The sequence below is a fragment of the Bradyrhizobium sp. AUGA SZCCT0431 genome, assembly GCF_018131065.1.
Lineage (GTDB): Bacteria > Pseudomonadota > Alphaproteobacteria > Rhizobiales > Xanthobacteraceae > Bradyrhizobium.
In genome coordinates this window covers 1-57,671 of record NZ_JAFCLR010000039.1, presented here as the reverse complement: position 1 = coordinate 57,671, position 57,671 = coordinate 1, and the positions used below count along the sequence as shown (strand labels likewise).

Here is a 57,671-nt window from a genome sequence, read left to right as displayed (position 1 = left end):
GCCGCCGCCTCAAGCCCGATAAAACTTGCGCCGATCACAAGCGCCCGACGTGCGCCGTCAGCCGATGCAATGATCGCACGGCAATCGTCCAGCGAGCGCAGCACATGGACGTGAGGCTGGTCCGCACCTGAGATCGGCAGGCGCACCGGCTCCGCGCCGGTCGCCAACAGCAACCGGTCATAGGGAATGACTTCGCCGCCCAACACGACCACGTTCCGGGTCTTGGTATCGATCGACGTGACCTCGGCCTTGACTCGCAGATCGATCGCCGCGTCAGTGTAAAAACTGTCGGGCTTCAACGGCAGCCAATCCTCCGGCGCGCTGCCGGCGAGAAAATCCTTCGACAGGTTCGGCCGATCGACAGGCGGCGCTGCCTCGTTGCTCAGCATCACGATGCCGCCCCGATAGTCCTGCCGTCGCAACATCTCGGCCGCGGCAAACCCCGCCGCCCCACCGCCAACAATGACGATCTTGCCGGGCGCATCGACAGCACCCTTCACGCGCGGTTTGGGCTGCTCGGATTTTTGCCGGACGAAAATGCGGTCGCCTTCGCGCTCGACCTTCCAGATCGCGATCGGATTGAGCGCGGGGGCGCGCGCGGCCTCGCCGGTGCGGAGATCGAAACAGGCGTGATGCCAGGGACAGCGGATGCTCTCGCCCGTCACGAGCCCTTCCGCGAGCGGGCCATGGTAGTGACTGCAATACGGGTCGATCGCGAAGATCTCGGAGCCCGCCCGCACCAGCACGACTTCCTCATCGCCGACATGGCCGAGCAGCGTCGGGCCGGAGAATTCAGTGAGCGCGATGCCTTTTGACAGTTCAGGGCCGGCGGGAGGGGCTTTTTGGTCGGCCATGTTGTCCTCCGCTGCGTGACCCCTATCAATCCGCGGCCTGGCCGATCAGTTCCAACGCGCGCGGCCTCACCCCGCGAGCGCCGCCTTCACCAAACCGCTGGCTTTTCCAAAATCCATCTGGCCGGCGTATTTCGCCTTCAGCACCGCGATCACCTTGCCCATGTCCTTCATCCCGGCAGCGCCGGTTTCAGTGACCGCGGCCGATATCGCCGCCTTGACGTCCTCCTCCGACATCTGCTTCGGCAAGTAAGCGGAGATCACCGCGATCTCCTCGCGCTCCTGCGCGGCGAGTTCGGCGCGGCCGCCCTTGTCGTAGAGTTCGACGGATTCCTGGCGCTGCTTGATCATCTTCTGGAACACGCCGAGCAGGTCGGCATCGCTGAGCGGCGGCTTGCCCTCCCCGCGTGCGGCGATGTCGGCGTTCTTGATGGTCGAATTAACCATGCGCAGCGTGGACAGCTTGCGCTCGTCCTTGGCCCGCATCGCGTCCTTGACCGCATTGTTGATGTCGTCGCGCAGCATTTTCGTATCCTTTGGCTTCAACGCCCTGATCTAAGCGTTTCGCGCCGTTGAAACAACTCAGTTTTGACGCGTTTTCTTTACGCGAACCGGTATCCACTTCGCTTGAAAACGCTTTAGCTCCGAAGCCATTCCGTCAGCGCGTCGGCGGTCTCCTGCGGCGCTTCCACCTGTGGCAGGTGACCGCAATTGGCCAGCACCACCAGTTTGGCCCCGGGAATGCCGCTCGCCATCTCCATCGAGAGCGAGTTCGGGATGGTGTTGTCCTGGTCGCCGGTCAGCACCAGCGTCGGACATCTGATCCACGCCAGCGTGGGGCGCGAATCCGGCCGCCCGATCACGGCGGTCTGCTGGCGGACGAACGCCTCCGGCCCGATATCGTCGCCCATGTCATGGACAAGCTGGCGCAACGCGGCATCGCCCTGCCGCGACGGGTGCACGAAGCCGGGAAACAGCTCGTCGAGCACGGCGCGGTATTCGCCGCCTTTTGCACGGGCGATCATGCCCTGGCGGCGGGTCGTTGCCTCGCCGGTGTCGGGTCGCGCCTGGGTGCTGATCAACGCCAGCTTCGCCACCCGCTCGGGCGCCTGCCGCATGATCTCGAAGGCGATGTAGCCGCCCATGGAATGCCCGGCGAGCGCAAAGCGCGGCGGCGCCTCGGCCAGGATCCGCCGCGCGATCGCGCCCATATTGTCGTCGCGCTTGTGGTTGGCGACCGTCACGGGCCCCAACTGCCACAGGGCCGGCACCACGGGCCCAAACAGCCGCGGCGAGCACGCGAGACCCGGAACGAGCAGGATCGGCATCGTATTGTCCATGCGGACTCCTGATTGGGCGCTTTGGGGTGCAAAGCGGCCCTAGCTTCTTGTTTTGACGCGTTTTCTTGACGCGAACCGGCGTCCACTTCGCTCGAAAACGCTATGAAATGGGAACTCCAGATTAGGCTGGTGGCACAGCCTGTCAAATATGCAGTGAAACGCGTGTGAATCCGCGTTTTTGGGGTTCACGCGGCGGGGTACGCCGACTATGTAATGCGCTCATGACAATCCCTGAAAACTCGTCAGCCTGGCCGGACCTCAAACCGACCGCGCTCCTCGTGCTCGCCGATGGCACCGTACTGGAAGGCTTTGGCCTCGGCGCGGAAGGCCAGGCGGTCGGCGAAGTCTGCTTCAACACCGCGATGACCGGTTATGAGGAGATCCTCACCGATCCCTCCTATGCCGGACAGCTCATCACCTTCACTTTCCCGCATATCGGCAACGTCGGCACCAACGACGAGGATATCGAGACGGTGAACATGGCGGCGACGCCGGGTGCGCGCGGCGTGATCCTGCGCTCCGCCATCACAGATCCCTCGAACTACCGCTCGGCAAAACATCTCGACGGATGGCTGAGGGCGCGCGGCATCATCGGCCTTTCCGGCATCGACACCCGCGCGCTGACCGCGCTGATCCGCTCCAAGGGCATGCCCAACGCCGTGATCGCACACGCCAAGGACGGCAAGTTCGACCTGCACGGCCTCAAGGAAGAAGCGCGCGAATGGCCCGGCCTCGAAGGCATGGACCTGGTGCCGATGGTGACTTCCGCCCAGCGCTTCACCTGGGACGAGACGCCGTGGGCCTGGGAAAAGGGCTTTGGCCGCCAGACCGCGCCCGAATTCAACGTGGTCGCGATCGATTACGGCATCAAGCGCAACATCCTGCGGCTGCTCGCCGGCGAGGGCTGCAAGATCACCGTGGTGCCGGCGACGACATCAGCCGAAGACATTCTGGCGATGAAGCCGGACGGCGTGTTTCTCTCTAACGGCCCCGGCGATCCCGCCGCGACCGGCAAATACGCGGTGCCTGTGATCAAGCAGGTGATCGATTCGGGCACGCCGACCTTCGGCATCTGTCTCGGCCATCAGATGCTGGGCCTCGCCGTCGGCGCCAGGACCAAGAAGATGCATCAGGGCCATCACGGCGCCAATCATCCGGTCAAGGACGAGACCACCGGCAAGGTTGAAATCACGTCCATGAACCACGGCTTTGCGGTGGACCAGGACACGCTGCCCAAGGGCGCCACCCAAACCCACATCTCGCTGTTCGACGGCTCCAATTGCGGCATCCAGCTCGACGGCAAGCCGGTATTCTCGGTGCAGTACCACCCGGAAGCCTCACCCGGGCCGCGGGATTCTCACTACCTGTTCAAGCGGTTCGCGGATCTGATGCGGGCGAACAAGAATGGCTAAGGCCCTCTGTCGCCGCCACCGTCATTGCGAGGAGCGAAGCAACGAAGCAATCCATCCTTTTGCTCGGCTATGGATTGCTTCGCGGAGCCTGTCATCGGGCGCGCATCCGCGCGACCCGTTGGCTCGCAATGACGAGAAACACTGAGCCTTCGTTGCTCGACCAATCCCTTATAAAAATACCATCCATGACCGGATCGACGCCGGGGCATGACGAGATATCATGTGACGAGAACCCTGTTGCCGCGATATCGACATAGTATTATAACCAACATCTAAAGCACAGGAATTGCCCAATGGACACCGCCCCCGCCCCCAAGGTCGAATACGGCGTGACGCCGACCAGCGTGATGGCGTCGATGACGGGCCTTGAGTTCGTCCGCGCGATCTTCGAGGGCAAACTGCCGGCGCCGCCGATCATGGAGAATGTCGAGCCGTTCGATTCCACCGCCGAGAACGGCGTCGTGACCTTTCACAGCGTGCCGGGCTTCCGGCACTACAACCCGATCGGCTCGGTGCATGGCGGCTACGCCGCGATCCTGTTGGATTCCGCGATGGGGCTGGCGGTCCACACCACGCTGCCGGCCGGCACCGGGTACACCACGCTGGAATTCAAGATTTCCTTCATCAAGGGCATGACCAAGGATACCGGCCCTGTGAAGTCGGAAGGCCGCACGCTCAGCGTCGGCCGCCGCGCCGCCACCGCGGAAGCGCGCATCACCGATGCCAAGGGCCGCCTGCTCGCCCACGCCACCACGACCTGCCTGGTGTTTGAAATCCCGAAAGCATGATCGAGGGGAACGCGAGGCCCTGACATTTGTTTGATATCGTAGGGTGGGCAAAGCGAAAGCGTGCCCACCATCTTGCTTGTGGTAGCAATGGTGGGCACGGCGCGAAGGGCGCCTTTGCCCACCCTACGATTTCGGAGCACGATCATGTCCGTCGTCAGCGAAGACCTTCAGCCGCTCACCTTCGACTTCGTCGATGACGGCCTGGTGCCCAACAGCAAGATGCCGTTCCTGGTCTACAAGCGTGCGATCGACGTCGATAACGATCACCCCGAAAAAACCATCGAGGGCCTGTTCGGCGCTAATGGCTGGGGCGCGATGTGGCGCAACGGCGTTTATGATTATCTGCACTACCATGCCACCGTGCACGAGGTGCTCGGCGTCGCCCGCGGCAACGCCATCGTGCGGTTCGGCGGCGACAATGGCACGGACCTCGCGATCGCCGCCGGTGACGTCGCGATCCTGCCCGCCGGCACCGGCCATCAATGCCTGTCGTCGAGCGCTGATTTTTCCGTCGTCGGCGCCTATCCGCCCGGCCCGCCGGCCGAAATCACGCGCGCGACGCCGGAGAACCACGCCAAGGCGTTGAAGACGATTCCGAACGTGAAACTGCCGAAGGCCGATCCGGTGATGGGAGAAAGCGGCCCGCTCGTGAAACTATGGAAGCGCGGCTGATACTGCGGTTCGAGCACGATTGCGACGATTTGTGCTGTGTCGTCTAGAGCACGGCCATGTGGCACAAAGTGCATAGACGGTGCGCGCCGCCGGTCGCGAAGGCGCAGATCCGCTCAGCTAGAGATACGCCGTATAGGAACTGATCCACACCAGGATCGACGCAAGAAGGCCGATCACGCCCGCCTTCTCGGAAAATGCAGTTGCACTGCCGGACATTCCCAGACGCAGCGACTCCCGGCTCATCCCGTCAGGTATCGCGATCTCCGCCGGAAACACCGTCGCCCCGCCGAACGTATTGGTGCGCGCCAACGTTCCCGACACGGCAATCTGGCCCTGGCCGATGCCCCTTGGGATCGCTGTTATCTTCGCGTGATAGATGCGCCCCGGGACGTTGTCGAAAACGATATCGACAGCGGTGCCTTCCTTGATGGTCTGGAAGCCGTTCTGAGAAAACATTCCAACCAGCGTGATCTCCTTCTCGACGATGAACGACATCGCCGAGCGCGCCTGCAGCGCCCGATCGCCGACAGTCAATGCAACGACGGTGACATAGCCGTCGGCCGGCGCACGAATGGTCGTCTGCGACAATTCCCAATTGGCGTTATCGAGCTGCGCCTGTAGCTGCGCCACTGACGTGTTGACGCCGCCGATCTCGGAATCCATCGCGAGCTTGGCGCTCTGCTGCGCCGCCTTGGCGGCGCCGAGCTGCGCCGACACGGTTTCGTACTGGACCTGCTTGTCCTGCGCCTGAAACTGCGAGTTGGCATCATCAGCGGCAAGTGTCTGGATATCGTCGAGCCGCTTCTTGTTGTAGGCGACCTGCGTGGTGAGCCCTGCGACATTCGCCGTCGCTTGCTCGTAATTCGATTTCAGGATTTCAGTCTGCTGCTTTGCAGCGGCGAGCGAGGCCTGCAACTGCGTGACCTTGTACTGAAACGGCGCCGGGTCGATTTGAAACAGCACATCGTTGGCCTTCACCGGCACATTCGGCCTGACCGGAATTGCAATAATTTGTCCTGTCACATTCGGCGTCACTTCCACCACGCGGCCGGTGACCGTCACGCGCCCCGACGGCGTGAGATAATTGAAAAGCGCGAGAAATGCCGCGAGAAGAAATATTCCGACAGCGATCGAGACCGTCCCGGACAACCAGCCCCAACGCACCAGTTTGAATTTCGAGAACACGGCCCACAGCGCGACGAGGTAGAGGCACAAAATAATGACCATGACTGGTCCTCATATTTGGTTTGTGCTAAACTTTCTCTCGGAGGTAGCTGAAGACGCGCTTCAACCGTTAGCTTCATTGCTCCTGTTTTTCCAGCACCATGTTTCGATCCTGCATACGCCGTGAGGCGTTATATGCAGCCACGTTGCACGTTCTCTTGCATACGCGATCACGCGCCTGAGCGAAAACGCTCAAGGTCGTTCGGGCGATTCTGCAGAAGGAATGGATGCCATGCGTGTCACAAAATTGAATCGGATTTTCGGGATATTGGCCTTGGCCGCAACGCTGTGCGGTGCCGAAACAGCGCTTGCCCAGAACGCGGCAGTCCCGCCCTCGCTGAAAACGATCGGCACGCCATCTGCTCCGGCCAAACCTGAAATCGTGCCCTCGCTGTTCGTGCTCAACTCCCGCGGCGCGACGTTGCAGGGCGACATGCTCACTTTGACCGGCGTGACACCCAGCTCGATCATATTTGCCGACCGTCCGGTACGATCCGCAGGCCACCAGCCCACCGCCGACGTGATCGCGGAATGGGGATCGGGCGACGACAGCTTCGCCAAGAACCCGCCGAACGCAACCTTGTCCGTATTCGGCAAGGACGGTGTGGTGAAGGACGCCGTCGTGGTGCTGAAAAATCCGAAGCTCGAAGGCGACAGGCTGACGTTCAACGTCCAGATCCTTGAAGGGGATAGCATGGGTGCGGATGGTGGAGCCGCACTCTTCATCGACATTATCGGCCGGCCGTTCACGCCGATGTCGTTTGCCGGCGTTGCGCGCCGTTCGGCATTTCGCGGCGCGATGTATGCCGGCGCTGCGGGCGCCGCTGCGTATGGGGCGGCCGCATATGCCCACCCATACGCCTATCCATATGCGCGACCGGCGTGCGGCTATTACCCTTATCCGCCCTGCTATTGAGAGGAACGAAAGGCCAGCGCGCTTCCCCGTGTTCAATCGAAAATTCCGCCAGACCGCTGAAGTGAACTGAACTCAACTGATAACAACTACACAAATCAGACGAGGAGAATTCGACATGCTTCGAGGAATTCTGACGCTGACATTGTCTCTCTGCCTCGGCGCGGCCGCTGCCCCGCCTGCATTCGCCCAAGCGGCGGCGCCCATCACCGAACAGGAGGCGCACGCCATCGCGGTCGACGCCTACGTGTACTTCTACTCCATCATGTCGATGGACATATCCCGCAAGCAATTCACCAACGGCACCACTGACTTCAAGGGGCCGATGAACACCTTCGTCAACGTGCCCGAATACCCGCCGGCGGATTTCAAAGGTGTCGTGCGCTCGAACTTCGATACTTTGTATTCCGCGTCATGGCTGGACATGACCAAGGAGCCCGTCGTCATCTCGGCGCCAGACACCAACGGACGCTACTATCTGTTGCCGATGCTCGACATGTGGACCGATGTCTTTGCATCGCCGGGCTGGCGAACCACCGGCACCAAGGCCGGGACATTCCTGGTGGCACCGGCGGGCTGGCGGCCAGATCTGCGCGACAGGTTCGCCGAGGAGTTCAAGCTTCCGAAGGATACCCAGCGCATCGACGCGCCAACCCCTTACGTCTGGCTGATCGGCCGGACCAAGACCGACGGCCCGCCGGACTATGACGCCGTCCGCAAAATCCAGGCCGGCTACAAGGTTACGCTGCTTTCCGAATATGGCAAAACGCCAAAACCGGTCGAATTCAAACCCGACCCCAGCGTCGACATGAAGACGCCGCCGAAGACGCAGGTCGATACGATGTCGGCGGGCGTGTATTTCGCCAATGCCGCGGAGTTGCTCAAGCTGCATCCGCCGCACGTCACCGACGAGCCGATCATCGCACAGATGAAGAAAATCGGCATCGAGCCCGGCAAGAGCTTTGATATCGGCAAGCTCGAACCCGCCTTGCAAAGGGCGCTGGAAACCGCGCCGCAGGACGCGCAGAAGCTGATGGCCTGGAAGCTGCCGACGCTGGCGCGGGTTGCCAATGGCTGGGGGATGAACACCGACACGGTGGGCGTCTATGGCAATTACTACCTGAAGCGGGCCATTATCGCGCAGCAAGGTCTTGGCGCGAATGTGGTCGAGGACGCGATCTATCCGCTCAATCTCGCCGACGAATCCGGCAAGCCGCTCGATGGCGCCAACAAATACACCATCACCTTCGAGAAGGGCGCCACGCCACCCGTCAATGCGTTCTGGTCGATCACGCTCTACGACCAGGACGGATTCCAGGTCGGCAACACGCTGAACCGCTTTGCGGTGAGCAGCTGGATGCCGTTCAAGTACAATGCGGACGGCTCGCTTGATCTCTACTTCCAGAATGCGAGCCCCGGCAAAGACCTCGAAGCCAACTGGCTTCCCGCACCGAAGGCGCCATTCAATCTGACAATGCGCCTGTACGCGCCGAAGTCGGAGGCGCTGACCGGCAAATGGAATCCGCCGCCGGTCGTAAAGTCGCAGACAACGGTGGGCATATCGGCGCAATGAAGGTTGACGGCAACGCCGGCGCTTCGGCGCCGGCGTCCGATCGCGCGGCGGTGAAGAAAGCAAGTTGAACGCGAACACCGGAGGCGACGATATGAAATGGTCTACCAGACTCCTGGCAGCAAGCTTCGTCTGCACGATGCCGGCACTGCCCCAGATGGCCGCTGCCCAAGCGCCGGCAATCCCGCCAATCCTGATCACGCCGGACAAGGTCGAGACCCGCATCGGGCCGCTCCAGTTCAAGGACGGTGCGCCAAGCGTGGAAACCGCCGAGAAGGTCTACGACACGCTGGACTTTACCCGCGGCCTTGACGCTTTCCTCAACAGTTACGGGGGCGCGTCCGCCTATGCCATTCGTAAGGGCCTTCTCAGCATCGGCGCGGAGGACAATACGGTCACCATCTACCCCGAACTGATGGATGCGAAGTCGCTGTTTCTCACGGCCAACGCCGACACCGTCTATTACTTCAGCATAGTCGACCTGACGAAAGTCCCCATGGTGGTCGAACAGCCGCCGAAGGGACTTGGGACCATCAACGACATGTGGTTCGGATGGATCGTCGACGTTGGCTTCCCCGGCCCCGATCGCGGTGAAGGCGGGAAATATCTCCTCCTGCCACCGGGCTATGACGGGCCGATTCCGGAAGGCGGGTTTTACGTGGCGCGATCGAAGACGACGCGCGTCATCTATGCAGCGCGCGCGTTTCTCGCCGACAACGATCCGAAGCCGGCCGTCGAGAACATCAAGAAAACGATCAAGATTTATCCTTATACACCTGGAGGCGTCGGCACGAGCATCGCGACCGCGCTGGAAGGAAAGGTCAGGCTCGAAGCCAATCCACCCATTCCGCCGACCAAGTTTGTAGAAGCCAGCGGAAAATCGTTCAATACGATCCCCCCTAGCGATTTCTCATTCTTCGAGATGATCAACGCGAGCGTGCAGCAAGAGCCCGCCGATTCCTACAATCCGGAGCTTGCGGGGCAATTGGCCGCCATCGGCATCGTGAAAGGAAAGCCGTTCAACCCGGACGCCCGGATGCGCAAGATACTCGCCGACGCGGCCGCGGTCGGAAATGCCGCCGGACGGGCGCTTAACTGGCGTCCCCGCGAATCTCTGGAATGGACCTACTATCCCAACTCGTCCTGGGCCAACATGCTTTGGCAGGGCGGCGCCAATTTCGAGACGCCACCGCCGATGATCACCAAGGAGGGCTTCTTCAAGCCGCTGCCGGCGACCGGCGCGCGAACGCTCGACTCAAAAACCGCGTTCTATTACGCCTACACCCTGGACTCCCCGGGCATGATCATGCGGCTCCCCCGCGTCGGCTCGCAGTATCTCATGGGGTTTCTGGACGCGGACAAGAACGCCTTCGACGGCGGCAAGACGTACAAGGTGACGCTGCCGAAAGGCATTCCGGCGGCTGCGTTCTGGTCGTTCACGCTCTACGACAATCAGTCGCGCTCGATGCTCGACACGCCGCAACGTTATCCGCGCGCCGGTAGTCAGAGCTATCCGTCGCCCGCCGCCGAAGCGGAGTCAGACGGCTCCACGACGGTTTACTTCGGCCCGACCCAGCCCGCGGGCGTGAAACGCGGCAACTGGATCCAGACCATGCCCGGCAAGGGCTGGTTCACGCTGCTTCGCCTCTACAGCCCGCTCGAACCGTTCTTCACCAAGGAGTGGCGATTGAGCGAAATCGAATTGGTCAAGTGAGTTAGTCCGGCGCCGTCTGCCGGACTCAGATCAGAGCCGACTCCAATCCTGCATGTGTAGTCTTTGCCACTTCCTGAGGACTCGTAGCTTTGAGCACGATTCAATTCGACAACGAAAGCGCTGATGCCAAGGCAGGTGAACATCCTCATCATCCGGGGATGGTCCTGGTTCCCGGCGGCACGTTCCGCATGGGATCGGACAAGCACTATCCCGAGGAAGCGCCAGTTCATTCCGTGACAGTCGATGAATTTTTCATCGACCGCACGCCGGTGACGAACCGGCAGTTCAAGGAATTCGTGAAGGCGACCAGTCACGTCACGTTCGCCGAAATCCCCCCCGACCCAAAGGACTATCCCGGCGCGCTGCCTCATATGCTCTATGCCGGCTCGCTGGTGTTTTCGCCGCCGGCGCAGACCGTTGATCTCCGCGACTGGAGCCAATGGTGGCAATTCATCAAGGGCGCCGACTGGCGCCACCCTTATGGCCCGAAAAGCAATATCAACGTGCTCGACAATCATCCTGTCGTGCACGTCGCCTATTCCGACGCGCTCGCCTTTGCGCGCTGGGCCGGCAAGGATCTTCCAACCGAAGCGGAATGGGAGTTCGCCGCACGCGGCGGATTGGCCGAGGCCGAGTATGCCTGGGGCGACGAGTTCACGCCGGGTGGCCAGCATCGCGCCAATACCTGGCAGGGCGAATTCCCAAGGCAAAATCTCTGCACCGACGGCTTCGAGCGCACATCGCCAGTCACGGCCTTCCCGCCGAACGGCTACGGCGTTCACGACATGATCGGGAATGTCTGGGAATGGACGTCCGACTGGTATTCGCAAAAGCATGAAGCAGATGCGCCAAAGGCGTGCTGCATTCCCCAGAATCCGCGCGGCGGATCCGAGGCCGACAGCTTCGACCCCAGGACGATCAATGTGAAAATTCCACGGAAGGTCATCAAAGGCGGCTCGCATTTGTGCGCGCCGAACTACTGCCGACGTTACCGGCCGGCAGCGCGTCATGCGGAGCCGGTCGACACATCGACGAGTCACCTTGGCTTTCGATGCATCAGGCGAGGAGCCTCTGATGCATCATAAACAGGAGAGCGTAGCAATGTTGAGTTCCATATTGCCCGACAAGCCGCCCTTTACTGCAACGCCGCCACACAAGACACCTGGTTGGCTCAAGCAGTCCTGCGCCTCGCTGCTTGGCGCGTCGATGTTGATGTCGCTGTCCGGGCCGGCCAGCACGCCGGCGGTGGCGCAGCAACCGCCACAGAAACCCAATATCCTTTTCATCATGGGTGACGATATCGGGCTCTACCAGCCGAGCATCTACCATCGCGGGCTGATGGTCGGCGAGACGCCCAACATCGATCGCATCGGCAACGAAGGCGCGATGTTCACGCACTATTACTCCGAGCAGAGCTGCACGGCTGGGCGTACGGCCTTCTTCACCGGCATGCAGCCGGTTCGCGTCGGCATGACCTTGCCGGAAATTCCCGGCAGCCCATCCTATCTGCGGTCCGGGACGCCGACGATTGCCAAGTTCCTGCTCGATCTCGGCTACAACACCGGGGAGTTCGGCAAGAATCATCTCGGCGATCACACCGAATCGCTGCCGACCGCGCATGGTTTCCAGGAATACTGGGGCTACCTCTATCACCTCGATGCGATGCAGGGGGTGAGCTTCCCCGACATCAACAAGACCCCGACCCAGCAGACCGTCGCGCCGCCATGCAAGAACACTCCGATTCCCGGCTTGCCCGAGGTTCCCGGCGCGGTGGATCCCAAGACCACGGTCTGCCTGACGCCACCGCGTCCGATACTCGCGTGCACGTCATCCGACGGCACTGGCGCTAGACAAATGTGCAGGAGCGAGGGACCGCTGACCCTCGATCGATCGAAGACCGTGGACGAGGAAATCTCGGCAAAGGTCGTCGACTACCTCGATCGTAACGACCCGAAGAAGACCAACAAGCCGTTCTTCGTCTGGTACAATCCGGCGCGCATGCACATCACGACCGTGCTGTCGGACAAGTACCTGGCCATGGTGGGCGAGCCCGGCGGCAAGGACTGGGGCGTCAACGAAGCCGGCATGAAGCAGATGGATGACAACATCGGTGTGGTGCTGAAGAAGCTCGAAGACATGGGCCAACTCAACAACACGATCGTCGTGTTCACCACCGACAACGGCGCCGAGACCATCACCTTCCCGGACGGCGGCGTCACGCCGTTCAAGGGTGGCAAGCTGAGCACCTGGGAGGGCGGTTTGCGCGCTCCGGCTGTCATCCGCTGGCCGGGCGTCATCAAGCCCGGCACGGTCAAGAACGAAATGTTTGCCGCCCTCGACTGGGTCCCGACTCTCGTCGAGATCGCCGGCGGACCCAAAGGCAACGAACTGAAGCAACGGATCGAGGCCGGGCAGTATCCCGGCATCGTTAAGACCACGCTCGACGGCGTCAACCAGGTAGAATACCTGAGCGGCAGGTCAGAGAAGTCGGCACGAGACCATTTCCTGTATTGGTCCAGCACAACGCCGTCGGCCGTCCGCTACAAGAACTGGAAGATGTACTTCGCGATGGTGTCCGACAACCCAGCGGGCTTCGTTTCTGGAGTGCAGCCCTACTCCTGGACCCAGGTCGTCAACATCAAGCGCGATCCCTTCGAGACCTCCGTTGGCTCGCAGCAGAAGACGCTGTTCGGTATGGGCGGGGCGATTGCTTCTCCGTCCACCGCCTATGTCTATGACTGGAACTTGCTGCCTATCGGGCAACAGCTGTGGCTGATGCACCTCGAGACTTACATCAAATTCCCGGCGCTGCAGGACCCGGCCAGCTACAACCTGGAACAGGTCATGCAGCAAGTTAAGAACATGAAGACGGCTGGCCGCAGCGACTGACCGCTGCCGAAGTGGAGTGGCGGGCGCCTTGTCCCAGGCGCCCGCCACTCCCTGAAATGCGAAGATTAGTGAAGGGTCGCGGAAGGAATCTTCTACTTCACGGACAATGGATATCTCACCGCGGTGCGCTACAACGACTGCCGAGGCGGTCGTTGTATCCACCACTCAGCAAGCCATGTCGGCTTTCGGTGCATCACAAGGAAGAGGGCCACGTCATGAGCAACGATACGAAAAAGCCTGAAACCACCAAGGCGGCGACCGGCGGCGGTTTGAAACGCCGCGATCTCTTGTTGAGCGGCAGTTCTCTCATCGCCGCTTCGGCGCTCTCGGCCGTCGGCCTGACAAGCGCTGCGCAGGCGCAGCAACAACCAGCGGCGCCCCCACCTGTTGCGGCCGGGCAGCGGCCCAACATTGTCGTCATCATGGGCGACGACATCGGCATCTGGAATATCGGCGCCTACCACCGCGGCATGATGGCTGGGCGGACGCCGAACCTCGACAAAATAGCCGCCGAAGGCATGCTGTTCACCGATTATTACGCAGAGGCGAGCTGTACGGCGGGTCGCGCCAACTTCATCACCGGCGAATTGCCGATCCGCACCGGCATGACCACAGTCGGCCAGGCTGGCGCCCCCACCGGCTTGCCGGCGGAGGCCGTGACCATTGCCGCTGCGCTGAAAGGTATGGGCTACGCCACCGGCCAGTTCGGCAAGAACCACCTTGGCGATAAGAACGAGTTTCTGCCGACGGTGCACGGCTTCGACGAATTTTTCGGCTACCTGTACCACCTCGACGCAATGGAAGACCCGGCGCACCCCGCCTATCCGCAGGAGCTGCTGAATACGGTCGGTCCACGCAACATGGTCCACTCGTGGGCGACCAACGTGGACGATGCCACAGTGGATCCGCGCTGGGGCAAGGTCGGCAAGCAGAGGATCGAGGACGCTGGAACGCTTTATCCGAAGCGAATGGAAACCGTGGACGACGAAATCCGCGATCTTGCCTTGAAGTTCATCGAAAAGGCCAAGGCCGACAACAAGCCGTTCTTCCTGTGGCTCAATCCGACCCGCATGCACATCGTCACGCACCTGTCACCGAAGTACCAGGCGTTACGCAACTCCAAGAACGGCTGGTCGATTCATGAAGCCGGCATGGCGCAGCTCGACGACGACGTCGGCATCGTGATGCAGAAGCTCAAGGACATGGGTGTCGATGACAACACCATCGTCGTCTTTACCACCGACAACGGCACCGAGGTATTTACCTGGCCCGATGGCGGACAGACGCCATTCGCCCAGAGCAAAGGCACGGTCATGGAAGGTGGCTTTCGCGCGCCGGCGATGATCCGCTGGCCCGGCAAGGTGCCGGCAGGCAAGGTCGAGAACGGCATTATCTCCGGGCTCGATTGGTTTCCAACCTTCGTGGCCGCCGCCGGTAATCCGAACATTGTCGAGGAATTGAAGAAGGGCAAGCACATCGGCGACAGGACCTACAAATGTCATCTGGACGGCTACAACCAGATGGACATGATCACCGGCAAGGGTCCGTCAAATCGGAACGAAATATGGTACTTCGGCGAAAGCGAACTGGGTGCCGTACGCATCGGCGACTACAAGTATCGTTTCATCGACCAGCCCGGCGGCTGGGTAGGTGACAAGACCAAACCTGACATACCCTATTTGACCAACCTTCGTCTCGATCCGTTCGAGCGTACTGGCTGGCCCGATAGCGGGACTAAATATGGAGCGCAACAATACTTTGATTGGTTCAAGTACGAATTCTGGCGCTTCGTGTTCGTCCAGCAGCAGGTGGAGAAGCTCGCCAAGACGGCAATCGAATTCCCGCCGATGCAAAGGGGCGCGAGCTTTAACCTCGATGCCGTGAAAGCGAAAATCGAAGCGGCCCGTGGGGCGATAGGCAGATAAGGATTTGATGATGGTCATGGCGGACGGCCTACGTAGGGGCCGCCCGCTTTGAAAACTCTCTTGATCGTTGCGTTCTTACTGTGAAAGGAACCAACCATGTCAATGCCGCAAGCTCCCTTCGGCGTCAGCCGCCGCATCCTGCTCTTGGCCTTGGCTTTGCTCGCGGCGCTGATCGGACCGCTGCCTCCCATATCCGTGATGGCGCAAACTCCCGCGATCGATCCGCTGCCGTCATGGAATGATACGGGGACCAAAAGGTCCATCGTCACGTTCGTCGAGCGCGTGACGAAGCAAGGCTCGCCCGACCTCGTGCCGCCTGCCGAGAGGATTGCCACCTTCGACAATGACGGCACGCTGTGGGCGGAGCAGCCGATCTATTTCCAGTTTGCCTTCGCACTCGACCGCGTCAAGGCGCTCGCCCCGCTGCATCCGGAGTGGAAGGACAAGGAGCCGTTTGCCTCGCTGCTCAAGGGCGACCTTAAAGGCGCGCTCGCCGGCGGCGAGGCTGCTATTTTCGAGATCGTCACCGTCACGCATTCCGGCATGACCACGGATGAATTCGGGAAGATCGTGAGCGACTGGATCACTACGGCGAAGCATCCAGTCACCAAGCGGCTCTACACCGAGATGGTCTATCAGCCGATGCTGGAACTGCTCGCCTATCTGCGCGGCAACGGCTTCAAGACTTTCATCGTCTCCGGCGGCGGCATCGACTTCATGCGCGTCTTTGCCGACAGGGTCTATGGCGTTCCGCCCGAGCAAGTGATGGGCAGCAGCGGCAAGCTGAGCTTCGAGCTACGCGACGGCAAACCGGTCCTCGTAAAACTGCCGGAGCTTAATTTCAACGATGACAAGACTGGCAAGCCCATCGGCATCCAGATGCATATCGGCCGGCAACCGATCGCGGCGTTCGGCAATTCCGACGGCGACCTGCAAATGCTCGAATGGGCCAAGGGAGGCGGCGGCGTCCGCTTCGCCCTCCTCGTGCACCACACCGACGCCGAACGGGAATGGGCTTACGACCGCAACTCTCCGATTGGCCGTCTCGACAAGGCGCTCGACGCTGCCCAGGCGATGGGCTGGACCGTGGTCGACATGAAGAACGACTGGAAGAAGATATTTCCGTTTGGCAGCAAATGAACATCAAATGGACGCGGTCCGTCTTCGCAATGCCCGATGAGGTGAATAGCACGCGATTTGTCTCGTGGCTTTGGCGCAACAGCCGCGACGGATCTTCGATTTGGACCGCTTTGCATCGCGATGGCTTGCGACGAGACACTCAAACCATGTCAATCTGGAGTTGATCACTGTGATTTCTCAGGCAGCGGGGGGGCAAGCAGATGGCGCACAACATTCTTCAACGACATTCCAACAAATGGCGCACCTGCCGCAGCATCGGCGTGGCGCTGCTGATGTTCGGATCAATGTCCGGGGCTGCCTACGCGGACGAAACCGGCGTTTCGTACTGGCTTCCCGGCCGATTTAGCAGCCTCGCGGCGACGCCCCAGGTGCCGGGCTGGTCCATGGCCGAGGTTTACTATCACACCACCGTATCGGCGTTTGGCTCCGTAGCCGCGGCCAGACAGATTCAGATCGGCAGGATTCCGGCAAACCTCAACGTCAGCCTCGACGCAGGTCTGAATGCGCAGGCTGATCTCGTTCTGCTCAATCCCACCTATACGTTCGCGACGCCGGTGCTCGGCGGGCAGCTTGCCATCGGCATAATCGGCCTGTTCGGGCGGTCGAGCGCCAGCATTGGCGGGACGCTGACAGGGCCGCTGGGGGTGACCCGCACGGGTTTCATCGGGGATTCAATCACTTCTGTTGGTGATCTCTACCCGCAGGCAACCCTGAAGTGGAACGCCGGCGTGCACAATTTCATGACCTATGTGACCGGCGACATTCCGGTCGGCGCATACGATCCGTCTCGCCTCGCCAATCTCGGCATTGGTCATGCCGCCATCGACGGCGGTGGAGGCTACACCTACTTCAATCCGGCGACAGGGCATGAATTCTCCGCCGTCGCCGGCTTCACCTACAATTTCAAGAACCAGGACACGCAATACCAGAACGGGATCGACTTCCATGTCGATTGGGGTATGTCGAAATTCCTCTCCAAGCAGGTCTTCGTCGGCCTCGTCGGATACGGATATCAGCAGATCACCGACGACTTTGGTCAACATCCCCAGCTCGGCGGATTCCGCTCCCGTGTCTTCGGTATCGGACCGCAGATCGGATTCCTGTTTCCGGTCGGCGACATGCAGGGATACCTCAACCTGAAAGGCTATGGCGAGTTCGAGGCGCAGAACCGGCCATCGGGATGGAATACCTGGCTGACGTTCTCGATCTCGCCGATGGCGCCCACCAGCACGGTGACACCAACGCGCCGGACCGTCACGAAGTAACGGATCAACGCGCCCACTGACCCATCTGGAGGCAGGTCTGCAGGCTGACGTAACTTGGCGTGCCGCCAATGCTCTCCTGCGAGACACAACTCGCGCGGCTGGGCGCAGGGAATTTCGACCACTGGCCTGCGAGCTGCTGGCGCGCTTTCTGTTCATCGCTGATGCAAGTCTTGAGCGACTGATCGACGGTGAGGCCGGCGGTGGCGGCAATGTCGAGCTTGCAATTCCGCGTGATATCGAACTTCGGCACTCCGTCAGCGACGGGCATAACCAGTTGCGAACCCAACACGATCATAGAGACGGACATAGGCATTTCCGGCCTCCTGCTACTATGGCTCGCTTGCATCGTAGCGCAAGCCGGCCGGACCGCCAGTCATATTTTGCTACTGTTGCTTGCGTAAAACCGACGGGTCGCGCGAACGCGCGTCGCGTCCCCGCATTGGAGGCATGACGCACGGCGCTGGATCAGCGCCGCCGTTATGTGATTGACTTTCCCCGTCCGAGATCAGGCCAACATGATCCGGCCAGCACAGGGAAACGCCCGATGACCGCCAACCCAGACATGACCATCCGCGACATCCGTGTGACGATGCTGCGCCTGCCCTGGGCCGACGACCCCTGGCTCAAGGGGCATGCGCTGGGCCCGACGCGCGACATTCTGATCTGCGAGGTTGAAACCGCAGGCGGCGTCACCGGCATGGGCTATCTGTTCGTATTCCGCCCGGGCATGAAATCGATCGCGGCCTGTCTCGACGAGTGCATCATTCCGCGGGTGAAGGGCAAGGATGCCACCGCGATCGAGGCGATCTGGCGCGATCTGTGGACGGCGACGATGACCTATGGCCGCGGCGGCATCGCCGCGATGGCGATGTCGGCGATCGACATCGCGCTGTGGGATGCGGTGGGCAAGCGCGCCGGCCTGCCGCTGCACCGGTTGTGGGGCCATTATCGCTCGGAAATCCCGATCTACGGCTCGGGTTGTTTCCGCGGCGCCGGCGGCGACGGCATGATCGAGAAGGCGTTGCACTTCGTGAAGCAGGGCTACAAGGCGATCAAGATGCAGGTCGCGCATGTGCATACGCCTGCGCAGGACCTCGACAATGTACGCCGCATGCGCGAGGCGCTCGGGCCCGACATCGCCATCATGATCGACGTCAATATGGGCTGGAGCGCCGATGTCGCGATCGAGATGGGACGCAAGTTCGAGCAGTACGATATCTACTGGCTCGAGGAGCCGGTGCCGGCCGACGATTTTGCCGGCTACCAGCGTATCGCAGCAGCCCTCGACATGCGCGTGGTCGGCGGCGAGACCCATTTCACGCGCTACGATTTGCGGCCGTTCTTTATCAATCCCTGCCTGCCGATCCTGCAGCCCGACCCGATGCGCGGCGGCATGACGGAGCTGCGCAAGATCGCGGCGCTGGCGGACACGTTTGGCATCACCATCGCGCCGCATCTGTTTCCCGAACTCAATGTGCACCTCTTGGCCTCGATCCCGAACGGCATCTGGTGCGAGAACATGGGGCTGATCGACGACCTCTGGGTCGATCCACCGCAGATTGCCAACGGCATGATCACGGCTCCGGAGCGGCCCGGACATGGGCTCCGGTTCAAGGAAGAGGTGCTGAAGTACAGGATTTAGCCGAAACCGCTATTCCATCTTCGTCGTCCCGGCCTTGAGCCGGGACCCATACGCCGCGGCCCATCGGCAAAAATTCGCTGATCGACGCCCGCGTCAAAAACAACGGCCTGTGGTTATGGGTCCCGGCTCAAGGCCGGGACGACGTGGATAGGGTTTCGCCCGTGCAAAAACCACTACGCCGCGTTGGCGCTTTCCTGGCGGCTGGCTTCGAACAGGAACCAGGTGCGGCGCTCGGTCTCGTCGACGAACAATTCGAGCAACTGCGCGGTGCCGGTATCTTCGTGGTCGTCGGCAAGCTTGTGGGCTTTGCGCATGGCGGCCGCCATGTGCTTGTTGTCCTCCATCAATTCGCGCAGCATTTCGCGCGGTGGGACGTAAGCCTCATTGTTGTCCTGGATGGTCTGCAGCTTTGCGACCTGCCCGATCGAACGCAGCGTGACGCCGCCAAGCTTGCGCACCCGCTCGGCGAGTTGGTCGGTGGTACCGAAGATCGCCTCCGCCTGCTCGTCCAGCATCAGATGGTAGTCGCGGAAATGCCGGCCGGAGACGTGCCAGTGGAAATTCTTGGTCTTCATGTAGAGCGCGAAGGCGTCAGCCAGCAGCACGTTGAGCGACGCCGAAATCTTGTCCACCGCGGCCTGCGGCAGATCGGTCGGCGTATCGAGATCGGGGGACACTTTTTCGGATTTGTTGGCTTTGCTCACGTTGAACCTTCCTGTTAGGAAACCGGACAGCGGTGGCATTGGACATTGGCCGCCGAACACCCTAACGCATCACTTTCCCGGCGGTTCCTTGCCGGAAACCCCTGTTTTGCCGGACGCAGCCCCGATGGACGAATGGATCGACTATTACGATTCCACGCATACGATCTATGCGAGCAAGCTGCATCGGGACCTGCATTTCCAGATCATCGCGCGCGACATCATCGGCTACATCTCATCGCCTGACGCTGTCGTGCTGGACTATGCCTGCGGCGAGGCGCTGTCGGCGGCCAAGGTGGCGGACGCCTGCGCAAAACTCTATCTCGCCGAACCCGCCCCCGGCGTGCGCGGCCGGCTGATCGCGCGCTTTGCGCCGAACACCAAAATCCGCGTCCGTTCGCTCGATGAGCTCCGGAATATGGAAGAGAAGTCGATCGATCTCGTCGTCATGAACTCGGTGGCGCAATACATGACGCAGCAAGAGCTGGATTCCGCATTCGCAATCATTCGCCGGCTGTTGAAGCCGAGCGGGCGGCTGGTGCTGGGCGATATCCTGCGGCCCGAGGTCGGCATGGGGCGAGACGTGCTGGCGCTGTTGAAATTCGCAAGCGCGCACGGCTTCCTGACGGACGCGCTCTACGGCCTCGCCTCTACCGCGCTGTCGGACTACCGGCAATTGCGCACCCGGGTCGGCCTGCAACGCTACAGCGAAAGCGAGATGATCGAAAAACTCGGCCGCGCCGGCTTCGCCGCTTCGCGGGCCCCCGACAATATCGGCCACAATCCCTGGCGGATGACCTTCGTGGCGCGGCCCCCCATGGCCAGCCCGGCCGTTAGGGTTAATGAAAGGTAAACATGGCTCACCGGCCCGTGATCGGTGATGATCGCCGTGGCCCGGTGGCGGAAGCGACAACGCGAGAACGGTGCATCGTTCTTTATCCTGGTTCAAATCCAGGCCGGGCCTCCACGCTTCGCCCTGACGGGCTACGCGTGGCGCAGCCACGCGGAGACCATCAGGTCGGAGCGTGTCCGGCGTAGCTTGAGCGTAGCGAAAGCGAAGACGGACTGGACCGCATCTAGCTGACGAGGGCGGCCGGGTTTCGGCCGAAGGCCAAATTCCCGCAAAATGCCGGTTGATGGCCCGTTTTTGGGGGTTTCGCGGGTGCGTAATCTGGTCTAAAGACCACCCGCGCGCGAGGGTAACCCGCGCTCTTGGCTTAGGGGACGCGCAGCATGCGCGCCCTTTTTTTGTGCCCAAATTCCAGTCCGCGAGACCTGATGCCCAAAAGAACCGACATCTCCACCATCCTGATCATCGGCGCCGGCCCCATCGTGATCGGCCAAGCCTGCGAATTCGACTATTCAGGCACCCAGGCGGTGAAGGCGCTGAAGGAAGAGGGCTACCGGGTCGTCCTGGTCAATTCCAATCCGGCGACGATCATGACCGACCCGGAACTGGCCGACGCCACCTATATCGAGCCAATCACGCCGGAAATCGTCGGCAAGATCATCGAAAAAGAACGCCACGTCATACCCGGCGGCTTTGCACTGCTGCCGACCATGGGCGGCCAGACCGCGCTGAATTGCGCGCTGTCGCTCCGCCGTCAGGGCACACTCGACAAATTCGACGTCGAAATGATCGGCGCAACCGCAGACGCCATCGACAAGGCCGAGGACCGCCAGTTATTCCGCGAGGCCATGACCAGGATCGGGCTGGAGACGCCAAAATCGCGGCTGGCCAACGCCTCGGCGCTGAAGAAGTCCTACCGCGACAAATACCTGGCTGAGCGGGAGAAACTGTCGGGCGAGGCACTGGAAGAACTCGAGCGGCAGTGGACGCTTGGCGAGAACGAACGCCGCAAGCGCTATCAGGAGCACGCGTTCGGCGAGGCGCTGATGGCGCTGTCCGAAATCGGTTTGCCTGCAATCATCCGGCCCTCCTTCACGATGGGCGGCACCGGCGGCGGCATTGCCTACAACAAGGAAGAGTTCCTCGACATCATCGAGCGCGGGCTCGACGCCTCTCCGACCAACGAGGTGCTGATCGAGGAAAGCGTGCTCGGCTGGAAAGAGTACGAGATGGAGGTGGTGCGCGATAAAAAGGATAATTGCATCATCATCTGCTCGATCGAGAACCTCGATCCGATGGGCGTGCATACCGGCGATTCCATCACCATCGCGCCGGCCCTGACGCTGACCGACAAGGAATACCAGATCATGCGCGACGCCTCGCTGGCGGTGCTGCGCGAGATCGGGGTCGAGACCGGCGGCTCCAACGTCCAGTTCGGCATCAACCCGGCCGACGGCCGCATGGTCGTGATCGAGATGAACCCGCGCGTGTCGCGCTCTTCTGCCCTTGCGTCGAAGGCCACCGGCTTTCCGATTGCAAAGGTCGCGGCCAAGCTCGCGGTCGGCTACACGCTGGACGAGATCGCCAACGACATCACCGGCGGCGCCACGCCGGCCTCGTTCGAGCCGACCATCGACTACGTCGTCGTCAAGATACCGCGCTTTGCGTTCGAGAAATTCCCCGGCGCCTCCCACACTTTGACCACGTCGATGAAGTCGGTCGGCGAAGTGATGGCGATCGGCCGCACCTTCCAGGAGAGCCTGCAGAAGGCGCTGCGCGGGCTCGAGACCGGGCTCACCGGCCTCGATGAAATCGAGATCGAGGACCTCGGCCGCGGCGACGACAAGAACGCGGTCCGCGCCGCCTTGGGCACGCCGACACCGAACCGCATCCTGCAGGTAGCCCAGGCGATGCGGCTCGGCTGGTCCAACGACGAGATCTTCAATTCCTGCAAGATCGATCCCTGGTTCCTCGCCGAGATGCGCGGCATCGTCGACATGGAAGCCAAGATCAAGGCGAACGGCCTGCCCGGCAACGCGTTCGGCATGCGGACGCTGAAAGCGATGGGCTTTTCCGACGCACGGCTCGCCGTGCTTGCAGAGGCCACCGAGGCCGAGGTGACCGCCAAACGCCACGCGCTGGGGGTTCGTCCGGTGTTCAAGCGCATCGACACCTGCGCGGCGGAGTTCGCCTCGCCGACCGCTTATATGTATTCAACCTATGAATCGCCTTTTGCAGGAAATCTTGCCGACGAGAGCGCGCCGTCCGACAAGAAGAAGGTCATCATCCTCGGCGGCGGGCCGAACCGGATCGGCCAGGGCATCGAGTTCGACTATTGCTGCTGCCACGCCTGCTTTGCGCTGCATGACGCCGGCTACGAGACCATCATGATCAACTGCAACCCGGAAACCGTGTCGACCGACTACGACACCGCTGACCGGCTCTACTTCGAACCGCTCACCGCCGAGGACGTGCTGGAAATCATCGCCACCGAACGGACCAACGGCACGCTGCACGGCGTGATCGTGCAGTTCGGCGGCCAGACCCCGCTGAAACTGGCGCGCGCGCTGGAAGCCGCCGACGTGCCGATCCTCGGCACCTCGCCCGACGCCATCGACCTTGCCGAAGACCGCGACCGCTTCAAGCGCGTGCTCGACAAGCTGCGGCTGAAGCAGCCCAAGAACGGCATCGCCTATTCGGTCGAGCAGGCGCGGCTGGTAGCGGCCGATCTCGGCCTGCCGCTGGTGGTGCGTCCGTCCTATGTGCTGGGCGGCCGCGCGATGCAGATCATCCGCGAGGAAGAGCAGCTCAACAATTATCTGCTCGGCACGCTGCCCGAGCTGGTGCCGGCCGACGTCAAGGCGCGCTATCCCAACGACAAGACCGGGCAGATCAACACCGTGCTCGGCAAGAACCCGCTGCTGTTCGACCGCTATCTTTCCGACGCCACCGAGATCGACGTCGACTGCCTGTGCGACGGCAAGGACACATTCGTCGTCGGCATCATGGAGCATATCGAGGAAGCCGGCATTCACTCCGGTGATTCCGCCTGTTCGCTGCCGCCGCATTCGCTGGATGGTGCGATGATCACGGAGCTCGAACGGCAGACCCGCGAACTCGCGCTCGGCCTCGACGTGGTCGGCCTGATGAACGTGCAATACGCCATCAAGGACGGCGATATCTACGTGCTCGAGGTCAACCCGCGGGCGTCGCGCACCGTGCCGTTCGTCGCCAAGGTGGTCGGCACGCCGGTGGCGAAGATCGCGGCCAGAATTATGGCCGGCGAGAAGCTTGCGGACTTCAATCTGAAGAAGCGCAAGCTCGGCCATGTCGGCGTCAAGGAATCGGTATTCCCATTCGCGCGTTTCCCCGGTGTCGATACCGTGCTCGGTCCGGAGATGCGCTCGACCGGCGAAGTGATGGGCATCGACCGTTCGTTCGAAGTCGCCTTCGCCAAGAGCCAGCTCGGCGGCGGCACCCGCGTGCCGCGCAAGGGCACGGTGTTCGTCTCGGTGCGCGAGAGCGACAAGACCCGCATTGCGGACGCCGTGCGGCTGCTGCATTCGCTCGGCTTCAAGGTGATGGCCACATCGGGCACCCAGCGCTTCCTCACCGATTCCGGCGTGCCGACCGAAAAAGTGAACAAGGTGCTGGAGGGCCGGCCGCACATCGTCGACGCCATCACCAATGGCGACATCCAACTCGTCTTCAACACCACCGAGGGGCCGCAGGCGCTGGCCGACAGCCGTTCGTTGCGGCGGGCTGCCCTCTTGCATAAAGTGCCATATTACACCACTCTTTCGGGTGCTGTGGCGGCCGCACAGGGCATCCGCGCCTATCTGGGCGGAGACCTTGAGGTCCGCACGCTTCAGAGTTACTTTTCCGAAAACTGATCGTTCGCCGGGCCAAATTGCCCGCTAAACGATTGGCAACAAAGCCATGTGGCTGGAACCCACCGCTCGTTTGGAAGTTGTATCGGCCCTTGACGGGGCCGAATTTTAATAGGCTGGCGGGCTCGCGTTTCGGGCCCGAATGGCCCCGAATCGAAATCGAAAGACTGCTTCGTGCGCGCAACTACTTGAGGCGGTGCTCGCACGGGCGAAGGACGGAAGAGATGATGGAAAAGGTTCCGATGACCGCCGGCGGCTATGCCGCCCTCGAGGTCGAGTTGAAGCAGCGCCAGTCGGTGGACCGGCCGCGCATCATCGAGCACATCGCCGAGGCGCGCTCGCATGGCGACCTTTCGGAGAACGCGGAATATCACGCCGCCAAGGAAGAGCAGTCGCATAATGAAGGCCGCATCGCCGAGATCGAAGACAAGCTCGCGCGCGCCGACATCATCGACATATCGAAGCTCTCCGGCGACACCATCATGTTCGGCGCCACCGTCACGCTGGTCGACGAGGACACCGAGAAGAAAGCGGTGTGGCAGATCGTCGGCGAGCCGGAAGCCGATGCCAAGAAGGGCCGCATCTCCATCACCTCGCCGATGGCCCGCGCGCTGATCGGCAAGAAGAAGGGCACGACCGTCGAGGTCATGGCGCCCGGCGGCGCCAAGGCCTACGAGATCACCAAGGTCGAGTGGCGCTAGGCTAGCGCGACGTCTGCCCCGGCGGGCATTGCCCGCCGGCCCGGGACCGGAACGTGCGTTCGCGTGCTTCGGGATTTCGCCGCACCGGGAAAGCCGCAGTTGGGGAAGGCCGCATTTGGGGAAGACGGCATGCAACGAAATCATATTGTCGTTGCGCTTCCAGCTCTAACGCTGATGCTTTTCATTGGCGGTTGTCACGCTGCCGCGGCAGCCGAGCTTTCGATCCCGCCGCGCATCGCTCCCAAGGAAATCTCGATCCGGAGCGGTCCGCCGAACTGCAGCCGCTGGACCGACACCTGCGTCAACTGCACGCGCGGCGCCGACGGCGAGCCACCGACATGCTCCAACATCGGCTTTGCCTGTCAGCCCAAAGCCATCCGCTGCCTCGGCACGCAGTGATTCCAGTGCTGCTTCCCGCTTGGGTCCCGCGTTTCGCGACCCACGGCCGCGCCGCCCCAACATGAGGGTCTCAGACCTCATCGCTGAACTGGATCACGCTCTAGCGGCAGAGTGCCGCAGCGAAGTCACCTGGAAGTAACCTCGCGCGAGACGCGGCAAACACGCAACGCCCCGCATAATTCCTTTGCTGCTCGCCAAAACGTCATCGGATTCCGGCCGCCGCGCGCTTTTCCTCCAGGCCGCGACGCGATACCAAGTGGAACTCGATCCAACTTGGGGGACTACATGGACGCAATCGACAAGCTACTTTCGAAATTCCAGCCGCCAGCACTGAGCCTGTTTCGTTTCATCACCGGGCTGCTGCTGTTTCAATTCGGCGTCGCGAAGATTCTGAAGTTTCCGACAATTCCGCAGGGAAATCCCTACGCCTTCCTCAACAAGGTGGAATTGATGTCGCTACCCGGAGCCGCCGGTGCGATTGAGTTGGTTCTGGGCGCTCTTTTGCTGCTCGGACTGTTCACACGGCCCGTCGCCTTCATTCTTGCCGGTGAAATGGCCTTTGCATATTTTATGGGTCACGCGCCGAAGGGCTTTTATCCGCTCATCAACGGCGGCACGCTCGCGATCCTGTTCTGTTTCGCCTGCCTCTATCTGTCGACCGCCGGCGGTGGACCGATCAGCGTCGACGCGATGCGGAAGAAGAGCTGAGGAGCGTCGCTTCAAATTGCTTTCGTCATTCCGGGGCGATGCGAAGCATCGAACCCGGAATCTCGAGATCCCCCGATGCGCAATTGCGCATCTGGGGTTCGCGCTATCGCGCGCCCCGGGATGACGGGCTGATTCTCAGCCCGTCACCTTCAAATCGAGCGGCACCGCCGCTTCGTATTTCGAATTGTGCAGCACCAGCGACGTCCTGACATTGCGCACATGCGGCGCCGACGTCAGATGGGTGACGAAATCCTGGAACGTCGCCATGTCGGGCGCCACGCATTTCAGGATGAAATCCACTTCCCCCGACAGCATCCAGCATTCGCGCACCAGGGGCTCGGCGCGGACGAATTCCTCGAATGCGCGCAAATCCGCTTCGGCCTGGCTCGACAGGTGCACGGAGGCAAACACGGTGACGTCGAAGCCGAGCCGGCGCGGATCCAGCATGCCGCGATAGCCCTGGATGTAGCCTTCTTCCTCCAGCGTCCTGACCCGGCGCAGGCAAGGCGGCGGCGAGATGCCGACCCGTTTGGCCAGTTCGACGTTGGTGATTCGGCCATCGGCCTGGATTTCGGAAAGAATTCTAAGGTCGATCTCGTCGAGATTCTTCGACACGCGGTCCGGTTCCTTTGGGTTCCCTAGGTTCTTTGGGGCTGGCTGGGCTTGGGAAGGTGTTTGCCGGCAACACTCTTAGCGCAGCTGCCATCGATTGCGCAATTTTATTGCGCGTGCACTGCGCCATTTTGCGTGAATCCGGAGAAAACACCGCAGTTCCGGGGAAAATTCGCTTATTTGAATTGCAAATCTTGCATGGCTACCCAGATATCATAGACTTGCATTTGACACTTTTGGCGCCGCGCGACGCATTTCCCGGCGCTTCCCGCACAAGTCCTCATCAAAATCCTCCAAAGAGAGGGAATCTGCCGATGCCCGCGCCTATCCATGCCAAGGTCGTCATTATCGGTTCCGGCCCTGCCGGGTACACCGCAGCGATCTACGCCGCGCGGGCGATGCTTGAGCCGGTGCTGATCCAGGGCATCCAGCCCGGCGGCCAGCTCACCATCACCACCGACGTGGAAAACTATCCGGGCTTTGCGGACGTCATCCAGGGTCCGTGGCTGATGGAGCAGATGGAAAAACAGGCGGCCCATGTCGGCACCAAGCTCGTCACCGATCTCGTCACCAAACTCGACACCACGCAGCGGCCGTTCCGCCTGACCTGCGACAGCGGCGAGGTCTATCTCGCCGAAACCGTGGTCCTTGCCACCGGCGCGCAGGCGCGCTGGCTCGGCATACCGTCGGAGGAGAAGTTCAAGGGCTTTGGCGTCTCGGCCTGCGCGACCTGCGACGGCTTCTTCTATCGCGGCAAGCAAGTCATGGTGGTCGGCGGCGGCAACACCGCGGTCGAGGAAGCGATGTTCCTCACCAACTTCGCCTCGCAAGTCACCGTCGTGCATCGCCGCGATCATTTCCGCGCCGAGCGCATCCTGCAGGACCGCCTGTTCAAGAACCCGAAGATCAAGGTGGTCTGGGACAGTGCAATCGACGAAATCTGCGGCACCGAAAATCCGGGCAAGGTCACCCATGTGCGCCTGAAGAACGTCAGGAGCGGCACGCTGACGGAGGTGCCCGCTGACGGCGTCTTCATCGCCATCGGTCACGCGCCGGCAACCGAACTCGTCGCCGGCCAGGTCAAGCTGAAACCCTCCGGCTATGTCGAGGTGGCGCCGAACTCGACGGCGACGTCGGTGCCCGGCCTGTTCGCCGCCGGCGACGTCGCGGACGAAACCTGGCGGCAGGCGGTCACGGCCGCGGGCCTTGGCTGTATGGCGGCCCTCGAGGCCGAGCGCTTTCTCGCTTTGCGTGCGAGTGATCGGGCGGCGGCAGAATGATTACGCGTCGAACACGGGACGGATTCACGGACATGGATTGGGACAAGCTGAAGGTGTTTCACGCGGCGGCGGAAGCGGGCAGCTTCACCCATGCCGGCGAGCAACTCGGGCTTTCGCAATCGGCGGTATCGCGGCAAGTCTCGGCGCTGGAGCAGGAGCTTGCGGTATCGCTGTTCCATCGCCATGCGCGCGGGCTGATCCTCACCGAGCAGGGCGACCTGCTGTTCCGTACCGCGCATGACGTGTTCATGCAGCTGCAGGCGGCGCGCGCCAAGCTCACCGACAGCCGCGAGCGGCCGTCAGGCGACCTCAAGATCACCACGCCGCCGGCGCTCGGCATCAACTGGCTGATTCCGCGGCTCGACGAGTTCACCAGCCTCTATCCGGATATCCGCATCTCGCTGATCGTGACCGACGAGGATCTCGATCTGTCGATGCGCGAGGCCGACGTCGCGATCCGGACCCGCAAGCCGACCCAGCCGGACCTGATCCAGCGCAAGCTGTTCTCGATCGGATTCCACGCCTATTGCTCGCCGGAATACATCAAGCGCTTCGGCACGCCGCGCACCCTCGACGACCTCGACTCGCATCGCATCATCATGCTCGGCGATTCCCAGGTGCCGCCGCATCTGCAGAACCGCAGCTGGCTGATCGACGCCGGCCGCAACGGCTCGGGTCCGCGCGAGGCTTATTTCAAGGTCAACAACATCCTTGGTCTTGTCAGGGCCTGTCAGCAGGGGCTCGGCATCGCCGCCCTGCCCGACTACCTCGTCGAGGAGAACAACCGTCTGGTGCAGCTGTTCGGCGAGACCGACTCGATCCAGATCGACACCTATTTCGTCTATCCCGAAGAGTTGAAGACGGTGGCGCGGGTGCAGGTGTTCCGCGATTTCGTGGTGAGCAAGGCGCAGCGCTGGCCCTCCTAGCATTTCGGTTGTGACTGGAATTTCGGTTCTGATTGAATCAGAACCGAAGCTCTAGATTCTTGTTTTGACGCGTTTTCTTGACGCGAGCCGGTATCGATCCCGCATCACGTGCGGCACGGGCTTAGTTCGAAAACGCTTTCGCAGCGGCTGACGTTTCCCGCCTTCCGAATTAGCGGCTCTTATAAAGCCCCCGGTCTCCGCATGTCAGACATGCGGCTTAACCGGTTTACGCAAGCCGCAGATGGGGATCATAGTCCTTACACGCTGAGCGATCGTGTCGCGCATATGTCCCCCTCCTCCAGTGGCGCGGGCGCTCAGTAATCCCTCTTGGAAGGTGATTGTGTCGGCCTCACGTGGCCAATACCTTAAGCCGGGCTCTTTTGGGCCCGGCTTTTTTTTCTTCTCCGGATCGCTTCGTCTGCAGACGATTTCAGCTGAACCTTCTTCGTCTCCAGATCTTTTCTTCTCCCGTACGACAAACGTCGTCAACGGTGCGCGGATTGACAACGCGCCGTTGCACCATCATCATCGAGACATGATCACGAATTCGTGCACCGCTCTGTCGTCAAAAAAAGGTCCCCACCCGGGGACCCGAGATCGACGCGCGCGATAGATCTACCGCCAAGCCGATCCCGAAACCCCGCCGTCTGGACGGGGTTTTTTCATGTGTCCCGTCTCCGGCAAACGCCTTCAAGGAGATGGAACCATGTCTACCGATCCGCAAAACCGATTACAGGGCCTGTGGCTGCCCCTCGTTACGCCGTTTCGCAACGGCGAACTCGACGAGCCGTCGCTGCGCCGCATGATCAGGCACTACGCCAATAGCCCGGTCGACGGCTTGATCCTCGCCGCCACCTCGGGCGAGGGCATGACGCTCGACCTCGACGAACTCGAGCAGCTGGTGTCGGTGACCCGGGCCGAGATCTCCGGCAGCGGCCGCTATATCCCGATCTGTCTCGGCCTGTCCGGCGCCAGCACGCGCAAGATGCTCGATACGCTCGACGAGACCGCCGCCTGGCCGATCGACTTCTACCTGATCGCCAGTCCCCATTACACGCGGCCGTCGCAGCGCGGCCTGCTGCGACATTTCACGGTGCTCGCCGATCACGCCTCATGGCCGATCGTGCTCTACAACATCCCCTACCGGACCGCGGTCAATCTCACCAACGAGACCCTGCTGCAGCTCGCCGCACATCGCAACATCGTCGGCATCAAGGATTGCTCTGCCGACCGCGCCCAGTCGATCGAGTTTCTGGCGCGGCGGCCGAAAGGCTTTCGCGTGCTGACCGGCGAGGACGCGCACTATCACGAGGCGCTGGTCGATGGCGCCGACGGCGCCATCCTGTTGTCGGCGCATCTGGAGACCGAAGCGTTCGCCTCGGTGCGGACGCTGATGCAGCAGGGCGACCACCAGGGGGCACAGGCGTGCTGGGACAATCTTTCCGAACTGACACGGCTGTTGTTCGCCGAACCCAGCCCGGCGCCTGCAAAATACTGGCTGGCGCAGAGCGGACTGATCGACAGTGCCGAGGTCCGGCTGCCGATGGTGGAAGTCAGCGGGGAGCTCGCGGCGCGGCTCGATGCGGAGCGGGAACGGCGCGCGCCGGCCCTGTTGCGGCGGGCATAGCGAGGCGTCGCAGCGGCTCCCTCCCGCTTGCGAGCGTTGCGCACAAAAAAGCCGCCGCACGCGGAAGACCGCGGCGACGGCTTTTCTGTCGCTCCACACCGGCTCGGATGATGCGGAGGCGCATAAGGTGACCGGAATATCTTCCAATGGCGTGGACGCCGGCCAGAAAAATTGCCTGACCGCGTTGGCGCAATGTTAACCGCATTCGCCCGCGGTCGCCTCAGCCGATCGCCGCGTCACCTTTGCAAACGCCGCGGCGTTCCGGAACGCTGGTTAACGGTTGGTGAGGGCGGCGCTTCAAAATCGTCCAAAGCCTTGCCGTCAACTTTAAAATCTCGGGCGTATTGATGTCCTCATTGAGAAAACGGGGGACATCACATGATCGACCACACCAGTGACATTTGGAAATTTCCGACCTGCGAACGCGTCCAGCGAGTGCAGGACGTTCTGCTGGTTTCGTCCTTTGCCTTGTGGGCGACGCTGATCGGCTTCGCGCCGGTCGTGACCTGGCGCCTGCTGATGGCTTGAAGGCGAACGCAGCGCCTGCCGTGGTTAATCGGCGGTAGCACCTGCGGTCAAATGCGAGCGAAATTGTGACCGGGATTTTAAAAGCGGTCGCGTATCAAACTCGTCACAACGGAAAAAACGCGGGGGCGCGTCGTGGAAATCGAAAACAATACTCTCCCTGATCAACAGGGCTTTACGACCGAGGACGTTCTTTGGGCGGTCGGCATCTGGTCGGTGATCCTGACCATGTCGCCGGTCGTCGTGTTCTACATGCTGATGGTGGCGTGACTTCTTTCGCCGTTCCGGGGCGATGCGCAGCATCGAACCTCAGATGTGCAATTGCACATCGGGGAATCTCGAGATTCCGGGTCTGGTGCTAGCGCACCATCCCGGAATGACAACATCCAAATCCAGTCAGACAAAGAAAAACGCGCGGAGTCCCGCGCGTCTTTTTAAGTCCATAAGCGGCGTTGTTACGCCGCTTGCTTGTGCATGGCGCCGGAAGCCGACGCGTTGCCGCGGATGGCCTTGATCGAACGTTCGATCGCAGCCCACAGCCGGCTGATTTCCGCAGCGGCCCGGCCTTCCGCATAATATTCGCGGGCGCCTTCGCCGTTACCAAGCGCCAGCAACAGATCGGCACGGTTGGTGATCTGACCGCTCCACACCGGCGCACGGAATTTGACCAGTGCTTCACGCGCGATGGTGACGATGCGGCTTTCAACGCCGTCCCGGCTCGCGGGGGCACCGTTGATGACGACCGCGTAGGGCTTGCGCGCCGCACGGCAGGTCTGAATGGTTTCCTGCACGGCATTGACGTCAAACACGCCGGGCCGCGCCGGAATGATCACCATCGTGGCGTTCTTGATGGCGTCGTCGACGACGGCCGACAAATTCGGCGGCGTGTCGATGAACACCCATTCGATGCCGTCGCGCTTGGCGGCGGCGATAATTCCGCTGACCGAATTTACCGCGGCCTTGATCGGCGGCTCGTTCGTTCCACGCAATTTGTGCCAGAGAGTAAGCGATCCCTGCGGATCAGCATCAACCATCAAACAGGGCTTCGTCGACTTATGGACATGCGCAGCAATGTGAGCAGCCAGGGTACTTTTTCCCGAGCCCCCCTTACGCGAAGCAAAAACTATGACGTTCATACCTTGGCCTCCAGATTGACCCCAGAAGCCGAAAATGAATCAGCGCACTGATTCGTGAAAGAAAAATTTGCTGCTTATTGCGAAGAAGCCACTGATTAGCCAATAAAGTTGCTTTTTGAGTCACACTGCGTGCGACCGCGCAATCCGTGATGGAATCGCAAAAGTGGAATCGCCAGAGTGGCTTGATCGATTCAGCGCATGCTTTTTGTGCGCTGTCGTTCGATCCACTTGCGCTCGATCCACCCGAGCAGCTTCGCCATCGGCGTCTGCAGAAACGGGACGTCCTGCGCGAACAAAAGGAGTCCAAGCGGCAGCATCCAGAGTCCAAGCACCGGCAAGATGCTGAAAATGCCGCCGAGGATCAGCAGAATAGCGATCGGAATCCTGACGTAGCGCGACGACGGCTTGCGCAGCCAGCCGACGAATCTGGCCGGGCCGGCCGGCAGCTTGGCTTCGAACCAGGCAAAATGCCGGTCGAGCTCCATTTGCGATTCTTTGCTCAATGAATCTCTCCTCGTGCTGAAGAGATGTTCTCTCGCAGCGAGAGGCACAAGGCGTCAGTCTGTCGCGCGAAGGGGGCTTGAAATGGCATGCCGCGCTCAGGTCGAGGCTGGTTTTGCCGGTTTCTTGGGCTTGCGCGCCTTGGCCGCGGATTTGCGCGGGGCCGCCGGCTTGATCGCCATGGGCCTGCCGGCGGGCGCTGAAGCGGCCCGGCTCGGTTCGGGACCGGATCTGAATTGCGCCCGACAGGGCGGCGAAAGCTGAGACTTCCTGGCGACCATGCAGGCCGTGACGCGCTCGACATTGGGGATTTCGGAGCTGCAAAGCCGGAAAGCGTCGCTGGTGCAGGCCTGTTCCTGTTCAGGAGTGTAGCTCTGACCCGAAGCCGGCAGCGATGAAAATGCGAGCGCCGTCGCCAACACCAAACCAAACCCGAAATTGCTGATCCGAAAAGTCGCCATGAATCCCCCCGAGGCAATGATTCCACGAATTGTGGGTGAACCGCCCGGGATTGGCAAGCAGGGGTGGACAACAGGCCACAGCACAAGCGCGGCGACCAGCGCTGATTTCACCGGCCGGGCGGGCGGCAGAATGGGCAGTGAATTAGGGAATTGGCAGACTGGGCAACGCAATGACCTTTTCGGAACGGCCTGCTAACCGCATAACTTGCCGCGATCAGTTCGCGGAGCCGAAGAATGAAATTGTTGGCCGACCAACCTGACCTATCCTTCGGCGCCATCTTCCGTTCGGTGTGGAATGGCATGCTCGACGTGTTTGTTCGGCTGCGCTTCCTCGCGCTGGTCGGCCTGCTGATCTATCTCGTCGTGGGGGTTCTGGGATTCGTTGCGCCTGTTATCGCTGACAACCCGGTGCTCCGGGAAGGCCTCGATGCGATCAAGACCATCCTGCTTCTTCCGATTGAGATCGCGATATACCGCCTGCTGATCCTTGGCGAAGCCTCTTCCGGCTACGAGTTCGCGATATTCGCGCCACGCTTCCGGCGCTTGCTCGGTTGGACCGTCGTGCTGTGGGCACTCATCACCCTTCCACCCTACCTGTCAGGCCTGATCACGCCGTCCGAGGACGCAGATTCAATCGCGACCATCGCAACCGCGATCGTCGTCGTCGTCGCCCTGGTGCGGCTGGCCATTCTTTTTCCGGCGATCGCGGTTGATGCGCCCGGTGCCTCGCTGCGCAATGTGCTGGCGGATACGAAGGCTCGAAGCTGGTTGATCCTGAAAAGCTTTTTTATTGTGCTGCTGCCGGTACTGGCCGGGCTCCTGGCGGTCGGCTTGATCAGCGACCTCGACGATCTGCCCAGCTGGTGGAGCGCAGCCAGAATAGCGTTCGACAGCCCGCTCGAGTTGCTGGCGACGGTGTTGGCCGCCGCGACCGCATCGCGGCTGTATGGCTGGATCGGCCATCAGGTGAAGGGCGTGCCGACCTGATCCGGTCAGGCATCATTGGCCGGACACGCGCTGCGGGCAGCGCAACGAATCCGGCGGTCTCCGGGAATATCCGCGGTGGGGTTGGTACAGTTGGGTGGGCTCGAACCACCGACCTCCTGTTCCACAGACAGGCGCTCTAACCAGACTGAGCTACAACTGCATCCTGCGCGAGCCCCCACGAAAAAAAGGGGGTGCGAATGGGCGGGAAACTAGGTGCAACGCCACGCTTTGGCAAGGCCACCAGCCACCCGATTATCAGTCGTTTCGGGGGCGGACAAAGTTCATTTGCTTCGGGGCATCGATGGCCCACCCCTGCGAAAGGCCGGCCCAGGGGCAACAAAAAAGCCCGGGCTGAGCTGCCCGGGCTTCTTCGAACCTTAATGCGGGCTCAGGCGGCCGGCTGCTGGTACTTCGCGGCCGACGCCTTGATCGGTTCGACGGTTTCGGTCGCAACCTTCTGGCCGAGTTCGGCGAGTTCCTTGGCCTGGGCCGAAAACGTCTCGAACTGCTTCTTGGCGTGCGAGGTCCACAGCTCCATGGCAGCTGCCGGCGTCTTCACGCTGAGCAGGTCCTGTGCGAAGTCGAGCGAGGTCGTGGTGTTGGCCTTGAAGAACTCGAACAGCTTGGCCGAGTAGGCGCTGGCACCCTTGTTGGCCGAGGTGAACACGGCTTCCATGGTGCCGTTATGGCTCTCGGCCACATCCTTGAACTTGGCGTAGTTGTCGCGCGCCTGCGAAACGCCCTTTTCGGCGAACGCGCGCACCTGCTCGGGGACTTCGAACGGAATGATGGAGGCGGAGAACGGATCGGTCGAACTGGTCATTCGCATGCTTCCTTCGCAACGGGGTGAATTGTGGTGACCCCTTGCGAACGCCACCGGTGAAAAACGCCGGTAGCGCCGTACTGGATCACACGGTCTCTGCTTGTTTGAGCACGATCTTCTCGGAATACCGGTACATATTTCCGGATCGAACTCCGGTCTTGGGGAGTGCCCATCGTCGGGCATGCCCAATAAACACCCTTATCATGTCAATTTTGTGCAACGCAAAGCAAAACAATGTGCACTGCGACATACATTGCCCGTTTTGCGTGTATTTTAAGCATCTAAATCCTAAAGTAGACGAGGCGAGGCTTTTGAAGCATGTGTCCTTCAGGCCTCTCCTGAGCTCTTGGGCTTCGCCGCATCCATCGCGGCCCGGCTGACGATCTGACCCATCTCGCTGGCTTGCTCCGCCAGCGCACGCATCTGGCCCTGCACATATTCGCTGTGCAGCCGCATCACCTCGGTCAGATCCTTGGCCTTCAGCAGCGCTTGCGCGTAGTCCAGCGAGGTCTGCACGTTCTTTTCGGCGAAGGCGACCGCCTTGCTGCCGATATCCTTGACGTTGGTGCGCGCGGCAGCGCCGCGATCCTCGAACGAGCCCGCGGCCTGGTGCGCGGAGGAGAGGAATTTCTCGAAGGTCTGGCGGGCCTGCTCGAAGCTCGCCTCCGCCATCGATCGCATCTCCTTTGGAATCTCGAAACGGCCATCGTCGCTCATGGTCCCACTCCTGTGCTGTTGGCGGGCTGCTTGGCAGGCGTCCAGCTATCGCTAAAAGACCTCACCGGCATGATGCCGTGTCGGCGGTTCCGCATCGTGCACCTTGGGCCGAAGGCCTCGGGTTCACATCGTGAACCTCCGGCGGTCTTTTGCAACAAGCTCAACGCCGCAGAGGCCGGTTCGTTCAGCCGGATTAAGGTTATCGCGGCTTAGAATACCGCTTGGGTCCGCCCGGCCGTGGACCTGCCGCGCCGCGCTTGCGATACTGGCGATCCACTTGCGATCCTGCAGGGCAGTCAGCGCTTGGGCGCCGATTCGCAAAAATCATCTTCGAGCAGAAGGCTCACATCCACGGTCATGTCGCGCTGATGAATAATGCCGAACTCCAGATGCTAGCGCTCGGCGATCCGCGGCTGGCGGTGCACGCGACGAGCGCCCTGGCCGCATGGCTGTGGTCGAGCGACGGCACGCGGGTTCTGTGGGCCAATCCGGCCGGCGCACGCTTGTTCGGCACGGCCAACAGCACGGCGCTGGCGGGAAAAATTTTCGGACCGGCCGATCCGCATCGGCGGCAGATCGCGCGGCTCGCCGGCCGCCTGCTTGCGGGCGGCGCGGTCCGGCTGGAGCGGCTGCAAGGTTTTGGCGCGACGCCCGGCATGCTCGCGACCTGCGGCTGTTCGCGGCTCGATCTGCCCGATGGCAGCCACGGTATTTTGATTGCCGCCGGCAACATCTCAGGCCGCGCCATGCCGCTGACGGAACGGCTGCAGCGGCTGGTCGAGGGTCTCGCGATGCCAGTCGCGGCGTTTACCCGTGACGGCATCCTGATCGGCACCAGCGATACGGCGCGTCCCCTGCTCGGCTTTCACAATCTGGTCGAGGCCGGCCTCGACGATGCGCGCCAGGACGCGCTGAAGCAGAGCGCCGTCGCAACCGCGATCGACATCGGCCGCATGGTGCTGCAACGGGTTGGCGCTGGCGCCGACATCGGCCTCGTCGCGCTGATCGTGCCGGATGCCGTGCACGCCGCAGCACCAGAGCCCGTCGCGGCGGCGCAGCCACAAGAAGAGCAGCCGCAACAAGAATTGCCTGAACCACCCGAGCCGCCGGTGGCGGGCGTTGTCGCGAACGATCCCGCACCCGAACCGCCGCAGCCCGCCCCCATGGGCGAAGCGCCGGCCGCCTTGGCGCTGTTCGACGCGCTCGCAGAGGCGCCGGAAGAAGAACCCGAAACCGAGCCGGTCGCCGCGGCGGCGCCGTCCAGCAGCGAACCATCCACCGCGTTGCCACCTGAACCATCGCCTGACGTCGAAGCGGTCGCTGACGAGGCCGACCCCTCGCCCGCTGACGCCGCGGCACCTGCATCATCCGCCGAAAAACTGACAGCGCCGATCGCCGCCGCACCCGTCAAGGCACCGTCCTGGTTCGACGAGCCGTCGCCGCATGCCCGGCGGCTTCCGTTGCGCTTCATGTGGCAGGTGGACCAGGAAGGCCGCTTCACGCTCGGCGCCGATGAATTCACCCGGCTGATCGGCCCCCACACCACCGCCGGCTTCGGCCGGTTGTGGAGCGAGATCGCGGAAGCCTTCGGGCTCGATCCCGAAGGCCGCGTGATGAAGGCGTTTGCCACGCGCCAGACCTGGAGCGGCGTCACGCTGAACTGGCCGGTCGATGGCGGCGCGCGGCTGCCGGTCGAATTGTCGGGCCTGCCGATCTTCGATCGCGCACGGCATTTTGCCGGCTTTCGCGGCTTCGGCGTTTGCCGCGATCTCGACGGCCTGGCGCGGCTGGCCGCCTTGCGCCGCTACGAATTCTTCGGTGGAGCACCCGCGCCGATCGCGCCGGAACCGCGCTCGGCTGATATCGTCCAGGCGGGCCCAGCGTCGGATTCGGTCGGCCCCGAGTTGCCCGCGCAGGACCTGTCCGCGGAGGGCGCGCCTCAAGAAGCGTTGCGGCAAGAAAACGTCAGCGAGAACGTGACCGCGCAGCCGACCGCGGCAGAAGACCCGCCCGAGGAATTTGTCATCGAGACCAGCGTCGCGTCGCCTCCCGTTACGGAATTGCCCGAGCCGATTGCTTCCGAGATTTCACACCCAACCGATCTGGATGCCGCCGTGGATACCCCAAAGGATACTCTGGCAGAAATGCAGGCGGAAACGCCGAAGAACGTTCTGCCGTTCCGCCCCCCCGGCGACACCAAGCCGCCATCGCTGACGCCGGTCGAAAACAGCGCCTTCAACGAACTCGCGCGGCAATTGTCGGCGCGGCTCGAGAGCGAGAACGGCAATGAGGCGACACAGGCCGTCACCGGCCTCGATGAAACCGTGGTCGAGAACGCCGCATCGACGGACGCGTATGCGGCAGTTTCACAGGAAGCCGCGAGCGATGCCCCGGTGCAGCCGGAATGGCTGGCCCCCTCCGAGCCGCCGGCGCGCGGCGAAAGCAGGCGCGACAAGGCGCTGCTCGACTTGCTGCCGGTCGGCATTCTGATCTACCGGCTTGACCGGCTGCTCTACGCCAATCCCGCCTTCCTCACGCAGATGGGCTATCCGAGCCTGCATGCGCTGGAAGATGCCGGCGGCCTCGACGCGCTCTATGTCGAGCCCGGCGTCTCCAACGCGCCCTCGACGTCGGACACCGGCACGCCGGTGATGATCTCCGCGAGCCAGCCGCAAGCTGCGGAACAAGGCTCGGAAGAAGACCCGGAAGGGCGCGCATCGACGCCACCGGCGGCGACCGACGCGCGCCTCTACACGATTTCATGGGACGGCGATTCCGCGCTCGCTTTGATCTTCTCGGGCGCGCGCGGCGAAGCGGCGGCCGTCGCCGCTGCGATCGCGGAAGCTGTGCCGGTTGCCGAACCGCCGGCACCCGAACCGTTGCCGGCGGGCCACGCCGATGCCGAAGAACTCGGCGCCATCCTCGACACCACGGCCGAAGGCATCGTGATGTTCGACGCCGAGGGCAACATCAGCTCAGTCAATCGCAGCGCCGAAGCGCTGTTCGGCTATGACGGTGAGGACCTGGCGCAGCGCAATCTGGCGGATCTGTTCGCGCCGGAAAGCCAGCACGAGGTGTTCGACTATCTCGCCAGCATCAAATCCGAAGGTGTCGCCAGCCTGCTCGAGCACGGCCGCGAGACGCTCGGGCGCGAGAGCAAGGGCGGCTTCATTCCGCTGTCGATGACCATGGGACGGACAAAGGCCGACGGTCCGAATTTCTTCGCGGTGTTCCGCGACCTGTCGCAGGCCAAGCAAAGTGAGAACGAGTTGCGGGAAGCGCGCCGGCTGGCCGAGCGCGCCGCCAACGCCAAGGCGGACGTGCTGGCCCGCATCAGCCATGAGGTGCGCACGCCGCTCAACGCCATCATCGGTTTCTCCGAAGTGATGATCGGCGAACGTTTCGGTACACTCGGCAATGAGCGCTATGTCGAATACATGAAGGACATCCGCGCTTCCGGCGAGCGGGTGATCTCCATCATCAACGACCTGCTCGATCTATCGCGGATCGAGACCGGCAAGCTCGACCTGTCGTTCACCAACCAGAATCTCAACGAACTGGTCGAGAGTTGCGTCGCCGTGATGCAGCCGCACGCCAACCGCGAACGCATCATCATCCGCACCTCGCTGGCGCACACGCTGCCGCCGGTGATCGCCGACGCGCGCGCGTTGCGCCAGATCACGCTCAACCTGATCGGCAATTCGATTCATCTCGCCAATGCCGGCGGCCAGGTCATCGTCTCCACGGCGTTGTCCGATTTCGGCGAGGTGATGCTGCGGGTCCGCGATACCGGCCACGGCCTCAACGACAACGAAGTCGCCGCCGCCCTGGAGCCGTTCCGCACCCCGGCACCATCCGATCAGGCCTCCGACGGCGCCGGCGTCAGCCTGTCGCTGACCAAGGCGCTGGTCGAAGCCAACCGCGCCCGATTCCAGATCAAGACCGGCGCGCGCTCGGGCACGCTGATCGAGGTGGTGTTCTCGCACGCGACCGCGAAGGCCTGAGCGCAGCCGTCAGATTTTTGCGAGAACAGGTTTTTAGTTTCGCGATGCGGGCTTCGTCACACTGTAGGCTGCAAGCTGCGGGAGACTGCCATGGATGGACCTGGTGAAGCCGTAACGCCGCAAGCCATCGCAGCGTGCGAGAAGATCATCCGGCCCTATATCAGGCGCACGCCCGTGATCGAGACCGATGGCAGCGAGTTCGGGCTGTCCGCCGGCGCAATCTGCCTCAAGCTCGAACTGCTGCAGCACTCGGGAGCGTTCAAGGCCCGCGGCGCCTTCACCAATCTGTTGACCCGAGATATCCCCAAAGCCGGCGTCGTCGCAGCATCGGGCGGCAATCACGGCGCTGCGGTCGCCTATGCGGCGATGAGGCTCGGCAAACCGGCCAAGATTTTCGTTCCCAGCGTGTCTTCTCCGGCCAAGATCGCGCGCATCCGCGAGTACGGCGCCGATCTCACCATTGAGGGCGATGGCTATGCGGATGCGCTCGCCGGAAGCGAAGCATGGGCGCAGCAAACCGGCGCGCTGCCGGTTCACGCATTCGACCAGAACGAAACCATCATGGGCCAGGGAACGATCGGCCTGGAGCTCGACGAACAGCTTCCCAACATCGACACGGTCCTCGTTGCGGTTGGCGGCGGCGGGCTGGTTGCAGGGATAGCGGCCTGGTACGCCGGCCGCATCAAGGTGATCGGCGTCGAGCCGTTTGCGTCGCCGACGCTGACCAGGGCTTTGGAGGCCGGACGTCCCGTCGATGCGGAGGCCGGCGGGCTGGCGGCGGATTCGCTGGCGCCGCGCCGCGTCGGCGAGCGTGTATTCCCGATCGTGCAGAAATACGCGCCGCGCACCGTGCTGGTGACCGACGACGCGATCGCCGAAGCGCAGCAGACGCTGTGGCGCGCCTTGCGCATCGTGGCGGAGCCGGGCGGCGCCGCCGCCTTTTCGGCGATCCTGTCAGGCGCCTATCGGCCGGCCGACGGCGAACGTGTGGCCGTTGTCGTCAGCGGCGGCAGCACGGCCGCGGTGAATTTCGATATCACGCGCTGAGAAGGCGCGGGTATCTGCCGCTCCCGGATCGCCGCGGTACGGCACAATTTTTGCTCGAATCCAGCTGCCTGAATGCATCCGAACCCGGATCGCCTATTTGTCAGGCAACTGGATTGGCCGACTATGCGCTGTCTCGTTGTCGCGGACCTGCATTATTCATTGCCGCAGTTCGACTGGCTGCTCAGCGCTGCACCCCAGTTCGATCTCGTGATCTTTGCCGGCGACGCGCTCGATATCGGCTCGATGGTCGATTTCCGTGCCCAGATCGTCGTCGTGAAGAAGTACCTCTCGGTGCTTTCACGCATCACCCGCGTGATCCTTTGCTCGGGCAATCATGACCTCGACGACCATAGCGCCGAGGGCGAAAAAATCTCGCGCTGGATCGGCGAGGTCCGCGAACTCGGCATCGCCTGCGACGGCGACAGCCTGACCATCGGCGACACGCTCTTCACGGTCTGTCCGTGGTGGGACGGTCCCTTGGTCAAGCAGCGCCTCGAAACGCAGTTGCAGGAGGCCTCAATGGAGCGGCTGCCGCACTGGATCTGGGTGCATCACGCGCCGCCTGCGAATTCGCCAACCAGCTGGGGCGGCAAGCGGTATTTCGGCGATGTCGATCTCGTGCAGTGGATCGCGCGCCACCAGCCCTCGATGGTGATCTCGGGCCATGTCCACCAGTCGCCCTTCATTTCCGAGGGCTCATGGTTCGACCGGCTCGGCGATACCTGGGTATTCAATACCGGATTGCAGCCTGGCCGGCCGCCCACCTACATCGTGCTCGATCTCGACGAGGCGACCGCGTTCTGGCTTTCGGCGGACCACGCGCAATCGATCGACCTCAAGGCGCCGTTGCAGCGGCCGGCGGCAACGATTCAAACCGCGCCGCCCTGGCTCATATCCTTGGATCAGATTGCCGATCCGAGCCTGGTGAAACCTGTGTCGGCGGAAGGTTGATCATGCTCTGCAGGAGGTCTCCGACCATCGCGAGGTGGTTGCCGTGGCCGGCATATTGCCGCTTGAGATCGGCGAGATAAGTGTTGGCGACGTTGAGCCGCTGCGCCAGCATCCTCGCGATCATCAGCGACACCGCCGGCTGCTGCCGCAGGAAGGACGCGGCATCGTCGATCTCGTAGATCGCCGAATCCTGCGCCGCACGCACGGTGGCGGTATGCGGCGTGTCGAGCAGCACCGACATTTCACCGAGCACCGCGCCTGGCTCGGCAATGGTGGCAACGATGGTGTCGCCCTTGATGACCTCGAGCCGTCCCTCGATCAGCACATATAGATGCCCGGTGCGGGCGCCCTCGTGAAGAACTTCGGTGCCGGCGGCGACGCTCCGCCTCGTACCGCCAATGCAATATTCGAGAATGTCGCGCATCGGCCCATCTCCGCTAAGGCCGAGATTAGGCACGGAGCGTGCCAAGGTCGAACAGATATTTTGGAATGCTTCTAAACTATAATCTGGAATCGCTCTAAAAGAATGCAGTCGCGACATCGCGGCGCTTCGTGCGCGGTATCCGCTGGGCTAGTGAAACCGGCATCATCCTCGTGCCTGCCGGAGCAGCCATCATGATTAAATTTCGCGTCTTCGCCGCATCTGCGGCGTTGCTTGGTCTGGCCACGTCCGCCATCACCACGGCTTCCGCCGATAACGGCGAAGTCAACGTCTATACCTATCGCGAAACCAAGCTGATCCAGCCGCTCTTCGATGCCTTTACCAAGGACACCGGCGTCAAGGTCAACATCGTCTCGGCCAGTTCGGGGCTCGAGCAGCGCATGAAGGCCGAGGGCGCCAACAGCCCGGCCGACGTGCTGCTGACGGTCGATATCGGCCGCATGGACGAGGCCGTGAAGGCCGACGTGACCCAGCCGATCAAGTCGGAGGCGCTCGACAAGGTCGTGCCGGCGCAATACCGCGACCCCGACGGACACTGGGCCGGCATTTCGATGCGCGCGCGCGTGATCTACGCCTCGAAGGATCGCGTCAAGCAGGACGCCATCACCTATGAAGAGCTCGCCGATCCCAAGTGGAAGGGCAAGATCTGCATCCGCTCCGGCCAGCACATCTATAACAACGGACTGTTCGCGGCCTACACCGCGAAATACGGCGAGGCCAAAGCCGAGGAATGGCTGCGCGGCGTCAAGGCTAATCTGGCGCAAAAGCCCTCGGGCGGAGATCGCGAGGCCGCACGCGACGTCGCCGCCGGCAAGTGTGACATCGGCATCGGCAACACCTATTACTGGGCGCTGATGATGAACAATGATCCCGAAAAGAAGCCGTGGGCGGAAGCCACCAAGGTGATCCTGCCGACGTTTGCGGGCGGCGGCACCCACGTCAATCTGTCCGGCGTGCTGCTGGCCAAGCACGCGCCGAACAAGGCCAATGGCGTCAAGCTGATCGAATGGCTCGCCGGTGAAAAGGCGCAGCAGATGTATGCCGACCAGAACTACGAATATCCGGTGCGCGCCGGCGTCGCCATCAACCCGACCATTGCGGGCTATGGCAAGCTCAACGCCGATTCCCTGCCGATCGCCAAGGTCGCCGCCAACCGCAAGGCGGCCGCGACGCTGGTAGACAAGGTCGGCTTTGATAATTGATGTTTTGACGATTGATTATGCCGTGCTGCCAGGACTTGCTCCGCCCTGTTCCCTCCCCCCTTGCGGGGGAGGGCTAGGGAGAGGGGTAAGCCACGGACACCGACTTCCCCCATTCACATGTGACCTCCCGTGAACCCCTCCGCGCACGCCGGACGGATCTCGGCGGCAATCGCTGTCATGACCGCGATCATGGTCGCCGCGCCCGTGATCGCGGTCATCGCGCTGGCGATGAACCCCGCGCCCGATCTGTGGCGGGATCTGATCGCCTATGTGTTGCCACGGGCGATGCTCGATACCGCGCTGTTGCTGTTCGGCGTCGGCGCGCTGGCGCTTGTGATCGGCGCCGGCACCGCATGGCTGATCTCGCTGCATGACTTTCCCGGCCGCGCGCTGTTGCTGTGGCTGATGCCGTTGCCGCTGGCGATTCCGACCTACATCGCCGCCTACGTCTATGCCGACCTGTTCGAGCCGCTCGGCCTCGTTCATCGCACGCTGGCGATCTGGTTTCCGCTGCGCGACACGGTGGCCGTCCTGCCCAATCTGCGTTCGATGCCGGGCGCGATCATCGTCATCGGCCTCGTGCTCTACCCTTACGTCTATCTCTCGGCGCGGACGATGTTTCAGTTCCAGAGCGCCGAATTCGCCGAGGCCGCGCGAACGCTCGGCGCCAGCCGCCTGCAGATATTCTTCCGCGTCTCGCTGCCGATGGCACGGCCGGCGCTCGCGGTCGGCGTGGCGCTGGTGTCGCTGGAAACGTTGAACGACATCGGCGCCAGCGAATATCTCGGCGTCCGTACGCTCACCGTGTCGATCTTCACGACCTGGCTCAACCGCGGCAGCCTCGCCGGCGCGGCGCAATTGTCCTGCTTCATGCTGGCGATCGTGGCTGGCCTGATCGCGATCGAACGTTATGGCCGCCGCAACGTCGCGACCGGGTTTTCCGCCGAGAGCCCGCGGCTGACGCCGCGCACGCGATTGCACGGCAGCCGGGGCTGGTGGACGTTTGCCGCCTGCCTCACGCCAGTGCTGCTCGGTTTCATCGTGCCGGTGCTGTTTCTGCTGCAGCAGAGTTTTAAGCGCGGGCTCTTGACCAATTTCGACATGACGCTGGGGCGCGATGCCTTCAATTCGGTGGCGTTCGCAACCCTGGCGACGCTGATCGCGCTCGGGCTCGGCTTTGCCACCATCCTGGCCTGGCGCTGGCGCCCGGATCCGGTGCGCCTTGTTGCGATGAACATCTCGCAGACCGGCTACGCCCTGCCCGGCCTGGTTCTCGCACTGGGCTTGCTGACCCCGGTGCTCGCGATCGACAATGGCCTGAGCGCGCTCAGCGGATGGCTCGGACGTTCATTGCCGGGGCTGATCCTGGTCGGGTCGGGAGCAGCCGTTGTGATCGCCTATGTGATCCGCTTCCTGGCGGTGCCGACCGGACTGATCAAGGCAGGCTTCGAGCGAATCCCGCACGACTACGACGACAGCGCGCGCGCCGCCGGCGCAGGGCAAGCCACCACGATGCGGCTGATCCATCTGCCGCTGTTGCGGCCGGCGATGCTGGGCGCCGTCATCATCGTGTTCGTGGACTGTCTGAAGGAATTGCCGGCGACGCTGCTGCTGCGCCCGCTCAACGTCGATACGCTGGCGACCTCGATCTACCAGTTCGCCAGCCGCGGCAGTTTTGAGGATGGCGCGCTCGCAGCGTTGCTGATCGTCGCCGCCAGCATCGGCCCGGTGGCGTGGCTGACGCGGTTTTCCGACGTGCCGTCAGGGCCGGCCTAGCTGCGAATCCTGCTCCACGGGACTCATCCTGGCCGTCTTAATTCCGCCCTCCGCTTCGGTATACGTCCCCATCATGATGTTCATGTCCACATTCTTCCCGCTGATCTGAGCGACCCCAAGTCGTTCCGGCGCATTGGCGCCAATCAGATCAAGACGGCTGCGCTGACGCGACGGCCGAACGGAGAATGTGTATGCCCAAAACCGAGTATATCGGCTTGACCTCTCATCAGGTCGAGAACTTCATCAATGACGGCTTTGTCAAAATTGAAAACGCCGTCACCACCCAGCTTGCAAAACAATGCAGGGACGAGCTGTGGGCGGATATTGCCCTTCCGCCAGACGAACCCGATAAATGGATTCATCCGGTTATTCGGGTGGCGTCCAAGGCTTCACCGCCATTCATTGAAGCCGCCAACACGCCACTTCTGCACAAAGCCTATGATCAACTTGTCAGTGATCGCCGCTGGCTTGCGCCCCAAGGCCTCGGGACCTTTCCGATCCGCTTTCCTTCGCCAAAATCCCCTGGTGACGATGGCTGGCACGTGGACGTGAGTTTCGGCGACGACACTCCTGATTTCATGGAGTGGCGTGTCAATGTGAAGAGCCGTGGCCGCGCATTGCTGATGCTCTTCCTGTTCTCCGATGTCGGCCACGACGATGCGCCGACAAGGATACGGAAAGGGTCGCATTCCACCATTGCACGGGAGTTGCTGCCGTATGGCGACGCCGGAGCGACGCTCCGGCAGCTCTCCGCCAATGGTTACGCTTCAACGGAAAATTGCGAGGTTGAGCTGGCAACCGGCGGGCACCGTCTATCTGTGCCACCCGTTCCTGGTTCATGCCGCGCAACCTCACCGAGGGGAGCGGCCGCGTTTCATGGCACAACCACCGCTGCTGCCGAAGGGTGAGTTTGACCCGGCGTTGCCGCCCTCGCCGGTTCAGATCGCCATCCGTCAGGCGTGCGGGCTGACGCGATAGTGGTATCGGCCCGGTGGCATGGCTGACGCGTTTTCCGACGTACCGTCAGGGCCGGCCTAGGTGGCAAAGGCTTCCGTCGTCCCGGCCTTGAGCCGGGACCCATAACCCCGGTCGTCCATTGCTTGAAGAAGGTCTCTCCTACAGCGCTCTAACGAGAGGCCGCGGCGTATGGGTCCCGGCGCAAGGCCGGGACGACCATAGAATCTTGTCGCGCCTACGCGTTCTTCAGCGCGACGCGGAACTCGGCTTCGGTCTTCGCCTTCACCTCGTCCAGCGTGACGCCGTCGGCGAGCTCGATCAGCGCCATGCCGTCCTTGCCGTGCTTGTCGATGGTGAAGACAGCCAGATCCGTCACCACCATGTCGACGACCTTCTCGCCGGTCAGCGGCAAATTGCAGGTCTTCAGGAGTTTCGGGCCGTCCTTGGCGGAATGCTCCATCACGACGACGACGCGCTTGACGCCGGCGACGAGGTCCATCGCGCCGCCCATGCCCTTGACCATCTTGCCGGGGATCATCCAGTTGGCGAGGTCGCCGTTCTGCGCCACCTGCATTGCACCGAGGATCGACAGATCGATATGCCCGCCACGCACCATACCGAAGGATTCGGCTGACGAGAAATAGCTGGTCGACGGCAGTTCGCTGACCGTTTGCTTGCCGGCGTTGATGAGATCGGCGTCTTCCTCGCCCTCATAGGGGAACGGGCCCATGCCGAGCATGCCGTTCTCGCTCTGCAGGCTGACGTCGATGCCGTCGGGGATGTAGTTCGAGACCAGCGTCGGAATGCCGATGCCGAGATTGACGTAATAACCGTCGCGCAACTCTTTGGCGGCACGAGCGGCCATCTGTTCACGGGTCCAGGCCATGGGGCTCTCCACTATTGTTGGCGCATGATCTTGTCGGAAAACCGGTATCCACTTTTCCGGATCATGCGCTGTAATTTGGTTACGCCGCGGGGCGCGGACGGGTGTTGCGGAACTCGATCCGCTTCTTGCCGGTGCCGACGTCGATGATGCGTTTGACGAAAATGCCGGGCGTGTGGATGTGATCGGGGTCGATCTCGCCGGCCGGCACCAGATGCTCGACCTCGGCGATGGTGATCTTGGCAGCGGTTGCCATCATCGGGTTAAAATTGCGCGCGGTCTTGCGGTAGACCAGGTTCCCGGCGGTGTCGCCCTTCCAGGCGTGGACGATGGCGAGGTCGGCGAACAGGCCGCGCTCCATGATGTATTTCTCGCCGTCGAATTCCTTCACTTCCTTGCCTTCGGCGATCAGGGTGCCGACGCCGGTCTTGGTGAAGAAGGCCGGGATACCGGCGCCGCCGGCGCGGATGCGCTCGGCCAGCGTGCCCTGCGGATTGAATTCGAGTTCCAGTTCGCCGGCGAGGTATTGCTGGGCGAACAGCTTGTTCTCGCCGACATAGGACGAGATCATCTTCTTGATCTGCCGGGTCTCCAGAAGCCGGCTCAGCCCGATGCCGTCGACCCCGGCATTGTTGGAGATGACGGTGAGGCCTTTCACGCCGGATTCGCGAATCGCGTCCGACAGGGTCTCGGCGATACCGCAAAGACCGAAACCACCCGACATGATCATCATGCCGTCCTTGAGAACGCCATCGAGTGCCGATTTGGCGTCGGGGTAAACCTTGTTCATGGATATCTGACCTGATGGAGGAAACGGCCTAAGGCCGGCATAATCTTAAGGATTATTAGGCGAAATCTTCGCACTGCGTCAATGCGCGCGCTTTTGGACCATCGGCCGCGGTTCACAACGCCAGGATGGCCTTGAAAGCGTCAAGAAAACCCTTCAGGTTGTGTGGGTTGGCAAGGGCTGAAAGCTAGGCGCGCCGCCCCGGACAACCAAACCCTCGACCTCAACCCGACCTGGATATGTCTTTGACGATGGCCCAAGGAATGAAGCGCCTGGGGATGCCGATTGCGGCGTTTCTCGGCTTGGCTTTGATCGGCCTGATCGGGACCTCCTGGTTCCTCAACCGGGACGCGTTGCGCCAGGCGGTCGAGGCGCAGATTCGCGCCGTCACCGGGCTCGATCTGGTCGTCTCGGGTGCGATCGACGTCTCGGTATTTCCCGGCAGCTATGTCTCGTTTCACAATGTCAGGCTGAAGGGTGGCGCCACCGTCGACCCGGCGCTGCAGGTCGACGTGCTCACGGCGAATCTGCGCTTGCTGCCGCTGTTGCTGCGGCGATTCGAGATCGCCGACGTCATGATGCTGCGGCCGCATATCCGCGTCGTCAGGAACGGCAATGGCGAGAGCAACTGGACGCCGTTCGTCGAGACCATCGCGCGCGCCATGAAGCCGGGCGCCGAGAATCAGGTGTCTTTCTCCGAGATCCGGATCCAGGACGGCGTGCTCAACTATGAAGACGCCACCAGCCAGGTCTCCGAGGTGCTGGGCGATATCGACCTGTCGCTGGCCTGGCCGTCGATCTCGCGTTCGTTCGCCGCCACCGGGCAGTTCGACTGGCGCGGCGAGCGCGTCGACGGCTCGGTCAGCGCCAGCGATTTCGCCGCGCTGCTGTCGGGCGATCGCTCCGGCGTGAAGGCGCGGCTGGTCAGCGCACCGCTGAAACTGGCATTCGATGGCGCGCTCGCCAACCGCACCAGCCTGATGATGGAAGGCACGGTGACGATCGACAGCCCGTCGCTGCGCAACGCGTTGCGCTGGATGGGACAGTCGCCGCCCGGCGGCGGCTTCGGCCGCTTCGCGCTGAAGGCCCGCGCCAATGTGGTCGGCGCTTCCGTTGCGCTGACCAATGTGAATGTCGAACTCGACGGCAACGTCGCCGAAGGCGTGATGACCTTTGCCAATAACGGCCGGCAGACGCTGCAGGCGACGCTGGCCGCCGGCGCCCTCGATTTCACGCCCTACATCTCGACCTTTCGCCTGCTGGCGAGCGGCGCGCGCGACTGGAATCGGCAATTGTTCGACCTGAACTCATTGTCGACCACCGATCTCGACATGCGGCTGTCGGCCGCCAAGGTGACGGTCGGCTCGACCAGGCTCGGCCGCACCGCCTTCGGCGCCAATCTGCGCGGCGGCGCGCTCGCGCTCTCGGTCGCCGAGGCGCAGATGTATGGCGGCATCGCCAAGGGCACCTTCGGCGTCGCGCGATCGGACGCGGTCGCCGACGTCAAGGCTCAGTTCCAGTTCACCGATGTCGACCTGCACGCCTGCACATCCGAATTGTTCGGTATCAACAAGCTCTCCGGCCGCGGCAATCTCAATGTCTCGCTGGTGGCCTCGGGCTCCAGCCCGTTCGGGCTCGTCACCTCGCTCGACGGCACCGCTACCCTGACCGGCCGTGACGGCGCGATCGCGGGCTTCAATGTCGAGCAGCTGTTGAAGCGGCTGGAACGGCGGCCGCTGTCCGGCAGCGGCAATTTCCGCAACGGCTCGACGCCGTTCGATACGCTCAACGTGGCGGTGAAGTTCAACGACGGCATCGCGACCGCCGAAGACGTGCGCGTCGAGGGTCCCACGACGCGTCTCACGCTGACCGGCACCGCCTCGGTGCCGGCGCGCGAATACGATCTGAAGGGCGTCGCCAGCCTGACGTCTGCCCCCAACGCCCCGCCCGGCTTCGACCTGCCGTTCGTGGTGCAGGGCCCGTGGGACGATCCACTGGTATTCCCCGATCCCGAAAGCCTGATCCGACGCTCGCCGGGCGCCGCCCCGCTGCTGGATGCGGTAAAGGATCGCAAGACCCGCGACGCCGTGCGCTCGGTGATCGAGCGGATCACCGGCGGCGGCCCAAGGCCGGCGGCACCGGCGGCGGCAGAAGGTGCCACGAAGCCGAACTGACGATGGCAGGACGACAAGCCTGTTCACGATGAACGCTTGCGACCTGGCCCGGACGGGCACCGACGTCGGCTGGTCCCTGGAATAACTGAACATTAACCATACGAGCCCATGATTTGAGCCGAATTCAGGTGGGCAAGCGCGCGCGAGCCATTGCTGGTTTGTCACCACGATGGCTCTTTTGCTGACCGGTGATGGGAAGAATCTCGCGACTGGGCTGAGACGTAGGGAACACAGGTGGCCGAAGCACCGGGCAGGGAAACGCAAGGGGGCAAACAGCCCGAGGCACCACCGCAGGTGCCCTCAAACCGGGCGCCGGTGCTAGCGGTGTCCCTGGCTGCCCTGGCCATCATGGGTGCCGCCACCGCCAATTCCTTGCCGAGCTTCCGCGGCCTCTCCCTGCCGGATTTCAATCAGTTCGCTTTGCCGAGCGTCGACCGGTTCTCCTTGCCGGACTTCAGCCGCTTCTCCCCACCAAATTTCAAACGCGTCGCTGCACCTCCTCCGCCTAACCCGGCTCCAGTCCTCGTACCGGATCCAGTTGTCAGGGCGGGACTGCGGGACATTCAGACGTCGCAGGAGCAAAACGCCGATGTGATGATGTCGCTCATGCAGAGCGCCGCAGCCCAACAGGCGGACTTGAAAAGAATAACCCGTCAACTCTCCTTGCTGACGGCGCAGGTGAGCTCTCTGCAGAATCAGGCGCCGCCGCTGACGACTTCCAGCATCTCACCTTTGACGACTTCCAGCATCCCACGTCCAAATCCTCGCGCGCGGGTCATCCAGGCGTCGCGAAAAGTACTCCCTCCACCTCTCCCTCCAGTTCTTCCTCCGCTTCCCAAGCCTGCCGGTCCCTTTTCGGTAGGGGGCGCTCCGCTCAGTCCTGCGCCGGGGCCTGGCTCGGGCGCAAGCTAGCCCCCAACGGACAACGCCTCCGCCATCTCCTCGAGCCGATCCTGGAAGCAAAGCAGGCGTCCCGGCAAAGGGCGTGACGTTCTGCTTTTGGGGGCAAATCGGAAGTCGCCGATGCAGACGCTCACGTCCGCAAATGAGACCCAAAGCAGACATTGGACCCCACCCAAAATATACTTCCTTCGACCGCCGACAACACCTTCCAAGCATCGGGTTTGGACAGATACACTTCCCCGGCATCCTGATCCTGGGAGGCGGGCATGAGAAGGCGCGCGTTCATTGGGCTAATCGGCGGCGTGGCCGTGTCTCCAATCGCTGGGTGGGCGCAGCAGCCAGCAAAGATGAAGCGGCTCGCACTAGCCGACCCTGCGCTAAAGGTTGCCGACATGCGGATTGGAGGCGACCCGGGTTACACGTCGGGTCTTCAGGAACTCCAGCGCCTTGGTTATATCGAAGGTCAGAATTTGATCATCGACCGGTTTTCGGCTGACGGGAAAGGGGAATATGGCGACCTCGTAACCAAAATCGTCAACGCGCATCCAGACGTGATCTTTGCTTTGGGTACGTCGATCACACTCGCATTGAAAGCGGCGACTAGCACAATTCCCATCGTTGCCATGACTGGCGATCCGATTCGATTTGGAGTGGTATCCAGCCTGTCGCATCCGGGCGGAAACGTTACGGGGGTTAGCGTTGATGCTGGCGTTGAACTTTGGGGTAAGCGTCTTGAACTGCTTGCCGAAGCCATCCCAAAGGCTCGCAACGTGCTTTTCGTCTCAACGCAAGCGGGTTGGGAGGCTGCGGGCGGCAAGGAGACGCGGGAGGTAGCTCAAAGACTCGGTATTGCGTTAGCGCATGCGCCCGTGTCCACTCCGGTCACTGAACAGGCATACAGCGACGCTTTTCAAGCCATCCAGCGGGACCAAGCCGATGGACTTGTGATTGCAAATATTACTATCGCCTACGCTCATCGCTTTCTTCTCGTTAAACTCGCCCAGCAAATCGGTCTCCCGACGATGTTTGTTTTTCGCGAGCAGGTGGAAGCCGGAGGATTGATGTCTTATTCCATGGACCACAAGAACGCCATTCGGGTCGCTATTGCGCAGGTGGCTGAGATATTTCGCGGTGGCAAACCAAGCGAGATGCCGTATGTCCAAGGGACGCGATACGAGTTTGTGATTAACCTGAAGGCCGCAAAGGCAATAGGTCTCACGATTCCTCCGGCATTACTCGCCCGCGCCGACGAGGTGATCGAATAAAGTCCACCTTCCAGACATGCCTGCCTATCCTGAGAATGTCCATTCACCGGGGTAGACCGGAAGTCGCCGTGGCCCGGCCAAACCGACGCGATTGACCCGAGGCGGACCTCGGTCGCTGGAAGACCGGGTCGAACAGTCGTAAAGTGGCAGCGCCGCACCTTGATTCAGAACGATTTAGGCCCCTCAGGGCTTTGACGTTCTGCGGAAGACTGAGCGTGCGGCAGCTCCAAAGCGCGAGGACGCCCGATGTTCGGCATGCCTGCTCAGATCGCCGGGGCTACAGGTTGAAGAGGTCAGGGCGTATCGCCGAAACGATCTGCTACGCTCTCCCACGATGGGTCCGCTACGCTCTCTCACGAGGGGAAGGACTGACCTTCTTCGCCGGTGACGGCGGCGTAGAGTTGCTAGAGGCCCCGCTGCCATGAGCGTTTCCGCCGTTTGTGGCTTCAATGCGCTCTTGCGCACTATGGGCGGCCTCTTGCATGGCCGCTTGAGTTATTCGCATGAGGCGCTGCGCTTCCTCGCTATACTGGGAAAGAGCTTTTTCCCAAAATTGCAGATATGCGCGTTGCATACTCGGCAACTCTCTGCACTCACGAAGTGTCTGGAGCAACTGGGACTCTTCATGCAGCCGCGCTCCGACGAATTCGGTCCATTCCTTACCGAGAGCTTGCAGGGTTGTGCTCAATTTCGAGTTCTGCTTCACGGTTTCTGTCAGCGTGTTTCGGCTCATTTCGATGAACCCTGCGAAATCAAAAAACGGCACGGAATCCGGAAACTTACCGGAATAGTTGTCACTCGTTGGTTGGTTTGCCATTTTTCAGACCTTTGTTTTGCATGAGGAAGGAGGAAGACGTGCGCCGATGGCAGAATCCGTGCTGGGAATGTTATGCCGACCTACGGTCTACTTCGCGAAGGTCCTCCTCCGGTTCAAGCACTCCGCAATGTCTTCTGCAGTTTTCTTGGCGCGCGCTTCAGCGATAGTGTTACCGTCGTTCCTGACGACTTTCTTAGTTTCGCGTGAACTGGAAAATCTTTCGGTTTAGCAATTCGTCGTCGGCCATGGCCCATCTTCCTTGTTTGCAAAGATAAATCGTGATTTTGGATTCGGTTTCAAAATCATCCCAAATTTCATGTAATTAGGACACCCGTTCTGACGAATTAGTGGATCGGCTTGGAACCGACACCCGATCCCGATCCTTGGCAGGTCAGACTTGGTCCGTTCGTGGGCACAGACCGGCCACTGGAGGACGGGCAGAGCATGTCCGCTCTGCCCGAGCAATTCAGAGGTCAACCTGTTCCGCTATTGCAGCGCTTCATCGACCTCGATACCAAGATATCGACGGTGCTTTCGATCTTGGTATGCCCGAGCAACAGCTGAACAGCTCTCAGGTTGCCTGTCCGCCGATCGATCAGCGTGGCTTTTGTGCGGCGTAGCGAATGCGTCCCGAATAGCCTCCGGTCCAGCCCGACGCTTCCGATCCACTCAGACACGAGCCGGGCATATTGGCGCGTTGTCATGCTGCGGTTGGGACCACGACGGCCGGCGAACAAGAATTCGCCGGGCCGCTTGCTGGACGCCTTCAGGTAGTCGTCGACCGCCTCGCGGGTCTGTTCGCTCAGTTCAAATCTGACGGGCCGACCGGTCTTCTTCTGCCGCACCGTCGCGCGATCCGCTGTGTATCCGCCTGCCGCTACATCCTCGACGCGGATGGCGACGACATCACAGCCGCGAAGCTTGCTGTCGATTGCCAGGTTGAACATGGCGAGGTCGCGAGCGCGGCCTTCGATCTGGAGCTTCGTCCGGATCGACCAGACGTGTTTGGGTCGCAGCGGTGGCTTTGCCCCGGTGAGCTTTCCCTTGTTCCACGGCACCCGCTTTGGCTCAGGGATGGCGTTCACTTGATCCTGCATGGCCATACTCCTCGGCTTGGTTACAGAAGGCGAGAAGCATGTGCCACTGGATCAGACGTTGGAACAGGTCGGATTTCGGGTCAAAGCGGACTTCGCACAGAACCTGGCCGCAAACGACCTGTAGCTTTTGACCCAACTTGGACATCGACCATCCCGATGAGGTCAGCGCGCCAAGCCATGTTGCGGTGGTCGTGGCGGGAGCGGCGCGCGGGTCGAATAGTGCGGGATTCGGATGCGGCCGAATTCAGGGTGCCCCCAAGACGAAGGGGGCCTCAGCTTCCTCGAAACCCAGTTCAGCAAACCCTTTACCGCAAATGGCCTTGGTTAGCTGGTTCCGGCGCGCTGCAACGAGCTTGGCCTATCCCACCGTTTGGCGGAACATGCTGCGCAGATTCTGCGCGACGCCGAGCAGCGTCGGATTGTCTTTCACCAACCGCTTGGCGTGGCGGACCGCGGACAGTGCGTCCGCGGCCAGTCGGCCGCGCATGCTAAGCGGAATGAAACTGTCGAATATCGGCTCGTGCTCCCTGCAGAACAGCAGCTTGTAGTCGTTCGAGCCGATGCCGAGGTCGAAGGCGCGATAGTTCTGGGCTGCAAAATGATCGATGATGTCGCGCACGAGAATCAGGCCGGGGCTGAATCTTGCATTCCTCGACATGGTGTAGGTGGTGAACATCGTCGAGAAGCGCTGGCCGTCGGCGAGCCCGCAGAAGATCGCGATCACTTCCTCGTCGCATTCGAGCGCATGTATGCCGATGACCCGGCCGCCGTCGGCCAGCTTTGTCATGCAGGCGGCGCGGATGAATTGCTCTACGCCCGGTTCGGCGAACACATTTGGCAGCTTCTGCTCGGCCATTCGCCGCGGCTTGACCTCGAAGAACCAGTCGAGCAGGCGGGTGATGTCGGCGTCAATCGACGCGATGTAATAGCGGTAGCCGGCAAGCCGCTGCAGCTTGCGCTCCTTGCGCCTCAGCCGGCGGCGGAGGGAATCGCTGACCAGGCTCGCCGCTGTCGCGCCGGGCTCGATGGTGCGCAGCGGGCAGTGAGAGGTCGAGGGCTCATGCGGCAGCAGCGCCAACGGGTTTTGCAGGTCGCGCCAGTGTGCCGGCTGCCGGCGCAGCGCCAGCAAGTCGGCTTCGTCGTGCGCCGCGAGCATTGCCAGCAGCGCGTGGAGATCGGCCTCGGTGGCGCTCGCCGCGAATTCGCGCTCCCACAGGCCCATGTTGAAGGTTGCATGCGCGCCGCCCATGAAGCTCGCGCAGCGCACGCCAAGGACTGTTTGCAGGGCAAGCGGTAGCAGGCCCAGCGGCCGACTGTCATCATCACGGACGATCACCAGGAACGGCGACAGCCCCGCGCGCTCACCGACGTGGCGCTGCCAGGCGGCGAGGAAGTCGAACCGCTGATAAGGCGCGACGGAATGGTTCGGGCTCTCAAGATTGCGCCAGATTGCCTCGGCGGTAGCGAGATCGCGGACGGTGTCGACGGCGGCGATGCGGCTTCGTTGCGACCGCACATTTGCTTGCGACATCCGGCCTTCGATCGCGATCCGGCTCCCGCCGTCCCATAGCTCTACGGCTTGCCCATACGCGAGCCGCCTGGCGCGATACTTTGCGGTTTCGTCATTTACGGAAGATAGGAGCACGCGGTTGATGATGTCCCCGTCATCGCCAAGGATGCGGACCTTGTAGTCGTGGTGCATGGATGAACGACCCCGAGCGCCCCAGATCCTCACTTGAAATCCACCACCATTACGATGCGAGGTACACATCGCGATTAAAGCGGGCTCGCTCGCTTTGTTGCAACTGGCACGTAGGTCAGGAGCGGAGAATCGGAGTTACCTCCATCGTCTACTTAGACGGGGCACTCTGACATGATGGAGGGCTGACGTCGCCGGGAGGCGACGGCTTTCCCTTGCCACATGTGGACTGTGATTAATCGGGATAAAAAAATAGCAGAAGCTCGCGCTATGCGCTGATTCAGTAGCTGGGATTCCGTTCCGCGCGCAAATTTTATCGTTCGGAGCCGCGAGGGTTTAGCGGCGAAAGCCGCTCGCCGCCCAAGGACCCATCCAACCGAGGATGAAGAGTAGGAGAGGAGGACCGAAAATCATCGCCGGATAGGCGGCTCTCGGAAGCGGAGAAGCGCGTGTGGGGGCGGCGGGAGGGAAATCGCACAAAGGCCCCTTCCTATCCGGCGGCGCACAGTCAAGATCGTACTTGGCCGAAATTGCTGCCGCCGCGCGCGCGTATGCGCGCGCATCGGCATCTCGCTTCCAAATGACGATCGATATGGGGGCCGCAACACAGACCCAAAAGAGAGCAAGAACGCTCAGCTGCAGCAGACTCCTCGTCCAGTTCATCTCGTGCCGCTCTTGTGAAACACCGATTAGTCGTCAATTTCCAATTCTATCTGCGTTGAGCCTCCATGAATGATTGAGATGCCGGGCCGCTGACGTGCGACTGGCCGCCGCTAACCAGGGAGCGGCTCCAGCGCGGGGGCGAGCTGAGGCCGTCGTCTCGGGGCATCGACGGCCGAGGGCCGGCGCGGCACGCCTGTAAACTATCGGGGGGCCGGAATGATTCCTATAGAAATCAGGAAGTACCCAGTTAGGGTCGCCCGCAGTTCCGATCGTGAAACAAGTTCCTTGCCATACCACGGGCAGACCGCCTTGTAAGTTCAGTCCGCCTACGTGCATTCTTCAATGGCCACGCCAAATCTGCACAGGCGATCCGCCATTTGATGCTCTGGCAATTGCTGCTGCGCACGAGTCTCTTGTTGGGCACTTTTCGGACCTCACGCCACGCCTGAATTGCGTCCGTAGTCCAGGGTAAAGCAGACGCCGGGTGATCGCTTGATTCACCCGCAATCTGCCTACGCCTTGAGAACTGCGTCGAGGCGCGCGCAATAGCAATCTGCAAGCGAAGGCGCGACATATCAACCCGACGGGCAAATCATTTTTGATTTTCGGAAATGATGTCAAGCCCCGAAATAAAAAATATTTCGCTTTTCCAGAAACCAAATCAGGTGCATATCTTTGGCCATCCCGTCCTACTCAGAAGGGCGTCGGCCGTCGTCACGGACGTTGGACGGGATGCGATGGACGCCGATGTTGCGAAGACGTAACGCGACAGAGGCGTACGGCGAAGGCGCGTGGTCCTGACACCCCGTTGCTGG

48 protein-coding genes, 1 tRNA gene and 1 pseudogene (1 of these 50 running past the window's edge) are annotated in these 57,671 nt (G+C 62.1%); 31 read left to right on the top strand and 19 right to left on the bottom strand.

Annotated elements, in window-relative coordinates:
* The 3 genes from JQ567_RS29715 to JQ567_RS29705 form a co-directional block, all read right to left on the bottom strand.
* Nucleotides 1–854: the 5' portion of an FAD-dependent oxidoreductase gene (locus JQ567_RS29715; protein ID WP_212442107.1), read on the bottom strand. 670 nt of this gene lie to the left of the window's left edge; the window shows 854 of its 1,524 coding nt (coding positions 1–854); it begins with the start codon at nucleotides 852–854; its stop codon lies off the left edge, out of view.
* Nucleotides 855–920: 66 nt separating this feature from the next.
* A complete protein-coding gene (locus JQ567_RS29710; protein WP_212442106.1) occupies nucleotides 921–1,376 on the bottom strand; it encodes a GatB/YqeY domain-containing protein in 456 nt (151 codons plus the stop codon).
* Between the two features lie 113 nt (nucleotides 1,377–1,489).
* Nucleotides 1,490–2,191, bottom strand: a complete 702-nt coding sequence (locus tag JQ567_RS29705; RefSeq protein ID WP_212390184.1) for an alpha/beta fold hydrolase — start codon at nucleotides 2,189–2,191, stop codon at nucleotides 1,490–1,492.
* Between the two features lie 221 nt (nucleotides 2,192–2,412).
* Between JQ567_RS29705 and carA the strand changes: the two genes are divergently transcribed.
* From carA to JQ567_RS29690, 3 genes are all read left to right on the top strand, one after another.
* Entirely contained in the window at nucleotides 2,413–3,603 is a 1,191-nt protein-coding gene (gene carA / locus JQ567_RS29700; RefSeq protein WP_212442105.1) for a glutamine-hydrolyzing carbamoyl-phosphate synthase small subunit, read from the top strand.
* A 293-nt stretch (nucleotides 3,604–3,896) separates the two neighbouring features.
* Nucleotides 3,897–4,391, top strand: coding sequence for a PaaI family thioesterase (locus JQ567_RS29695; protein ID WP_212442104.1), 495 nt, complete (start codon nucleotides 3,897–3,899; stop codon nucleotides 4,389–4,391).
* 144 nt (nucleotides 4,392–4,535) lie between these two features.
* Nucleotides 4,536–5,063, top strand: coding sequence for a hypothetical protein (locus tag JQ567_RS29690; RefSeq protein WP_212442103.1), 528 nt, complete (start codon nucleotides 4,536–4,538; stop codon nucleotides 5,061–5,063).
* 117 nt (nucleotides 5,064–5,180) lie between these two features.
* On the opposite strand, the gene JQ567_RS29685 is transcribed toward JQ567_RS29690, so the two are convergent.
* Nucleotides 5,181–6,290, bottom strand: coding sequence for an HlyD family secretion protein (locus JQ567_RS29685; protein WP_212442102.1), 1,110 nt, complete (start codon nucleotides 6,288–6,290; stop codon nucleotides 5,181–5,183).
* 229 nt (nucleotides 6,291–6,519) lie between these two features.
* On the opposite strand from JQ567_RS29685, the gene JQ567_RS29680 reads away from it, so the two are divergent.
* The 8 genes from JQ567_RS29680 to JQ567_RS29645 all read left to right on the top strand — a co-directional run bounded on the left by JQ567_RS29680 (nucleotide 6,520) and on the right by JQ567_RS29645 (nucleotide 17,703).
* Complete coding sequence (locus JQ567_RS29680) at nucleotides 6,520–7,203, top strand: hypothetical protein (protein ID WP_249165817.1); 684 nt, start codon at nucleotides 6,520–6,522, stop codon at nucleotides 7,201–7,203.
* A gap of 115 nt (nucleotides 7,204–7,318) precedes the next feature.
* Nucleotides 7,319–8,773, top strand: a complete 1,455-nt coding sequence (locus JQ567_RS29675) for a DUF1254 domain-containing protein (protein ID WP_212442101.1) — start codon at nucleotides 7,319–7,321, stop codon at nucleotides 8,771–8,773.
* Between the two features lie 154 nt (nucleotides 8,774–8,927).
* On the top strand, nucleotides 8,928–10,484 hold the full coding sequence (locus JQ567_RS29670) for a DUF1254 domain-containing protein (RefSeq protein WP_249165820.1): 1,557 nt from the start codon (nucleotides 8,928–8,930) through the stop codon (nucleotides 10,482–10,484).
* A gap of 158 nt (nucleotides 10,485–10,642) precedes the next feature.
* Nucleotides 10,643–11,569 (top strand): formylglycine-generating enzyme family protein, encoded by a 927-nt coding sequence (locus tag JQ567_RS29665; protein ID WP_212442131.1) that lies wholly within the window; start codon nucleotides 10,643–10,645, stop codon nucleotides 11,567–11,569.
* Between the two features lie 121 nt (nucleotides 11,570–11,690).
* Nucleotides 11,691–13,373 (top strand): arylsulfatase, encoded by a 1,683-nt coding sequence (locus tag JQ567_RS29660; RefSeq protein WP_409363641.1) that lies wholly within the window; start codon nucleotides 11,691–11,693, stop codon nucleotides 13,371–13,373.
* 215 nt (nucleotides 13,374–13,588) lie between these two features.
* Nucleotides 13,589–15,298, top strand: a complete 1,710-nt coding sequence (locus JQ567_RS29655; RefSeq protein WP_212442129.1) for an arylsulfatase — start codon at nucleotides 13,589–13,591, stop codon at nucleotides 15,296–15,298.
* Nucleotides 15,299–15,394: 96 nt separating this feature from the next.
* On the top strand, nucleotides 15,395–16,438 hold the full coding sequence (locus JQ567_RS29650) for an HAD family hydrolase (RefSeq protein ID WP_212442099.1): 1,044 nt from the start codon (nucleotides 15,395–15,397) through the stop codon (nucleotides 16,436–16,438).
* A 272-nt stretch (nucleotides 16,439–16,710) separates the two neighbouring features.
* Entirely contained in the window at nucleotides 16,711–17,703 is a 993-nt protein-coding gene (locus JQ567_RS29645; RefSeq protein WP_212442128.1) for a transporter, read from the top strand.
* A gap of 4 nt (nucleotides 17,704–17,707) precedes the next feature.
* Here JQ567_RS29645 and JQ567_RS29640 read toward each other — a convergent pair whose 3' ends face one another.
* A complete protein-coding gene (locus JQ567_RS29640; RefSeq protein ID WP_212442098.1) occupies nucleotides 17,708–18,010 on the bottom strand; it encodes a hypothetical protein in 303 nt (100 codons plus the stop codon).
* 237 nt (nucleotides 18,011–18,247) lie between these two features.
* Here JQ567_RS29640 and JQ567_RS29635 point away from each other — a divergent pair, with 237 nt between their 5' ends.
* On the top strand, nucleotides 18,248–19,345 hold the full coding sequence (locus tag JQ567_RS29635; protein ID WP_212442097.1) for a mandelate racemase/muconate lactonizing enzyme family protein: 1,098 nt from the start codon (nucleotides 18,248–18,250) through the stop codon (nucleotides 19,343–19,345).
* A gap of 173 nt (nucleotides 19,346–19,518) precedes the next feature.
* Here JQ567_RS29635 and JQ567_RS29630 read toward each other — a convergent pair whose 3' ends face one another.
* Nucleotides 19,519–20,049: a Dps family protein gene (locus tag JQ567_RS29630; protein ID WP_212442096.1), complete on the bottom strand. Its 531-nt coding sequence runs from the start codon at nucleotides 20,047–20,049 to the stop codon at nucleotides 19,519–19,521.
* Between the two features lie 124 nt (nucleotides 20,050–20,173).
* Between JQ567_RS29630 and JQ567_RS29625 the strand changes: the two genes are divergently transcribed.
* The 5 genes from JQ567_RS29625 (at nucleotide 20,174) to JQ567_RS29605 (ending at nucleotide 26,594) form a co-directional block, all read left to right on the top strand.
* Nucleotides 20,174–20,899: a class I SAM-dependent methyltransferase gene (locus tag JQ567_RS29625; RefSeq protein ID WP_212442127.1), complete on the top strand. Its 726-nt coding sequence runs from the start codon at nucleotides 20,174–20,176 to the stop codon at nucleotides 20,897–20,899.
* Nucleotides 20,900–21,324: 425 nt separating this feature from the next.
* Entirely contained in the window at nucleotides 21,325–24,789 is a 3,465-nt protein-coding gene (gene carB / locus JQ567_RS29620) for a carbamoyl-phosphate synthase large subunit (RefSeq protein WP_212442095.1), read from the top strand.
* 221 nt (nucleotides 24,790–25,010) lie between these two features.
* Nucleotides 25,011–25,487, top strand: coding sequence for a transcription elongation factor GreA (greA, locus tag JQ567_RS29615; protein ID WP_212442094.1), 477 nt, complete (start codon nucleotides 25,011–25,013; stop codon nucleotides 25,485–25,487).
* A gap of 129 nt (nucleotides 25,488–25,616) precedes the next feature.
* Nucleotides 25,617–25,886, top strand: coding sequence for a hypothetical protein (locus JQ567_RS29610; RefSeq protein ID WP_249165815.1), 270 nt, complete (start codon nucleotides 25,617–25,619; stop codon nucleotides 25,884–25,886).
* 294 nt (nucleotides 25,887–26,180) lie between these two features.
* On the top strand, nucleotides 26,181–26,594 hold the full coding sequence (locus JQ567_RS29605; protein WP_212442125.1) for a DoxX family protein: 414 nt from the start codon (nucleotides 26,181–26,183) through the stop codon (nucleotides 26,592–26,594).
* 135 nt (nucleotides 26,595–26,729) lie between these two features.
* On the opposite strand, the gene JQ567_RS29600 is transcribed toward JQ567_RS29605, so the two are convergent.
* Entirely contained in the window at nucleotides 26,730–27,209 is a 480-nt protein-coding gene (locus tag JQ567_RS29600) for an Lrp/AsnC family transcriptional regulator (RefSeq protein ID WP_192736745.1), read from the bottom strand.
* A gap of 311 nt (nucleotides 27,210–27,520) precedes the next feature.
* Here JQ567_RS29600 and trxB point away from each other — a divergent pair, with 311 nt between their 5' ends.
* From trxB to JQ567_RS38740, 5 genes are all read left to right on the top strand, one after another.
* A complete protein-coding gene (gene trxB, locus JQ567_RS29595; protein WP_212442093.1) occupies nucleotides 27,521–28,486 on the top strand; it encodes a thioredoxin-disulfide reductase in 966 nt (321 codons plus the stop codon).
* Between the two features lie 32 nt (nucleotides 28,487–28,518).
* Nucleotides 28,519–29,412: a LysR family transcriptional regulator gene (locus JQ567_RS29590; RefSeq protein WP_212032642.1), complete on the top strand. Its 894-nt coding sequence runs from the start codon at nucleotides 28,519–28,521 to the stop codon at nucleotides 29,410–29,412.
* A gap of 706 nt (nucleotides 29,413–30,118) precedes the next feature.
* Nucleotides 30,119–31,039, top strand: a complete 921-nt coding sequence (dapA, locus tag JQ567_RS29585) for a 4-hydroxy-tetrahydrodipicolinate synthase (protein WP_212442092.1) — start codon at nucleotides 30,119–30,121, stop codon at nucleotides 31,037–31,039.
* A 378-nt stretch (nucleotides 31,040–31,417) separates the two neighbouring features.
* Complete coding sequence (locus JQ567_RS29580) at nucleotides 31,418–31,567, top strand: hypothetical protein (protein WP_212442091.1); 150 nt, start codon at nucleotides 31,418–31,420, stop codon at nucleotides 31,565–31,567.
* Between the two features lie 132 nt (nucleotides 31,568–31,699).
* Complete coding sequence (locus tag JQ567_RS38740; RefSeq protein ID WP_283813432.1) at nucleotides 31,700–31,834, top strand: hypothetical protein; 135 nt, start codon at nucleotides 31,700–31,702, stop codon at nucleotides 31,832–31,834.
* Between the two features lie 185 nt (nucleotides 31,835–32,019).
* Here JQ567_RS38740 and JQ567_RS29575 read toward each other — a convergent pair whose 3' ends face one another.
* The 3 genes from JQ567_RS29575 to JQ567_RS29565 all read right to left on the bottom strand — a co-directional run bounded on the left by JQ567_RS29575 (nucleotide 32,020) and on the right by JQ567_RS29565 (nucleotide 33,662).
* Nucleotides 32,020–32,700 (bottom strand): ParA family protein, encoded by a 681-nt coding sequence (locus tag JQ567_RS29575; protein ID WP_212442090.1) that lies wholly within the window; start codon nucleotides 32,698–32,700, stop codon nucleotides 32,020–32,022.
* 191 nt (nucleotides 32,701–32,891) lie between these two features.
* Nucleotides 32,892–33,185 carry a hypothetical protein gene (locus JQ567_RS29570; protein ID WP_409363640.1) on the bottom strand — a complete coding sequence of 98 codons (294 nt, stop codon included), beginning with the start codon at nucleotides 33,183–33,185 and terminating at the stop codon, nucleotides 32,892–32,894.
* A 114-nt stretch (nucleotides 33,186–33,299) separates the two neighbouring features.
* Nucleotides 33,300–33,662, bottom strand: a complete 363-nt coding sequence (locus JQ567_RS29565; protein ID WP_249165813.1) for a hypothetical protein — start codon at nucleotides 33,660–33,662, stop codon at nucleotides 33,300–33,302.
* 234 nt (nucleotides 33,663–33,896) lie between these two features.
* Between JQ567_RS29565 and JQ567_RS29560 the strand changes: the two genes are divergently transcribed.
* Nucleotides 33,897–34,649: a hypothetical protein gene (locus JQ567_RS29560; RefSeq protein ID WP_212442088.1), complete on the top strand. Its 753-nt coding sequence runs from the start codon at nucleotides 33,897–33,899 to the stop codon at nucleotides 34,647–34,649.
* 82 nt (nucleotides 34,650–34,731) lie between these two features.
* On the opposite strand, the gene JQ567_RS29555 is transcribed toward JQ567_RS29560, so the two are convergent.
* The 3 genes from JQ567_RS29555 to JQ567_RS29545 form a co-directional block, all read right to left on the bottom strand.
* Nucleotides 34,732–34,809 (bottom strand) — tRNA-His (locus JQ567_RS29555).
* A 228-nt stretch (nucleotides 34,810–35,037) separates the two neighbouring features.
* Nucleotides 35,038–35,472: a phasin gene (locus JQ567_RS29550; protein ID WP_212442087.1), complete on the bottom strand. Its 435-nt coding sequence runs from the start codon at nucleotides 35,470–35,472 to the stop codon at nucleotides 35,038–35,040.
* Nucleotides 35,473–35,799: 327 nt separating this feature from the next.
* Nucleotides 35,800–36,189, bottom strand: a complete 390-nt coding sequence (locus JQ567_RS29545) for a phasin family protein (protein WP_212442086.1) — start codon at nucleotides 36,187–36,189, stop codon at nucleotides 35,800–35,802.
* Nucleotides 36,190–36,557: 368 nt separating this feature from the next.
* On the opposite strand from JQ567_RS29545, the gene JQ567_RS29540 reads away from it, so the two are divergent.
* From JQ567_RS29540 to JQ567_RS29530, 3 genes are all read left to right on the top strand, one after another.
* A complete protein-coding gene (locus JQ567_RS29540) occupies nucleotides 36,558–40,193 on the top strand; it encodes a PAS domain-containing protein (protein ID WP_212442085.1) in 3,636 nt (1,211 codons plus the stop codon).
* Nucleotides 40,194–40,283: 90 nt separating this feature from the next.
* Entirely contained in the window at nucleotides 40,284–41,240 is a 957-nt protein-coding gene (locus JQ567_RS29535; RefSeq protein WP_212442084.1) for a threonine/serine dehydratase, read from the top strand.
* A 123-nt stretch (nucleotides 41,241–41,363) separates the two neighbouring features.
* Nucleotides 41,364–42,191: a metallophosphoesterase gene (locus tag JQ567_RS29530; RefSeq protein WP_212442083.1), complete on the top strand. Its 828-nt coding sequence runs from the start codon at nucleotides 41,364–41,366 to the stop codon at nucleotides 42,189–42,191.
* Here JQ567_RS29530 and JQ567_RS29525 read toward each other — a convergent pair.
* Nucleotides 42,130–42,615 carry a Crp/Fnr family transcriptional regulator gene (locus JQ567_RS29525; RefSeq protein ID WP_192736758.1) on the bottom strand — a complete coding sequence of 162 codons (486 nt, stop codon included), beginning with the start codon at nucleotides 42,613–42,615 and terminating at the stop codon, nucleotides 42,130–42,132. The genes JQ567_RS29530 and JQ567_RS29525 overlap by 62 nt on opposite strands.
* A gap of 191 nt (nucleotides 42,616–42,806) precedes the next feature.
* On the opposite strand from JQ567_RS29525, the gene JQ567_RS29520 reads away from it, so the two are divergent.
* The 3 genes and pseudogenes from JQ567_RS29520 to JQ567_RS29510 all read left to right on the top strand — a co-directional run bounded on the left by JQ567_RS29520 (nucleotide 42,807) and on the right by JQ567_RS29510 (nucleotide 46,589).
* Nucleotides 42,807–43,835 carry a Fe(3+) ABC transporter substrate-binding protein gene (locus JQ567_RS29520; RefSeq protein WP_212442082.1) on the top strand — a complete coding sequence of 343 codons (1,029 nt, stop codon included), beginning with the start codon at nucleotides 42,807–42,809 and terminating at the stop codon, nucleotides 43,833–43,835.
* A gap of 177 nt (nucleotides 43,836–44,012) precedes the next feature.
* Nucleotides 44,013–45,611: an iron ABC transporter permease gene (locus JQ567_RS29515; protein ID WP_212442123.1), complete on the top strand. Its 1,599-nt coding sequence runs from the start codon at nucleotides 44,013–44,015 to the stop codon at nucleotides 45,609–45,611.
* Between the two features lie 191 nt (nucleotides 45,612–45,802).
* A pseudogene (locus JQ567_RS29510) lies at nucleotides 45,803–46,589 on the top strand (phytanoyl-CoA dioxygenase family protein).
* 214 nt (nucleotides 46,590–46,803) lie between these two features.
* Here the strand turns inward: JQ567_RS29510 and JQ567_RS29505 are convergent.
* Together JQ567_RS29505 and JQ567_RS29500 are read right to left on the bottom strand one after the other, a co-directional pair.
* Complete coding sequence (locus tag JQ567_RS29505) at nucleotides 46,804–47,454, bottom strand: 3-oxoacid CoA-transferase subunit B (RefSeq protein WP_212032632.1); 651 nt, start codon at nucleotides 47,452–47,454, stop codon at nucleotides 46,804–46,806.
* Between the two features lie 79 nt (nucleotides 47,455–47,533).
* On the bottom strand, nucleotides 47,534–48,241 hold the full coding sequence (locus tag JQ567_RS29500) for a CoA transferase subunit A (protein WP_212207671.1): 708 nt from the start codon (nucleotides 48,239–48,241) through the stop codon (nucleotides 47,534–47,536).
* 248 nt (nucleotides 48,242–48,489) lie between these two features.
* Here JQ567_RS29500 and JQ567_RS29495 point away from each other — a divergent pair, with 248 nt between their 5' ends.
* Nucleotides 48,490–50,412 (top strand): AsmA family protein, encoded by a 1,923-nt coding sequence (locus JQ567_RS29495; protein ID WP_212442081.1) that lies wholly within the window; start codon nucleotides 48,490–48,492, stop codon nucleotides 50,410–50,412.
* 1,169 nt (nucleotides 50,413–51,581) lie between these two features.
* On the top strand, nucleotides 51,582–52,580 hold the full coding sequence (locus JQ567_RS29490) for an ABC transporter substrate-binding protein (RefSeq protein ID WP_212442080.1): 999 nt from the start codon (nucleotides 51,582–51,584) through the stop codon (nucleotides 52,578–52,580).
* 343 nt (nucleotides 52,581–52,923) lie between these two features.
* Here JQ567_RS29490 and JQ567_RS29485 read toward each other — a convergent pair whose 3' ends face one another.
* The 3 genes from JQ567_RS29485 to JQ567_RS29475 all read right to left on the bottom strand — a co-directional run bounded on the left by JQ567_RS29485 (nucleotide 52,924) and on the right by JQ567_RS29475 (nucleotide 56,025).
* On the bottom strand, nucleotides 52,924–53,397 hold the full coding sequence (locus JQ567_RS29485; protein WP_212442079.1) for a phasin family protein: 474 nt from the start codon (nucleotides 53,395–53,397) through the stop codon (nucleotides 52,924–52,926).
* A 473-nt stretch (nucleotides 53,398–53,870) separates the two neighbouring features.
* Entirely contained in the window at nucleotides 53,871–54,494 is a 624-nt protein-coding gene (locus JQ567_RS29480; protein WP_312017489.1) for a tyrosine-type recombinase/integrase, read from the bottom strand.
* 358 nt (nucleotides 54,495–54,852) lie between these two features.
* On the bottom strand, nucleotides 54,853–56,025 hold the full coding sequence (locus JQ567_RS29475) for a GNAT family N-acetyltransferase (protein ID WP_212442122.1): 1,173 nt from the start codon (nucleotides 56,023–56,025) through the stop codon (nucleotides 54,853–54,855).
* Nucleotides 56,026–57,671 lie beyond the last annotated feature (1,646 nt).

Coding starts and splice junctions, on each gene's coding strand:
- JQ567_RS29710 (WP_212442106.1), bottom strand. CDS start 1,376: ATGCTGCGCGACGACATCAACAATGCGGTCAAGGACGCGATGCGGGCC.
- JQ567_RS29705 (WP_212390184.1), bottom strand. CDS start 2,191: ATGGACAATACGATGCCGATCCTGCTCGTTCCGGGTCTCGCGTGCTCG.
- carA (WP_212442105.1), top strand. CDS start 2,413: ATGACAATCCCTGAAAACTCGTCAGCCTGGCCGGACCTCAAACCGACC.
- JQ567_RS29695 (WP_212442104.1), top strand. CDS start 3,897: ATGGACACCGCCCCCGCCCCCAAGGTCGAATACGGCGTGACGCCGACC.
- JQ567_RS29690 (WP_212442103.1), top strand. CDS start 4,536: ATGTCCGTCGTCAGCGAAGACCTTCAGCCGCTCACCTTCGACTTCGTC.
- JQ567_RS29685 (WP_212442102.1), bottom strand. CDS start 6,290: ATGGTCATTATTTTGTGCCTCTACCTCGTCGCGCTGTGGGCCGTGTTC.
- JQ567_RS29680 (WP_249165817.1), top strand. CDS start 6,520: ATGCGTGTCACAAAATTGAATCGGATTTTCGGGATATTGGCCTTGGCC.
- JQ567_RS29675 (WP_212442101.1), top strand. CDS start 7,319: ATGCTTCGAGGAATTCTGACGCTGACATTGTCTCTCTGCCTCGGCGCG.
- JQ567_RS29670 (WP_249165820.1), top strand. CDS start 8,928: ATGGCCGCTGCCCAAGCGCCGGCAATCCCGCCAATCCTGATCACGCCG.
- JQ567_RS29665 (WP_212442131.1), top strand. CDS start 10,643: ATGGTCCTGGTTCCCGGCGGCACGTTCCGCATGGGATCGGACAAGCAC.
- JQ567_RS29660 (WP_409363641.1), top strand. CDS start 11,691: ATGTTGATGTCGCTGTCCGGGCCGGCCAGCACGCCGGCGGTGGCGCAG.
- JQ567_RS29655 (WP_212442129.1), top strand. CDS start 13,589: ATGAGCAACGATACGAAAAAGCCTGAAACCACCAAGGCGGCGACCGGC.
- JQ567_RS29650 (WP_212442099.1), top strand. CDS start 15,395: ATGTCAATGCCGCAAGCTCCCTTCGGCGTCAGCCGCCGCATCCTGCTC.
- JQ567_RS29645 (WP_212442128.1), top strand. CDS start 16,711: ATGTTCGGATCAATGTCCGGGGCTGCCTACGCGGACGAAACCGGCGTT.
- JQ567_RS29640 (WP_212442098.1), bottom strand. CDS start 18,010: ATGTCCGTCTCTATGATCGTGTTGGGTTCGCAACTGGTTATGCCCGTC.
- JQ567_RS29635 (WP_212442097.1), top strand. CDS start 18,248: ATGACCGCCAACCCAGACATGACCATCCGCGACATCCGTGTGACGATG.
- JQ567_RS29625 (WP_212442127.1), top strand. CDS start 20,174: ATGGACGAATGGATCGACTATTACGATTCCACGCATACGATCTATGCG.
- carB (WP_212442095.1), top strand. CDS start 21,325: ATGCCCAAAAGAACCGACATCTCCACCATCCTGATCATCGGCGCCGGC.
- greA (WP_212442094.1), top strand. CDS start 25,011: ATGATGGAAAAGGTTCCGATGACCGCCGGCGGCTATGCCGCCCTCGAG.
- JQ567_RS29610 (WP_249165815.1), top strand. CDS start 25,617: ATGCAACGAAATCATATTGTCGTTGCGCTTCCAGCTCTAACGCTGATG.
- trxB (WP_212442093.1), top strand. CDS start 27,521: ATGCCCGCGCCTATCCATGCCAAGGTCGTCATTATCGGTTCCGGCCCT.
- JQ567_RS29590 (WP_212032642.1), top strand. CDS start 28,519: ATGGATTGGGACAAGCTGAAGGTGTTTCACGCGGCGGCGGAAGCGGGC.
- dapA (WP_212442092.1), top strand. CDS start 30,119: ATGTCTACCGATCCGCAAAACCGATTACAGGGCCTGTGGCTGCCCCTC.
- JQ567_RS29580 (WP_212442091.1), top strand. CDS start 31,418: ATGATCGACCACACCAGTGACATTTGGAAATTTCCGACCTGCGAACGC.
- JQ567_RS29575 (WP_212442090.1), bottom strand. CDS start 32,700: ATGAACGTCATAGTTTTTGCTTCGCGTAAGGGGGGCTCGGGAAAAAGT.
- JQ567_RS29570 (WP_409363640.1), bottom strand. CDS start 33,185: ATGGAGCTCGACCGGCATTTTGCCTGGTTCGAAGCCAAGCTGCCGGCC.
- JQ567_RS29565 (WP_249165813.1), bottom strand. CDS start 33,662: ATGGCGACTTTTCGGATCAGCAATTTCGGGTTTGGTTTGGTGTTGGCG.
- JQ567_RS29560 (WP_212442088.1), top strand. CDS start 33,897: ATGAAATTGTTGGCCGACCAACCTGACCTATCCTTCGGCGCCATCTTC.
- JQ567_RS29550 (WP_212442087.1), bottom strand. CDS start 35,472: ATGACCAGTTCGACCGATCCGTTCTCCGCCTCCATCATTCCGTTCGAA.
- JQ567_RS29545 (WP_212442086.1), bottom strand. CDS start 36,189: ATGAGCGACGATGGCCGTTTCGAGATTCCAAAGGAGATGCGATCGATG.
- JQ567_RS29540 (WP_212442085.1), top strand. CDS start 36,558: ATGAATAATGCCGAACTCCAGATGCTAGCGCTCGGCGATCCGCGGCTG.
- JQ567_RS29535 (WP_212442084.1), top strand. CDS start 40,284: ATGGATGGACCTGGTGAAGCCGTAACGCCGCAAGCCATCGCAGCGTGC.
- JQ567_RS29530 (WP_212442083.1), top strand. CDS start 41,364: ATGCGCTGTCTCGTTGTCGCGGACCTGCATTATTCATTGCCGCAGTTC.
- JQ567_RS29525 (WP_192736758.1), bottom strand. CDS start 42,615: ATGCGCGACATTCTCGAATATTGCATTGGCGGTACGAGGCGGAGCGTC.
- JQ567_RS29520 (WP_212442082.1), top strand. CDS start 42,807: ATGATTAAATTTCGCGTCTTCGCCGCATCTGCGGCGTTGCTTGGTCTG.
- JQ567_RS29515 (WP_212442123.1), top strand. CDS start 44,013: ATGACCGCGATCATGGTCGCCGCGCCCGTGATCGCGGTCATCGCGCTG.
- JQ567_RS29505 (WP_212032632.1), bottom strand. CDS start 47,454: ATGGCCTGGACCCGTGAACAGATGGCCGCTCGTGCCGCCAAAGAGTTG.
- JQ567_RS29500 (WP_212207671.1), bottom strand. CDS start 48,241: ATGAACAAGGTTTACCCCGACGCCAAATCGGCACTCGATGGCGTTCTC.
- JQ567_RS29495 (WP_212442081.1), top strand. CDS start 48,490: ATGGCCCAAGGAATGAAGCGCCTGGGGATGCCGATTGCGGCGTTTCTC.
- JQ567_RS29490 (WP_212442080.1), top strand. CDS start 51,582: ATGAGAAGGCGCGCGTTCATTGGGCTAATCGGCGGCGTGGCCGTGTCT.
- JQ567_RS29485 (WP_212442079.1), bottom strand. CDS start 53,397: ATGGCAAACCAACCAACGAGTGACAACTATTCCGGTAAGTTTCCGGAT.
- JQ567_RS29480 (WP_312017489.1), bottom strand. CDS start 54,494: ATGCAGGATCAAGTGAACGCCATCCCTGAGCCAAAGCGGGTGCCGTGG.
- JQ567_RS29475 (WP_212442122.1), bottom strand. CDS start 56,025: ATGTCGCAAGCAAATGTGCGGTCGCAACGAAGCCGCATCGCCGCCGTC.